General features: G+C 34.7%; 49 protein-coding genes and 1 tRNA gene (1 of these 50 only partly in view). 24 read left to right on the top strand and 26 right to left on the bottom strand.

The annotated features are described in order from the left end of the window. The 3 genes from BMZ76_RS10740 to BMZ76_RS10730 form a co-directional block, all read left to right on the top strand. On the top strand, positions 1-713 hold the 3' portion of the coding sequence (locus BMZ76_RS10740; RefSeq protein WP_091205940.1) for a head GIN domain-containing protein. The gene continues 28 nt to the left of window position 1, outside the view; the window shows 713 of its 741 coding nt (coding positions 29-741); its start codon lies beyond the left edge, outside the window; it ends in the stop codon at positions 711-713. Positions 714-908: 195 nt separating this feature from the next. After that, complete coding sequence (locus BMZ76_RS10735) at positions 909-3,182, top strand: M1 family metallopeptidase (protein ID WP_091205936.1); 2,274 nt, start codon at positions 909-911, stop codon at positions 3,180-3,182. A 118-nt stretch (positions 3,183-3,300) separates the two neighbouring features. Then, positions 3,301-4,134: a GIN domain-containing protein gene (locus BMZ76_RS10730; protein WP_091205994.1), complete on the top strand. Its 834-nt coding sequence runs from the start codon at positions 3,301-3,303 to the stop codon at positions 4,132-4,134. Between the two features lie 451 nt (positions 4,135-4,585). Here the strand turns inward: BMZ76_RS10730 and BMZ76_RS10725 are convergent, their stop codons facing one another. The 5 genes from BMZ76_RS10725 to argS form a co-directional block, all read right to left on the bottom strand. Then, positions 4,586-5,440 (bottom strand): magnesium transporter CorA family protein, encoded by an 855-nt coding sequence (locus BMZ76_RS10725; RefSeq protein ID WP_244281795.1) that lies wholly within the window; start codon positions 5,438-5,440, stop codon positions 4,586-4,588. Positions 5,441-5,667: 227 nt separating this feature from the next. Further along, entirely contained in the window at positions 5,668-6,549 is an 882-nt protein-coding gene (locus tag BMZ76_RS10720) for a bifunctional 5,10-methylenetetrahydrofolate dehydrogenase/5,10-methenyltetrahydrofolate cyclohydrolase (RefSeq protein ID WP_091205932.1), read from the bottom strand. Positions 6,550-6,627: 78 nt separating this feature from the next. Then, complete coding sequence (gene ffh, locus BMZ76_RS10715) at positions 6,628-7,977, bottom strand: signal recognition particle protein (protein ID WP_091205930.1); 1,350 nt, start codon at positions 7,975-7,977, stop codon at positions 6,628-6,630. Between the two features lie 128 nt (positions 7,978-8,105). Beyond that, entirely contained in the window at positions 8,106-8,576 is a 471-nt protein-coding gene (locus BMZ76_RS10710; RefSeq protein ID WP_091205927.1) for a hypothetical protein, read from the bottom strand. A gap of 69 nt (positions 8,577-8,645) precedes the next feature. Then, positions 8,646-10,424 (bottom strand): arginine--tRNA ligase, encoded by a 1,779-nt coding sequence (gene argS, locus BMZ76_RS10705; protein ID WP_091205925.1) that lies wholly within the window; start codon positions 10,422-10,424, stop codon positions 8,646-8,648. 202 nt (positions 10,425-10,626) lie between these two features. Here argS and BMZ76_RS10700 point away from each other — a divergent pair, with 202 nt between their 5' ends. Next, the gene (locus BMZ76_RS10700) at positions 10,627-14,913 is read left to right on the top strand and encodes a T9SS type B sorting domain-containing protein (protein WP_091205922.1); all 4,287 of its coding nucleotides are present in this window, start codon (positions 10,627-10,629) and stop codon (positions 14,911-14,913) included. A gap of 226 nt (positions 14,914-15,139) precedes the next feature. Next, the gene (locus BMZ76_RS10695; RefSeq protein WP_091205920.1) at positions 15,140-17,539 is read left to right on the top strand and encodes a TonB-dependent receptor; all 2,400 of its coding nucleotides are present in this window, start codon (positions 15,140-15,142) and stop codon (positions 17,537-17,539) included. Positions 17,540-17,639: 100 nt separating this feature from the next. On the opposite strand, the gene BMZ76_RS10690 is transcribed toward BMZ76_RS10695, so the two are convergent. Next, positions 17,640-18,647 carry a 3-oxoacyl-ACP synthase III family protein gene (locus tag BMZ76_RS10690; protein ID WP_091205919.1) on the bottom strand — a complete coding sequence of 336 codons (1,008 nt, stop codon included), beginning with the start codon at positions 18,645-18,647 and terminating at the stop codon, positions 17,640-17,642. 290 nt (positions 18,648-18,937) lie between these two features. Between BMZ76_RS10690 and BMZ76_RS10685 the strand changes: the two genes are divergently transcribed. After that, positions 18,938-21,349 carry a S9 family peptidase gene (locus tag BMZ76_RS10685; RefSeq protein WP_091205918.1) on the top strand — a complete coding sequence of 804 codons (2,412 nt, stop codon included), beginning with the start codon at positions 18,938-18,940 and terminating at the stop codon, positions 21,347-21,349. 200 nt (positions 21,350-21,549) lie between these two features. Here BMZ76_RS10685 and BMZ76_RS10680 read toward each other — a convergent pair whose 3' ends face one another. The 3 genes from BMZ76_RS10680 to BMZ76_RS10670 all read right to left on the bottom strand — a co-directional run bounded on the left by BMZ76_RS10680 (position 21,550) and on the right by BMZ76_RS10670 (position 23,791). Next, entirely contained in the window at positions 21,550-22,497 is a 948-nt protein-coding gene (locus BMZ76_RS10680) for an ABC transporter ATP-binding protein (protein ID WP_091205917.1), read from the bottom strand. A 103-nt stretch (positions 22,498-22,600) separates the two neighbouring features. Next, entirely contained in the window at positions 22,601-23,296 is a 696-nt protein-coding gene (locus tag BMZ76_RS10675) for a YiaD family glycine zipper/OmpA-like lipoprotein (RefSeq protein ID WP_091205914.1), read from the bottom strand. Positions 23,297-23,314: 18 nt separating this feature from the next. Next, on the bottom strand, positions 23,315-23,791 hold the full coding sequence (locus BMZ76_RS10670; RefSeq protein WP_091205912.1) for a lipocalin family protein: 477 nt from the start codon (positions 23,789-23,791) through the stop codon (positions 23,315-23,317). A gap of 179 nt (positions 23,792-23,970) precedes the next feature. Between BMZ76_RS10670 and htpG the strand changes: the two genes are divergently transcribed. The 3 genes from htpG to BMZ76_RS10655 all read left to right on the top strand — a co-directional run bounded on the left by htpG (position 23,971) and on the right by BMZ76_RS10655 (position 27,225). Next, positions 23,971-25,872 carry a molecular chaperone HtpG gene (htpG, locus tag BMZ76_RS10665; protein ID WP_091205910.1) on the top strand — a complete coding sequence of 634 codons (1,902 nt, stop codon included), beginning with the start codon at positions 23,971-23,973 and terminating at the stop codon, positions 25,870-25,872. A 441-nt stretch (positions 25,873-26,313) separates the two neighbouring features. Next, positions 26,314-26,964 (top strand): hypothetical protein, encoded by a 651-nt coding sequence (locus BMZ76_RS10660; protein ID WP_091205907.1) that lies wholly within the window; start codon positions 26,314-26,316, stop codon positions 26,962-26,964. A gap of 96 nt (positions 26,965-27,060) precedes the next feature. Beyond that, positions 27,061-27,225, top strand: coding sequence for a hypothetical protein (locus tag BMZ76_RS10655; protein WP_449756738.1), 165 nt, complete (start codon positions 27,061-27,063; stop codon positions 27,223-27,225). Between the two features lie 600 nt (positions 27,226-27,825). Here the strand turns inward: BMZ76_RS10655 and BMZ76_RS10650 are convergent. The 6 genes from BMZ76_RS10650 to BMZ76_RS10625 form a co-directional block, all read right to left on the bottom strand. Continuing rightward, entirely contained in the window at positions 27,826-28,791 is a 966-nt protein-coding gene (locus tag BMZ76_RS10650; RefSeq protein ID WP_091205904.1) for a sodium-dependent bicarbonate transport family permease, read from the bottom strand. Between the two features lie 36 nt (positions 28,792-28,827). Next, positions 28,828-30,180 carry a dihydroorotase gene (locus BMZ76_RS10645; protein WP_091205902.1) on the bottom strand — a complete coding sequence of 451 codons (1,353 nt, stop codon included), beginning with the start codon at positions 30,178-30,180 and terminating at the stop codon, positions 28,828-28,830. A 3-nt stretch (positions 30,181-30,183) separates the two neighbouring features. After that, the gene (locus BMZ76_RS10640) at positions 30,184-31,143 is read right to left on the bottom strand and encodes an L-threonylcarbamoyladenylate synthase (RefSeq protein ID WP_091205900.1); all 960 of its coding nucleotides are present in this window, start codon (positions 31,141-31,143) and stop codon (positions 30,184-30,186) included. Between the two features lie 3 nt (positions 31,144-31,146). After that, positions 31,147-31,983 carry a DUF6671 family protein gene (locus BMZ76_RS10635; RefSeq protein WP_091205897.1) on the bottom strand — a complete coding sequence of 279 codons (837 nt, stop codon included), beginning with the start codon at positions 31,981-31,983 and terminating at the stop codon, positions 31,147-31,149. Beyond that, positions 31,976-32,278 carry a hypothetical protein gene (locus BMZ76_RS10630; RefSeq protein WP_091205894.1) on the bottom strand — a complete coding sequence of 101 codons (303 nt, stop codon included), beginning with the start codon at positions 32,276-32,278 and terminating at the stop codon, positions 31,976-31,978. The genes BMZ76_RS10635 and BMZ76_RS10630 overlap by 8 nt, the downstream gene beginning before the upstream one ends. A gap of 283 nt (positions 32,279-32,561) precedes the next feature. Further along, positions 32,562-33,998: an NADP-dependent isocitrate dehydrogenase gene (locus BMZ76_RS10625; protein WP_091205891.1), complete on the bottom strand. Its 1,437-nt coding sequence runs from the start codon at positions 33,996-33,998 to the stop codon at positions 32,562-32,564. Between the two features lie 87 nt (positions 33,999-34,085). Between BMZ76_RS10625 and BMZ76_RS10620 the strand changes: the two genes are divergently transcribed. Then, positions 34,086-35,003 carry a LysR family transcriptional regulator gene (locus BMZ76_RS10620; protein WP_091205888.1) on the top strand — a complete coding sequence of 306 codons (918 nt, stop codon included), beginning with the start codon at positions 34,086-34,088 and terminating at the stop codon, positions 35,001-35,003. Positions 35,004-35,201: 198 nt separating this feature from the next. Here BMZ76_RS10620 and BMZ76_RS10615 read toward each other — a convergent pair whose 3' ends face one another. Further along, the gene (locus BMZ76_RS10615) at positions 35,202-36,752 is read right to left on the bottom strand and encodes a DUF2254 family protein (protein ID WP_091205884.1); all 1,551 of its coding nucleotides are present in this window, start codon (positions 36,750-36,752) and stop codon (positions 35,202-35,204) included. 207 nt (positions 36,753-36,959) lie between these two features. Then, complete coding sequence (locus tag BMZ76_RS10610; RefSeq protein ID WP_091205880.1) at positions 36,960-39,068, bottom strand: TonB-dependent receptor domain-containing protein; 2,109 nt, start codon at positions 39,066-39,068, stop codon at positions 36,960-36,962. A 225-nt stretch (positions 39,069-39,293) separates the two neighbouring features. Here BMZ76_RS10610 and BMZ76_RS10605 point away from each other — a divergent pair, with 225 nt between their 5' ends. The 10 genes from BMZ76_RS10605 to BMZ76_RS10560 all read left to right on the top strand — a co-directional run bounded on the left by BMZ76_RS10605 (position 39,294) and on the right by BMZ76_RS10560 (position 47,387). Further along, positions 39,294-39,638, top strand: a complete 345-nt coding sequence (locus BMZ76_RS10605) for a DUF2721 domain-containing protein (protein ID WP_262987283.1) — start codon at positions 39,294-39,296, stop codon at positions 39,636-39,638. A 360-nt stretch (positions 39,639-39,998) separates the two neighbouring features. Beyond that, complete coding sequence (locus BMZ76_RS10600; RefSeq protein WP_091205876.1) at positions 39,999-40,895, top strand: DMT family transporter; 897 nt, start codon at positions 39,999-40,001, stop codon at positions 40,893-40,895. Positions 40,896-40,963: 68 nt separating this feature from the next. Further along, on the top strand, positions 40,964-41,317 hold the full coding sequence (locus tag BMZ76_RS10595) for a DoxX family protein (RefSeq protein WP_091205874.1): 354 nt from the start codon (positions 40,964-40,966) through the stop codon (positions 41,315-41,317). A 4-nt stretch (positions 41,318-41,321) separates the two neighbouring features. Then, entirely contained in the window at positions 41,322-41,930 is a 609-nt protein-coding gene (locus BMZ76_RS10590) for an alpha-ketoglutarate-dependent dioxygenase AlkB family protein (protein WP_244281793.1), read from the top strand. A 45-nt stretch (positions 41,931-41,975) separates the two neighbouring features. Continuing rightward, positions 41,976-42,803 carry a sterol desaturase family protein gene (locus tag BMZ76_RS10585; protein WP_091205872.1) on the top strand — a complete coding sequence of 276 codons (828 nt, stop codon included), beginning with the start codon at positions 41,976-41,978 and terminating at the stop codon, positions 42,801-42,803. A 119-nt stretch (positions 42,804-42,922) separates the two neighbouring features. After that, entirely contained in the window at positions 42,923-43,201 is a 279-nt protein-coding gene (locus BMZ76_RS10580; protein ID WP_091205869.1) for a DUF2805 domain-containing protein, read from the top strand. Between the two features lie 65 nt (positions 43,202-43,266). Continuing rightward, positions 43,267-43,611: a hypothetical protein gene (locus tag BMZ76_RS10575; protein WP_091205867.1), complete on the top strand. Its 345-nt coding sequence runs from the start codon at positions 43,267-43,269 to the stop codon at positions 43,609-43,611. A 1-nt stretch (position 43,612) separates the two neighbouring features. Next, positions 43,613-44,560, top strand: coding sequence for an alpha/beta hydrolase (locus tag BMZ76_RS10570; protein WP_091205864.1), 948 nt, complete (start codon positions 43,613-43,615; stop codon positions 44,558-44,560). A gap of 54 nt (positions 44,561-44,614) precedes the next feature. After that, positions 44,615-46,477 (top strand): M61 family metallopeptidase, encoded by a 1,863-nt coding sequence (locus BMZ76_RS10565; protein WP_091205986.1) that lies wholly within the window; start codon positions 44,615-44,617, stop codon positions 46,475-46,477. Between the two features lie 199 nt (positions 46,478-46,676). Then, on the top strand, positions 46,677-47,387 hold the full coding sequence (locus BMZ76_RS10560; RefSeq protein ID WP_091205861.1) for a DUF4369 domain-containing protein: 711 nt from the start codon (positions 46,677-46,679) through the stop codon (positions 47,385-47,387). 132 nt (positions 47,388-47,519) lie between these two features. Here BMZ76_RS10560 and BMZ76_RS10555 read toward each other — a convergent pair whose 3' ends face one another. From BMZ76_RS10555 to idi, 7 genes are all read right to left on the bottom strand, one after another. After that, positions 47,520-47,984, bottom strand: coding sequence for a hypothetical protein (locus BMZ76_RS10555; protein ID WP_091205859.1), 465 nt, complete (start codon positions 47,982-47,984; stop codon positions 47,520-47,522). A gap of 131 nt (positions 47,985-48,115) precedes the next feature. After that, positions 48,116-48,189 (bottom strand) — tRNA-Thr (locus tag BMZ76_RS10550). Between the two features lie 78 nt (positions 48,190-48,267). Then, complete coding sequence (locus tag BMZ76_RS10545; protein ID WP_091205856.1) at positions 48,268-48,534, bottom strand: hypothetical protein; 267 nt, start codon at positions 48,532-48,534, stop codon at positions 48,268-48,270. Between the two features lie 68 nt (positions 48,535-48,602). Continuing rightward, positions 48,603-49,565, bottom strand: a complete 963-nt coding sequence (locus BMZ76_RS10540; protein WP_091205853.1) for a type I phosphomannose isomerase catalytic subunit — start codon at positions 49,563-49,565, stop codon at positions 48,603-48,605. A gap of 153 nt (positions 49,566-49,718) precedes the next feature. Further along, a complete protein-coding gene (locus BMZ76_RS10535) occupies positions 49,719-50,180 on the bottom strand; it encodes a peroxiredoxin (protein WP_091205850.1) in 462 nt (153 codons plus the stop codon). Beyond that, the gene (locus BMZ76_RS10530) at positions 50,177-50,587 is read right to left on the bottom strand and encodes a 6-pyruvoyl trahydropterin synthase family protein (protein ID WP_091205848.1); all 411 of its coding nucleotides are present in this window, start codon (positions 50,585-50,587) and stop codon (positions 50,177-50,179) included. Before BMZ76_RS10530 ends, BMZ76_RS10535 begins: the two co-directional genes overlap by 4 nt. Positions 50,588-50,600: 13 nt before the next feature. Further along, positions 50,601-51,161 (bottom strand): isopentenyl-diphosphate Delta-isomerase, encoded by a 561-nt coding sequence (idi, locus tag BMZ76_RS10525; RefSeq protein WP_091205845.1) that lies wholly within the window; start codon positions 51,159-51,161, stop codon positions 50,601-50,603. Positions 51,162-51,449: 288 nt separating this feature from the next. On the opposite strand from idi, the gene msrB reads away from it, so the two are divergent. From msrB to BMZ76_RS10510, 3 genes are all read left to right on the top strand, one after another. Beyond that, positions 51,450-52,010 carry a peptide-methionine (R)-S-oxide reductase MsrB gene (gene msrB, locus BMZ76_RS10520; protein ID WP_091205843.1) on the top strand — a complete coding sequence of 187 codons (561 nt, stop codon included), beginning with the start codon at positions 51,450-51,452 and terminating at the stop codon, positions 52,008-52,010. A gap of 1 nt (position 52,011) precedes the next feature. Then, positions 52,012-52,626, top strand: coding sequence for a peptide-methionine (S)-S-oxide reductase MsrA (gene msrA, locus BMZ76_RS10515; RefSeq protein WP_091205841.1), 615 nt, complete (start codon positions 52,012-52,014; stop codon positions 52,624-52,626). Between the two features lie 209 nt (positions 52,627-52,835). After that, positions 52,836-54,143 (top strand): amidohydrolase, encoded by a 1,308-nt coding sequence (locus tag BMZ76_RS10510; RefSeq protein WP_091205839.1) that lies wholly within the window; start codon positions 52,836-52,838, stop codon positions 54,141-54,143. A gap of 58 nt (positions 54,144-54,201) precedes the next feature. Here BMZ76_RS10510 and BMZ76_RS10505 read toward each other — a convergent pair whose 3' ends face one another. Further along, positions 54,202-54,381, bottom strand: coding sequence for a hypothetical protein (locus BMZ76_RS10505; RefSeq protein ID WP_143071082.1), 180 nt, complete (start codon positions 54,379-54,381; stop codon positions 54,202-54,204). Between BMZ76_RS10505 and BMZ76_RS10500 the strand changes: the two genes are divergently transcribed. Then, positions 54,372-55,154 carry a CHAD domain-containing protein gene (locus BMZ76_RS10500; RefSeq protein WP_091205834.1) on the top strand — a complete coding sequence of 261 codons (783 nt, stop codon included), beginning with the start codon at positions 54,372-54,374 and terminating at the stop codon, positions 55,152-55,154. The two genes, BMZ76_RS10505 and BMZ76_RS10500, sit on opposite strands and share 10 nt — an antisense overlap. An 831-nt stretch (positions 55,155-55,985) precedes the next feature. On the opposite strand, the gene BMZ76_RS10490 is transcribed toward BMZ76_RS10500, so the two are convergent. Then, positions 55,986-57,548: an NAD(P)/FAD-dependent oxidoreductase gene (locus tag BMZ76_RS10490; RefSeq protein ID WP_091205829.1), complete on the bottom strand. Its 1,563-nt coding sequence runs from the start codon at positions 57,546-57,548 to the stop codon at positions 55,986-55,988. Between the last annotated feature and the right edge of the window lie 123 nt (positions 57,549-57,671).

Below are 57,671 nucleotides of genomic sequence, written 5' to 3'. Positions count from 1 at the left end.
AATTCATTCTGGTTGTCTTAACAGCTTTGTTATTTGCTTCATGCAACCACTCCGTTAATTTGAATTCAATAGAAGGAAGTGGAAACATAACCACGGAGAAGCGCATTGTTGACGGTAATTTCAAAAGCATAGAAGTCAACAATAACATAGATGTCATTATTGAGCAATCAGATGTAACTGAAATAATGGTTGAGGCAGATGATAATTTACAAAAACACATTACTACCAAAGTTGAAAATGGAATTCTTATAATTTCTTTTGATAAAAATTCTTTTGCCAATATAGGATCTAAAAAAGTTACTGTAAAAATGCCAATTATTGATGAGCTAGAGGCCACAAGTAGTGCAACAATCACGAGTAAGAATACGCTAAAAGGCGAAAATATAAGGTTGAATACTTCCAGTGGAGCAACTATTGATGTTAATATTGAATCTGACAATATTACTTGTGACACCAGTAGCGGAAGTACCATTACGATTAATGGGAAAGCGCTACAGATGAAAACGACCGCATCAAGTGGTAGCGAAATCAACGCTGATAAATTATTTGCAAATGAAGTCAGTGCCGAAGTTTCCAGTGGAGCTTCCATAAGTGTTCATCCTATAGTCCGCTTAACTGCAAAGGCATCCAGCGGAGGGGATATTAATTACGATATACAACCAAAATCAATTCAGAAGAATACTAGTTCTGGAGGCAGTATTAGCCGACAATAAAAAAATATTCAAATTTTAAAAATAAACATCCACCAATCATGGGTGTTTTTTTTCGCCTTTGATTGATCAAAAAGACCTAGTCAACTCTTTATTTATAGTAAAGTTTAAGACAAGCGGGCATTTTATAAATTAATGTCAATTCCTAAAAAAACAATACAGCATTTTTACCAATCATCAATCAAAATCAATTAAATCATGAAAAACAATCTCTTGAAGGCTGCATCCTATGCCGCATTATTTTTTGGAGTTACGACGCTACAGGCGCAACAGAATCCAGTTACCGCCCTACCGAACACGGCCGTATCAAAGTACAATTATCATGATACTTTTGGTCCTAATTTTTACACCAAAAACGGTACCGATTCCCGCTCAGCCAGCGGACAGCCCGGTGCAAAGTACTGGCAAAACAAAGCCGATTATAAATTATCAGCCACATTAAATGACAAAAACAACGAAGTTATTGGCTCGGAAATTTTAACCTACACTAACAACAGTCCTGATAAAATTTCTTTTTTATGGATGAATGTCGATCAGAATTTATTTAAAAACAATTCTCGCGGAGAAACCGTAATTCCTATCACTGGAAGTCGCAACGGAGATAAAGGACAAGTTTTTGACGGCGGTCACAAAATAAAATCGATCAAAATAGTTTCTGGGAAAAATGGAAAGACTGTCGAAACGGAAGCTAAATTTGAAATAATCGATACACGAATGCAAGTTTTTCTTCCTCAGGATTTGAATCCAAATGGAGGAAGTATTAAACTTAAAATTGACTTTTCATTTATTTCACCAGATTTCGGATCAGACCGAATGGGGGTTTTAGAAACCAAAAACGGCAAAGTATTTACAATGGCTCAATGGTACCCAAGAATGTGTGTTTATGACGATATAAAAGGTTGGAATACCTTACCTTATTTAGGCGCTGGAGAGTTTTATCTGGAATTTGGTGACTTTGATGTAACCATAACTGCTCCTGCAAATCATATCGTAGTAAGCTCTGGTGAATTAATGAATCCATCTGAAGTATACACTGCTGAACAGCAAAAACGTTGGACAACAGCTTCCCAAAGCGACAAAACAGTTACAATTCGTTCTGCAGAAGAAGTGAAAAATATTGCTTCAAGACCTATTGGAGAATCTACTTTGAATTGGCATTTTAAAATAAAAAATGCTCGCGATGTTTCCTGGGCATCTTCGGCAGCATTTATTATTGATGCCGCAAAAATCAATTTGCCAAGTGGTAAAAAATCGTTAGCCATTTCAGCATATCCTGTTGAAAGCGCTGGTCAAGATGCTTGGAGCCGTGCGACAGAATATACAAAATCATCCGTTGAAAATTATTCTAAACGATGGTTTGAATATCCTTATCCCGCAGCAACTAATGTAGCAGGAAATGAAGGCGGAATGGAATATCCCGCAATTGTGTTTTGTGATTGGCAATCAAAAGGCAAAGAGTTATGGAGAGTTACGGATCATGAATTTGGACATGGATGGTTCCCCATGATTGTGGGCTCTAACGAACGTTTATTTGCCTGGATGGACGAAGGATTTAATACTTTTATCAACTCATTGAGTGCCGAAGATTTCAATAAGGGAGAATATAAACCCAGACGACCTTCAGATATGCAAAGAATGGCAGATATGTTAACCAATCCGAAATTAGAACCTATTATGACCGCTCCAGACGGGATGAAAGAACATAATATGGGATTACTCGCTTACGAAAAACCGTCCTCAGGATTAGTTATGTTGCGTGAGCAGGTGCTAGGCAAAGAACGTTTCGATAAAGCCTTTAGAGTTTATACCGAACGTTGGGCTTTTAAACATCCAACGCCAGATGATTTTTTCAGAACTATGGAGAATGTTTCCGGAGAAGATTTAAACTGGTTTTGGAGATCATGGTTTGTAAACAATTGGAGTTTAGATCAAGGGATTACAAAAATCAAATATTTAAAAAATGACCCGAAATTAGGAGCACTTATTTATATAGAAAATTTGGAAAAAATGGCTATGCCTATGGTGTTAGAAATTAAAACCAAAAGCGGAGCTATTAGTCGTGTGCAACTCCCTGTTGAAATCTGGCAACGCAATACGAATTGGGCATTTAAAAATGCTTCGACGGAAGAGATTGAATCGATTACTATAGATCCAGATCACGCTTTACCTGATATCAATCCTTCAAATAACGTTTGGATTTCAGAGAAAAGTGAGTTGGAAAAAGCAGTGATTTTAGATGAATATTTGGGTGATTTTGTAAGTAAACAGATTTCAGTAAAATTAGCTTTTAGCGAAGATAATGGAATGCTTGTAGTAACTCCAGAAGGCGAAACATCAATTCATTTTGACTCTATTGGTAAAGATAAGTTTGGTGCTGATCAGGAAGGCGGGATTGAAATTCAGTTTAAAGAGAATAAAACAGAATTTACCTTAAAAATGGAGGGTCAGGAATTCTTGTTTACCAAGGCATAAAGAAAATGCGCTAAGAAAGAAGTTGTCCATAAAAAAAATCATTTTACTAAAATCAAAAAATCATCCATCACAAGCGGATGATTTTTTTATATTTGTGTAGACTCTAATCCAAATGACTATGCAAAAATATACGGCTATACTACTGCTCCTTTTATCAACCACATTGACATTGGCACAAAATAAGGAAAAAATAAAAGGATCAAAAACGGTGACTGTGGAACAAAGACAAGTTGGTAATTTTGAAGCATTAATAGTCGAAGACAATCTCGAAGTCCATCTGGAAAGAGGGGAAAAAACAGAATTAAAAATCGAGGCCGATGAAAACTTACATGATATTATTTCTTTAGATTTAAGTGATAATATATTGCGTGTTTATACTACAAAGCAAGCCACAAATTATAAAAAAATGATAGTCCGAGTGACGTATACCAATGATTTGAATCTGATTACTTCAAAAGATGAATCGACCGTCAATGCGATACAAGAACTTTTATTGAAAACCATTACTTTAAATGCTCATGATGTTTCCAAATTATTTTTGAATGTTAACACCACGGATTTCTTACTTCAGGCAGACGATAAATCAAAAATAGAACTCAATTTAAAATCAGAAAATACTATAATCGAATTAAGTAAAAATGCATCGCTGAAAGCCTTAGTTAACACTACCGATTTGAAAGTGGATATGTACCAAAAATCAGGTACTACTCTTGAAGGAAACGCTATAAATACTATCATTCGACTGGACAACAATGCCTCATTTACTGGAAACAAGTTCACTACAAAAAATGCGGAAGTAACGACCGAAAGTTATTCCAACTGCAGTCTATTTACTGAAACAGCTGTGATTATTGATGCGGCTGATAAATCAGAAATCCAACTGCTGGGTTCTCCAAAAATTGAAATACGAAAATTTTCCGATGAAGCTAAATTGATAAAAAAGTTGAAATAGAGAATCTCTCTCTCCCGCGACCCTTTTGAAGGAGGGGAAGAAAAACTATTTTTGATTAGTTAAAAGTTCAATCAAATGGTTTGGTATTTTTAGGGAACGATTCTTTTTTGTAGTTTTGTGAATTGGGGAAATACAATCACGGATTACAATATCGCTGTAAATAAAGGGGCAGAGCCTACATTTTTATCTGCGCTAAATTGCAATTATGAAAGGCGCAGAGATTATTTTATACAAAAGAAATGAGATGGACAATACATTGAAATTTCAAGAGAAGGGAAATAGTCGGATGCAGTCCGAACTCTTTTTGTCTAAAGCTTTATATTAAGAAACTATTCAATCAAAAATGAAAAAAATAAGATCATAAATGTTAATCAAAAAATCAAAACCATCTTTTTCTTTTGAACAAAAACACACCAAAAGCAGATAATAAAACGGATCCCGAAATGACAATCTAGATTCCATAGCGATTATCTTGTAAATCATTGGGAACGTTCATTCCGTATAAACTTGCAATCAATGTTGGAATCATCAAAATTATCGAAATCGAAGTCATCTGTTTCATAATCGTATTCATATTATTAGAAATCACAGAAGCATAAGCATCCATAGTCCCCGTTAAGATGTCGCTGTAAATATTAGTAGTTTCTTGCGCCTGACGCAATTCAATTTCCACATCTTCCAGCAGATCCAAATCAAAATGCTCCTTTTGGGATTTTATATTCTTAATTCGATGCAACAAAATATCATTCCCCTTCAACGATGTCATGAAGAATACCAAACATTTTTCTATTTGAAGCAACGCTTGTAATTCTTCAGTCTTTATCGACTTTTCTAAATTGTCCTCGGCTAATTTTATTTTTTGATTGACTTGCTTTAAGTATTTCAAAAACCAAACACTGGACGACAGCAATAACTTCAGCACTAAATCGAAGTTACCTTTTATGTTGATATTTTTGCGTTTGGTGTAGGTTACAAAGTCAGTAAGCATTTCCGTTTGATGGAAACTGATGGTGATGCAAACTTCTTCTTTAAAAACAATCCCGACAGGAATTGTATGAAAAGGCAACTTCACATCGTTGCTCTTTACAGGAATTCGCATGATAATTAAAGTCCAACCGTTTTCAATTTCTATCCTTGGTCTTTCGTCAATATCTTCAATATCATTATAAAATGCTTCAGGAATTAGTAAGTCTTCGAGTAAATATTTATTTTCTGCTTCGGTAGGGCATTCAATATTTATCCAACAGTTAGGAATCCATTCAGGAATTGCAATTAATCCGTTATTATTTTTGTAAAAAGCTCTCATTTCAAAATTCTGTAGGTTTATTTACAGCGTCTTGAAAACAGTTAAAGAGCTATATTAATTTAATATTTCCGAATAATAATCGTCCATTTTAAGGTCTTTTTTTAAGTGTTGCAAAAGTATTCTTTAAATTCCGTTGTAGCATCAACCATCAAAAATTTAAGCGTTTTTTTAAGATAAAAAAAGCCTTATACGTATGTTTAAGGCTTTTAATCAAAACTATTTTCTCTTTATTTATTTCTTTTCATTTCTCTTGCCAAAAGTGTATTTTTCAACAACATTGCAATGGTCATTGGTCCAACTCCACCCGGAACTGGAGTAATAAACGATGATTTTTTACTTACTTGTTCAAAATCAACATCACCGGTGATTACATATCCTTTTTCATTGGTTTCATCAGGAACACGAGTAATACCCACATCAATAACAACAACTCCTTCTTTCACCATATTCGCTTTTAGGTAATTAGGAACGCCAAGAGCCGTAATGATGATATCCGCCTGAATGGTTATTTCTTCAATATTTTTAGTGTAGCTGTGTGTTAGAGTTACCGTTGAATTTCCAGGAAATCCTTTTCTTCCCATCAAAATACTCATTGGTCTTCCAACTATATGACTACGACCAATTACTACAGTATGTTTTCCTTTAGTTTCTACTCCGTATCTTTCTAGTAATTCTAAAATTCCGAAAGGAGTTGCAGGAATAAAAGTAGTCATGTCTAACGCCATTTTTCCAAAATTTTCAGGATGAAATCCATCCACATCTTTACTGGGATCAACCGCCATTAACACTTTTTGCTCATCAATTTGCTCGGGAAGCGGCAACTGAACAATAAATCCATCAATAGCATCATTCTCATTCAATTCCTTAATCTTTTTTAGCAATTCAACTTCAGTAGTTGTACTTGGCATTTTCACTAAAGTAGATTCAAAACCTACTCTTTCGCAAGCTTTTACTTTACTGCCCACATAGGTTAAACTCGCGCCATCATTTCCAACAATCAGCGCTGCTAAATGAGGAACTTTCTCCCCATTGTCTTTCATTTTTTGTACTTCTGCCGCGATTTCACTCTTAATATCTTCCGCTGTTTTTTTTCCGTCTAGTAGTTGCATTGTTATTTAGTTTTATGTATTAAAGCCGAAAGTCTTAAAATCATTACAACTTTAAGACTTTCGACTTTTGACTCATTTTTATTTCATTCCTGGCATTCCGCCTTTCATGCCGCCCATCATTTTCATCAGGTTTTTTCCTCCTGGTCCCTGCATCATTTTCATCATCTTGCTCATTTGGTCAAACTGCTTCATCAACTGATTCACTTGTTCGATTTTAGTTCCGGAACCTTTAGCAATTCTGGCTTTCCTTTTTACATCAATCAAAGCCGGCTTGCTTCTTTCAATTGGCGTCATCGAATGAATAATCGCTTCAATATGTTTAAAAGCATCATCTTCTATCTCAACATCTTTCATGGCTTTTGATGCACCTGGTATCATTCCAACCAAATCTTTCATATTACCCATTTTTTTTACCTGTTGAATTTGAGAAAGGAAATCATCAAAACCGAATTCGTTTTTGGCAATTTTCTTTTGGATTTTTCTTGCTTCTTCTTCGTCAAATTGCTCCTGAGCTCTTTCTACCAAAGTCACAACGTCTCCCATTCCCAAAATCCTTTCGGCCATACGAATTGGATAGAACACATCAATCGCGTCCATCTTTTCCCCTGTACCTACAAATTTAATGGGTTTATTAACAACCGATTTAATCGAAATTGCAGCTCCACCACGAGTATCTCCATCTAATTTGGTTAAGATAACCCCATCAAAATTTAATCTTTCATTGAAGGCTTTTGCTGTATTTACAGCATCTTGACCTGTCATTGCATCCACAACAAATAATGTTTCTTGCGGCTGGATGGCTTTATGAACGCGTTCTATTTCGTTCATCATTTCCTCATCGACTGCTAAACGACCAGCTGTATCGACAATCACTACAGTGAATCCGTTCGCTTTCGCATGTTTGATTGCATTTTGAGCAATTTCAACAGGGTTTTTATTTTCTGGCTCTGAATAAACCTCAACTCCTATTGAATCTCCAACAACATATAATTGTTGAATTGCCGCAGGACGGTAAATATCACACGCTACTAATAAAGGTTTTTTATTTTTCTTTGTTAAAAGATAATTGGCCAATTTTCCTGAGAAAGTAGTTTTCCCTGATCCTTGCAATCCTGCCATCAAAATAACCGATGGATTTCCCGAAAGATTAATTCCGGCAACATCACCACCCATTAATTCTGTCAATTCATCTTTTACCAACTTCACCAATAATTGTCCTGGTTGAAGTGTCGTCAATACATCCTGACCTATCGCTTTTTCTTTTACTTTAGTGGTAAAATCTTTCGCAATCTTAAAGTTAACATCAGCGTCAAGTAAAGCTCTACGCACTTCTTTCAGTGTTTCGGCTACATTTACTTCGGTGATTTTTCCGTGACCTTTAAGTATATGAAAGGCTTTATCTAGTTTATCGCTTAAATTATCGAACATAGTATTGATTTATTTTGAAATGCAAATTTAAGCATTTGATTTTGAAGTTGTATTCATAATATTATAAAAAAAACAGCCTTTTTTGAGACTGTTTTTAAAGTTTTACGAAATCGTGAAACACCATAAATTTATTTTTTTTTGAAAGTCAAATAATTGATTCCATCCACATTGTCCGATTTACTTTTCAGCCGAACCTTAGTTTCTTCAATTTCAGTAACATCCCAATGCTCCGATAACTTCATTAATGTTTCAGGACTTGAAAATGAAATAACAAAATCCAAATCATTATTCGGATTATTATCAATACCGTTTGATTTTACAACAGACCACTTCCCAGAAAACGTATTGGCAGCATTGTTAGAAGTTAAAATTTCATTCGTTCCAAAAGCGAAATTATATCCTGAATATTCACTCGTCAGATTACTGTTTTTATCAAGAAAATAGCTCACTTTCCAAGTGCCTTCACTTAGTATACTATTTACTTTTATCAGATTATTTTTTGCAATAGACACTACTTCAGGATCATCAGCACAACAGGTTCCGGCTACATTTAACAAAAAAACACCAAACAAAAGCGGATATAAAAATAGTTTTTTCATGACCAAAGTGTTTATTTGATACTAAATGTATTAAATAAATATTGTTTTCACAAAAAAGAAGCCAAAAAATTACATTCTCTCTGGGACATTAATTCCCAACAATTTAAATGAAGCAGCAATAATATCGGCTACTTTTTTAGACAATTGAACTCTGAAAATTTTCTTTTCTAAATCCTCTTCGCCTAGAATAGGAACCGCCTGATAGAATGAATTGTATTCCCGAACTAAATCATAGGTAAAATTAGCAAGCAAAGCAGGACTGTGATTTTGCGCAGCATTTTGAATAACGTCAGGAAATAAATCTAATTGTTTCACCAATTCTTTTTCTTTTTCATGAAGCGTTGTCATTTTTGATTTATTCGAAAAATCAAAATTAGCTTTACGAATAATCGATTGAATTCTGGCGTATGTATATTGAATAAACGGACCCGTGTTTCCTGCAAAATCTACCGATTCTTCCGGATTGAAAAGGATTCGCTTTTTAGGATCTACTTTTAAAATATAATATTTCAAAGCCCCTAAACCAATCGTGTTGTATAATTTTGCTTTTTCATCCGCAGAATAGGAATCTAATTTTCCTAAATCTTCTGCAATTTTTTGTGCTGTATCTGTCATTTCCTGCATTAAATCATCGGCATCGACAACCGTTCCTTCACGGCTTTTCATTTTCCCCGAAGGCAAATCAACCATTCCGTATGATAAATGAAATAGGTTTTTAGACCAGTCAAAACCGAGTTTTTTCAGAATTAAAAACAACACTTTAAAGTGATAATCCTGCTCATTTCCTACGGTATACACCATTCCGCCTACATCCGGATAATCCTTCACACGCTGAATGGCAGTTCCAATATCTTGCGTCATATACACCGCAGTACCATCTGAACGCAATACAATTTTACGGTCTAAACCTTCGTCTGTTAAATCAATCCAAACGGAACCGTCAGGATCTTTTTCGAAAACGCCTTTGTCCAAACCAATTTGAACCACATCTTTCCCTAACAAATACGTATTGCTTTCATAATAAAAACAATCAAAATCAACACCAAGATTTTCATAGGTTTTGGCAAAACCATCATAAACCCATTGATTCATGGTTTTCCAAAGCGTGATTACTTGTTCATCTCCAGCTTCCCATTTTAGCAACATTTCCTGCGCTTCCAAAATGACTGGCGCTTGTTTTTTGGCTTCTTCTTCCGTTTTGCCGGCGCTCATTAATTGTGCTATTTCTTCTTTGTACGCTTTATCAAAAGCAACATAATAATTTCCAACTAATTTATCCCCTTTCAAACCTGTTGATTCTGGAGTTTGTCCGTTTCCGAATTTTTGCCAAGCCAACATTGATTTGCAGATATGGATTCCTCTATCATTAATGATTTGAGTTTTATACACTTTTTTACCGGAAGCCTTGATGATTTCCGCCACTGAATATCCCAAAAGGTTGTTACGCACGTGACCTAAATGCAGGGGTTTATTCGTATTTGGTGAGGAATACTCCACCATAACCGCTTTATCATCTGCCGAAGGCATTACAAAACCAAATTTAACGTCATCTTTTATTTCTCCAAAAAAATCTAAATAATAATCATCTGAAATAACAATATTCAAAAATCCGGAAACTACATTGAACCGATTTACCTCAACTAAATTTTCAACAAGATAGGCTCCTATTTTATTCCCTAATTCCACTGGATTGCTTTTCACTACTTTCAACAATGGAAAAATAACCATCGTAATATCCCCTTCAAATTCCTTGCGTGTAGTTTGAAATTCAGCTTTATCAATAGTAACGTCAAATAAAGCTTTTACAGCTTTTTTAATAGAGGGCGTAAGAATCTGTTGTAATGTCATGATATAAATTTAAAAGTGCAAAGATAATTCTAATTCCTTAATATGGTTATAAATTTCACTCAATTACGTCTTAAAAACACTAACAAATAAAAAAAACCGTTGTACTGCTTTATTTAGGATTGAGTTAACAAAATTTTAGCATTTTTTAAAAATGACAATTCAATTTTCACTATTTTTACTCTGCAAATTAACAACCTAAGACATGAAAAAGACACTTATTTTTATATTGTTGATTGTTTCATATACTATTCATTCCCAATCAGTTACCGTAAATACTACGAAATATACGATTGACCAGTTGGTGAACCAGGTACTAGTGAATTCGCCATGTGTTCAGGGTACCAATGTAACTTCGAGAACAGGAACAACTTATGGATCGTTTAACGGAATAGGTTATTTTGAAAATACTAATTCTGCCTTTCCATTTTCCAACGGAGTTGTATTAAGCACGGGAGATGTGACTAAAATTCCGGCACCCAATACTACTATTCTAAGCGATGGTATTCCAGCATGGTCAGGCGATTCAGATTTGGAAGCTAATTTACTTTCGCAGTCCGGAATAACTATTAATTCAATAAATGCCAGTTATATTGAATTTGATTTCCAACCCAAAACACCCAATTTCGATTTTTCTTTTCTTTTTGCTTCTGAAGAATATGGGACTTCCCAATGTAGCTTCTCCGATGCTTTTGCTTTTCTTTTAAAAGATGTAACAGCCGGCGGTACTAATGTAAATTTAGCAGTAATACCAAGCACAGCCATCCCGGTATCTGTTGAAACCATACGAGACATAGCTTATAATCCTAGTTGTCCTTCCGCCAATCCAAACTATTTTGGTGCTTTTAACGGAGGTGGATTTGGCCCGGCCATAAATTTCAACGGACAAACAGTTTCAATGCTGGCTTCGGCAACTGGATTAGACATTACGCACGTATATCGAATTAAATTAGTTATTGCTGACGGAGGAAATAATACGGGTTATGATTCTGCTATTTTTCTAGAAGCTAATAGTTTTAATATCGGGCAAGATGTTTTAGGACTGGATTACACAACGGCAAACAATGCTGCAATTTGTCCGGGAAACACGTTACCAATATTATCCGCCGCAGGTTTAGATTCCGGAACTACTTTCGAATGGAAAAAACAAGGAGTAGCATTTTCACCACCACAAACAGGGAAAACATTAGACCTCAACACAGTTAATCCACTAGTTGGTTCTGGAATTCATACTTACAGTGTCACATATAAAGAACCCGGTTGCATCGAAGTCACGGATGATATCACAATAGAAATTTTTCCCAAGATTGGCGTAATTACAACTGTTCCTAACATTTATGTGTGCGATTCAGGAACTTCCTCTTATGATTTTGATCTTAATAAAAACAGTTCAATCATTTTGGCTGGAGTTAACCAATCTACTAGCACAACTGGTGTTTTAGATGATTTACCCGCAAATACTATTATCACGTATCACTTTACTGATGCAGATGCTAGGGGAAATACTGCCGCAATATCAATTCTTCAGACTATTTCGAGTACGGAAAGTGGCAAACAAATTTTTGTCAGAATTCAAAACCCTAACACGTTGTGCTATGAAATTAGGTCTTTTCAATTGCTGATTGTTGCATCGCCACTAATTGCAAATATTCCTGCTGATAAAACATTGTGCTCCAGAAATTTATCTGAAACTCCTCTGAAAGCTGATTTTAACTTAACGTCACAAATTGCGTCCATTACTGGTTCTCAAAACACCTCATACAACATCCTCACTTTTCACTCCTCAGAAACGGGAGCAAATAGCAATACTACTCGTATAACTCCAAATTCGAGCAACCAATTATTATCGCCAAGTACAACATTATGGGTCCGATTACAAAACATTTCAGATCCCAATTGCTATGTTATTACCAGTTTTAATTTGATTGTCACGCCTTTACCAGAAGTAGATATATTACCAGATGTATTTGTATGCACCTCTTATACACTCCCACCATTAACAAAAGCTGGAGCGCAATACTGGACCGGAAATAACGGAACTGGAACACAACTTTTTGCCAGAGATGTAATAACTACTACCACAATGAACCTTTATGTTTTTAATCAATCCGGAGTGTGTACCAACCAAGATTCCTTTAATGTTACCATTGCTGATTTAGACACAATCACACCAGCTTCTGAAACCTATTGTATACAATATTCACTTCCAGCGTTACCGTATGCGAAATATTTTACTCAAAGAGGAGGCCCCACTACTCCGGGAAATATCCAGTTAGCAGCTGGATTTATAGTAAATACTACAGGAGTAAACAGAATATATGTCTGGTTTGAAGATACTACTGTTACACCTTCTTGTACAAAAGAAAACCCATTTGATATAACAATAATACCATTTAGTGTATTGCCGAATTATCCAAATCAATTTGCATGTACTTCCTACACGCTGCCAGTTGATCCAAATAGTGGTGTTTATTATACTGGTACTAATAAAAGTGGATCTCTTTTGTCTGCAGGAACAGTAATAAATACGACGTCCTTTATTTACGTGTATAAAGAGAGTGGTACGGCTATAAAAAATTGTGTTGACGAAAAAACCTTCACGGTTTTTATTAGCGTGGGAAGTATTACACCTCCAGCAGATGTAAATTCCTGTTCTGCCTACAGTCTTCCTGCATTGACCGTTGGAGAATATCGAACTGATGCTGCAGGCAGAGGAAATATTGTTCCTGCTGGAACATTAATTAATGCAACTACAACTCTTTGGTTTTATGTCACAGGACAAACGTGCACCGATAATTTAGACTTTACTGTTACGGTAAATATTGCTCCTTTACCAGTTATACCAGATACCACCCCACAATGCGACGTCTATTATTTACCTACTGTGGCACATTCAGGCAAATATTATACCGGACCTTTAGGGACTGGACAACTTCGTCCAGTGGGATATCTGATTACCACAACTCAAAAAATGTACTTCTATGATAAAGCTGTAAGTGGACCTTGTTATGTTGAAGAAGAATTCCTAATTACCATTAATAAATCTCCTGCAATTGATGCAAAACCTGTGGAAGTTATTCGATGTGGTCAAAGTTATATTTTAGATGATTTAAAAAATGGGGAATATTACGAATTTGCCGGTGGTCCATCGTCAACAAATCCTGTTTTACCGGCTGGTACCGTTTTGACAACCTCAAAAATAATCTATGTTTATCTCGCAGCTACAGCACCAAATACCTGTGTTTCAGAATACAGTATAGACGTTTTGGTTACTTTTGTAAATGACAAAGAAGATCAATATGCTTGCAATAGTTTCAACTTACCAGCCATCTTAGGTATGGGAAGTTATTACACCGCTCCAAGTGGTCCAAATGGAACTGGAGTACGATTGCTCCCTCCTTATTCGCCAATAACTACCACGACAACGATATATGTTTACGTAGAGAATAACAATAGAGTTACTTGCACTGATGAAGACCCTTTTACGATAACCATTTATAATAGCCCTACCATAACAAATATTGCGCCTGTAACCAGATGCGAATCTTATGAACTTCCTTCCTATACAGCACCTGTAACAAGATATTTTACAAAACCAGGTGGTCCGGGAAGCAACAATATTGAAAAATTTCCGAGGGATTTCATCACTGCTTCAACCACTATTTATGCGTATGCCGAATCAGGAACATCTGCAACCGTTATTTGTCCTGTTGAAAGACCAATGGTAATTACTATCACCGAAAAACCAAAACCAGTACTTACCGTTCCAGCCATTTGTATTGATATTGATACCGGAATCACGACTGATGCTTTTATTGAAAGTGGATTTACTGCGCCGCAATACTCCTTTGAATGGAAAAGCGAAGACGGGACTTTAGTAGGTACAAAAGAAAATTTTTCAACAAATGAACCTGGTAAATATACACTCACAGTTACCAATTTATCGATATTTGGTTGTACCTCAGACATCGTTCCTTTTACAGTTATTGAATCTTCGAAACCCGCTTCTGTTACATTTTCAACCAGCGGTTGGTTTACGGATAACCAAACCATTACTGTAAATGCCGTCCCATTTGTAGGAGATGGAAGTAATTTCTTGTATTCATTAGATGGAGGTTCACCTCAAAGCAGTAACGTATTTAACAATGTAAGTTCCGGACTTCACGAAATAACAGTCAGCGATGCCAATTGTGGAACCTACGCAAATCCAATAACAGTGAGACTGATTAACAGCCCTAAATTCTTCACTCCGAACGGAGATGGTTTTAATGACACTTGGAATATTACTGGGATACCAAATAGTGAAAATTTAAAATTATATATTTTTGATCGCTATGGAAAACTGCTAAAAGAATTATCCCCAAATGGCTCTGGCTGGGATGGAACTTTCAATGGCTATGCGCTACCAGCAGATGATTATTGGTTTTCTATCTCGTATACCGAAGACTCTATCACTAAAGAATATAAATCTCATTTTTCTCTCAAACGATAATTACTACTGTATTCTCTAAAAGGGCTTTTCTAATCGAAAGCCCTTTTTTTGTTATTTAAATAAATAAAAATGCAGAATGTATGTAACAAAACTGAGACTCATCAGTCTATTATGTAGATTCAAAATCAAAAAAATTATATTTATGTATAAAACAGTACTTTGTAATACATAATATTAAAATAAATATTTACCTTTGCATCATCAATCAATTAAATCACAATCAATCATGAAACTAAAATCAATCTTAATCTGCTTAATTGGAACATTGTTTTCAATGCAGGCGCAAACTTCGGTCAAACCGACACTTCTTAACAATTTCGGAAGTATTTCAGGAAAAATTACTGATAAAAACACTAACGAGCCATTGCCGTATGTGAATGTTGTGGTAAAAGAAAACAGCAAAGTAATTACTGGCGGAATTACATCTGAGAAGGGAACTTTTCAAATCAAAAATTTAGCTTTGAAAGACTATATCGTTGAAATCCAATTTATGGGATACAAAACAATTTCAAAATCGGCTAAATTAACAGTAGACAATAGCATCAATTTTAACACCATTACTCTGGAAGAAGATGCAATTCAGCTGGAAGGCGTCGAAATTGTAAAAGAAAAATCTACCATTGAACAAAAAATTGACCGCAAGATCATAAACGTGGGCAAAGATCTAATCTCTGCAGGAGCAACAGCCGGAGAAATCATGAATAATATTCCATCCGTAAGTGTCGATCCACAAACAAACGCCATCAGTTTAAGAGGAAATTCAAATGTTCGTATCCTTATCGATGGAAAACCAACAAATATGGATGCCGCTCAAGTTTTGCAACAAATTCCATCCGCATCCATCAAACAAATTGAGTTAATCACCAATCCATCGGCTAAATACAATCCGGAAGGAATGAGCGGAATCATCAATATTGTTTTAAACAAAAATAGCAGACTCGGATTTAACGGAAGTATAAATAACGGGGTAACCTTTGGGATAACACCAAAAGTAAATTCCTCTTTTGACGTAAATTACAGAACAGGTAAATTCAATTTTTATGGGAATTATGGATTTAATCATGGAAAATATTCGAACAACGGTTTTATTAACAGCAAGGAGTTGAATAATGACAATACGCAGATTTTTGACATGAATTCTAAAAACACGTCTCACTTAGCTAAACTTGGATTTGATTTCAATATTAATGACAAAAACACATTTTCTTTTTATACCAATCAAAATATTTCTCAAGGAAAAGATTTTGGAAACACAAAAGTCGATTACGTTTCTTCGGCTATCAATGACCGTTTCCAATTATTTGACAATAAAAGCAAAAACCATTCTGAAACTTATAATTTTGATTACAAATTAGATTTTAAAAAAGAAGGACATAATTTAGAATTAGAAGTGAATCACAATAAAAATAACAGCCCTGAAAACGCATTGTACACTAATATAAATGGCACTACTAATTCGTTTACAAATGATGTAAAAACGTTGGGAAAAAACACCATAGTAAATCTTGATTATGTAAATCCGCTTTCTGAAACGACTAAATTGGAATTAGGTTTAGAAAGTAGAAATGAAAACACAGATAACAACTTGTTTTTGAATAATGCCTACAATTCTGATTTCACTTACGAAAGAACATTATATTCAGTTTATGCCACTCTTGGAAAACAATGGAAAAAATGGAATTTTCAGGCGGGAGCACGTTTAGAGCAATACAATGTTGAAGCTTTATTTAGAAAAGTAAGTGAAGTTGATTCGAAATTTGAAGATGATATTTTAAGCATTTATCCATCGGCTTTTATAACGTACAACCCCAGTGACAATAACTCGTTCAGTTTAAATTATTCTCGAAGAGTGGACAGACCAAGTATATCTCAGGTAAATCCTATTAGAGAATGGAGCACGCCAACGATAGATTCTGAAGGAAATCCGTTTCTGGTTCCTCAATTTACCAATTCCTTTGAATTAAATTATACCCGAAAAACTAAAATTGGTTCCATTACTTCGGGAATTTTTTACAGAAGAATTCAAGACGAAATAACACGTGTGATTTTTACGAATCCAAATGATTCCAACAAACAAATTATCTCTTACGATAATTTTGATAACAACAATGCTTATGGTATTGAAGTTTCCGGAAATCTCGATTTCAAAAAATGGTGGAGTGCCAATATCAGTTTTGATGCATATAATAAGAAAACCCAAGGAACAATTGAGGATACGCCGGGAAATTATGAATTTGTAGAAGTCGATGTTACAACCTTCAACGCCCGAATCAACAATACATTTAAAGCAACAAAAGACTTGCGTTTTCAATTATTCGGAATGTACAGAGGAAGAGATTTAAGTCTTCAGCTTGACAGAAGCCCAATGTGGAAAATGGATATTGGGGCGAGTTATAACGTATTGAAAGGTAGCGGAACCATCAGTGCGCGATTCAGTGATATTTTCAAAACCATGCGATTTGCTTTTGATGGAGAACGTCCTTACAAAACAAATGGAGAATTCAATTGGGAAAGCAGAACCGTTTATTTAGGTTTTAATTATAGATTTGGAAGCGGAAAAAACAAAGCAGCCGCAAGAAAGCAAAGAGACAAGAACGAAACCCAAGGAGGCGGCGGCCTTTTATAAAAATTAGTTTTAATAGTTAGTTGCAAAAAGAAAAACTCGGAGTATGCCAACTCCGAGTTTTTTGATTTAAAATCTCTTCAATTAATTTAAAGAAATTATTTTACCATTTAATAATAGCGCTGCCCCAAGTAAAACCGCTGCCAAATGCTGCCAAAACAACAGTATCTCCTGATTTTATTTTGCCTTGTTCCCAAGCTTCAGTTAAGGCAATTGGAATAGAAGCTGCAGTAGTATTTCCGTATTTCTGAATATTATTATACACCTGATCATCTGTCAAGTTGAATTTCTTTTGAATAAACTGTGAAATTCTCAAATTTGCCTGATGCGGAATCAACATATCAATGTCTGAAACCTGTAAATTATTTGCCTGCAATCCTTCATTAATTACTTCGCTGAAACGAACCACTGCATTTTTAAATACAAACTGTCCATTCATGTACGGAAAATAACTTTCATCATCCGGATCATTATCAGCAAGAATATCAGTAATCCAACGGCCACCCATTCCTGGAGCTTTTACAATTAATTCCTCGGCATGCTGTCCTTCTGAATGCAAGTGTGTGGATAAAATTCCTTTAGTCAAATCTTCTTCTCTGCTCAAAACAGCTGCTCCGGCACCGTCTCCAAAAATTACGGAAACGCCCCTGCCTCGAGAAGTCATATCCAGTCCGGTCGAATGAACCTCAGATCCAATAACCAATATGTTTTTATACATTCCGGTTTTTATATATTGATCTGCCACTGATAACGCATAAATAAATCCTGAACACTGATTTCTTACGTCTAATGCACCCACGGTTCTTAAACCCAAATCACGTTGTACTAAAACTCCGGGGCCAGGAAAATAATAATCAGGACTTAACGTGGCAAAAACTACAAAATCGATATCTTCCTTAGCAACGCCGGAACGTTCAATCGCAATTTTAGCCGCTTTTACACCCATAGAAGTGGTTGTGTCTTCTCCTTTTATAATATGTCTTCGTTCCTGAATTCCTGTTCTTTCCTGAATCCATTCGTCATTGGTGTCTATGATTTTGGATAAATCGTCATTGGTCACTACGTTTTCGGGAACATAATAACCCAATCCTGCTATTTTTGAATGATACATACAATTGTTATTTTATTAAAATAAGAGTTCAAATTTAAAACATACTTAAAAATTTGAGCCGGCAAATTACTATTTTTTTAGCAATTTACAAATTTTATGGCTTTTGTCATCCTTTACAGCTTTCTTCAGTACTAAAATTATAACAGAACATAAATCAAAAAAATGACAAGAAAGCAAACTGAAACCAACTCAAAAGTTAAAAAGAGTTTTTTGTTTTCAATTGTAACAACATTGAATTATTTTAGACCAATTATTGACAATACCAACGCTAATTTAAAATTATTCAAATTATGAAATTAAAAATTCCATTTTTTCTATTTTTGGGCTTGAGCTTAACCACTTTTGCACAAGAAAATTTAAGCTATCAAAAACCATCTAAATCCATTTTGGAATTAGCTGATTATGAAAGAGCCCCTTCAGTATCGATGGATACTAAAAAAGAATACATGTTGCTTACGTACAGAAATACGTATAAATCACTGGACGATTTAAACCAAGACGAACTGCGTTTGGGCGGATTGCGGATTAATCCAATTACAAATATTTCCAGTACTGTTACATACGTGAACAACCTTAAATTACGTAAAATAAAAGACAAAAATGAAGTACAGGTTACAGGTTTGCCAACAAATCCTCGCATCAGTAATATTGCTTGGTCACCAAATGATAAAAAAATCTCATTTTCCCACACCACAGCTTCTGGTGTTGAACTTTGGTCTATCGATGTTGCTTCAGCGAAAGCCACAAAATTAACAGAAGCGACAGTGAATGCTAATATTGGAATTCCGTTCAGCTGGATGAATGACAACGAAACTATTTTGGTGAAAATGTTACCAAAAAACAGAGCCGCGCTTTTGGATGCCAAAAAAGATTTGCCAACCGGTCCGATAATTTCAAATGCTGATGGTTCAAAATCCCAAAACAGAACCTATCCGGATATGTTGAAAAACAAGAATGATGAAATCAATTTTGAGAACATCATGACTTCTGAATTGTACAAAGTGAGCTTGAACGGAACTATCACTTTATTCAAAAATGCTGATATGTATGCCGGAGAAAGTTTCTCCCCGGATGGAAATTATTTGATGCTGACTACGATTCAAAAACCATTTTCATACATTGTTCCATTGAGTCGTTTTCCATCCAAATCTGTTATTTATGACAGGACCGGTAACGAAGTAAAAGTGGTTAATGAAGTACCGCTGACTGAGATTATCCCTAAAGGATTTATGGCAGTTCGAAAAGGAAAAAGAAACATGAGCTGGAGAACAGACAAACCAGCAACATTAGCGTATGCTGAAGCTTTAGACGGCGGAGATCCTGCAAACAAAGTGGAATTCAGAGATGAAGTTTTTCTTTGGAACGCACCATTTGACTCGGCTGCTACGTCATTGATGAAAACACCGCAGCGCTACGACCGAATCATTTGGGGAAATGACAACACCGCCATAATTACAGATGAATGGTACGACACACGCAGTACCAAAACGTATGTAATCAATCCATCGAATCCAAGTCAGGCGCCAAAAGTGATTTTCGACAGAAACTCACAAGATGTGTATTCCGATCCGGGGAATTTCGAAACCAGAAAAAACCAATACAACAGGTATGTTTTGGCGATCGAAAATGATAATGCGTATCTTATTGGGGACGGATTTACTAAAAACGGTCAATTCCCGTTTATTAGTGAATTTAATTTGAAAACGGTACAAGCAAAACGTTTGTATACCTCAACGTACAAAGATAAAAAGGAAGACGTTTTGGAGATTGAGGACTACAAAAAAGGAACTGTCTTAGTCCAAATCCAATCTAAAAATGAATACCCTAATTATTATCTTAGAAACATCAAACAAAAAAATAAACTGACACCAATTACCTCGTTCAAAAATCCTTTTGAAAGTATCAAAAACGTGAGTAAGGAAGTGATAAAATACAAACGTAAAGATGGTGTTGAATTATCCGGAACGTTGTATTTACCAGTTGGTTATGACAAAGCAAAAAAAGAGAAAATGCCCTTGTTGATTTGGGCATATCCAGCAGAATATAAAGACAAAAATTCAGCGGGACAAAGTACACAAAACCCGAATGAATTCACGTTTCCTAGTTATGGTTCGTTCGTATATTGGGTAACCAAAGGCTACGTAGTTCTTGATGACGCTGCTTTTCCCATTATTGGCGAAGGAACAACGGAGCCCAATGATAATTTCATGACCCAATTAGTTGACAATGCAGAAGCCGCCATCAATGCCGTGGATGCTTTAGGATACATCAACAGAAAAAAAGTAGCTGTTGGAGGTCACTCGTATGGTGCTTTTATGACCGCTAATTTATTGACGCATTCTAATCTTTTTGCTTGCGGAATTGCTAGAAGTGGTGCATACAACAGAACGTTGACTCCTTTTGGTTTCCAAATGGAACAACGCAACTACTGGGAAACTCCTGAAGTGTATAATACGATGTCGCCATTTATGAATGCGGATAAAATGAAAACACCCATGCTTTTAGTGCACGGTGAAGCAGATAATAATCCGGGTACTTTCACTTTGCAAACCGAACGTTATTTTCAGGCTTTGAAAGGTCTAGGCGCACCGGCAAGAATGGTAATTCTTCCTAAAGAAGCGCACGGTTATGTAGCCAAAGAGAATATTCTACATTTACTTTGGGAACAAGATCAGTTCTTAGAAAAATATTTAAAAAATTAACGCTGAAAGTAGTGATCAGTGACCAGTTAAGAAGTGGTCAGAAAGCTGAACATAGCACAAAACCCCAAAATCAAGATGATTTTGGGGTTTTGCTTTTTTACTGAAAAACTTTTATAAAAATTAAAAGTGACTTAAGGTCTCCACCGTGATCAGAACTGGAAATCACTGAGAATTGATTACTTATTACCGAACCCTTGTCCTCAGGATAACATCAAATATACCTCTTGATTTAATGCTAATTCCGAATCGTGTTCGAAAAAAATTGCTCTTCTTTCAAAAGCTGCTTTGACTAAATAATGACTTCCTTTGAAATAACATTGTTTCACCACTACTTTCATAATGGCGTTATCCACCACTTTCAATTGATGTGGATACAACAAAAGCGAGGCATCTTCGTCATCTTCAAGTTCTATTAACTGAGACAATCTTAACTCATTTACTTCTCCAAAAAGTGAAGCAATGTATTTGTTAGCGGGGTTTTCATACAAGGATTTGGAATCACCTTGCGCCACTACTTTTCCGTTTTGCACCACTATTACTTCATCAGAAAACGACAAAGCATCAGTACTGTCATGTGTGGCAATAATGCAGGTTACACCGTTATCTTTTAAATACCGAAATAAATTGCGTCGCAACGAATTCTTTCTGAAGGAATCTATTTGACTGAAAGGTTCGTCCAACAAAATAATTTCGGGTTCCAAAGCTAAAACTCTGGCTAAAGCCACTCGCTGTTGCTGCCCACCACTCAGGAATTTCGCTTTTACTTTTGCGAAAGCGGTCATTTCGACCATTTCCAACAATTCTTGAACGCGGGCTTTCTTTTGTTCAGGATACATATTCGACAAGAACTTACCGACATTTTCTTCAACGGTTATGTACGGCATCAAATCGAAATTCTGTGCTAAATATTTTATGTAATCTTCCCCCGGAACCAGATTGTATTTGGGTCCCAAAATGGGTTTATCATTATAGGTAATTGCTCCACTATCCAAATCATACAATCCGTAAATCAGTTTTAGCAAGGTACTTTTACCGCAACCGCTTTCACCAATAATAGCAGTATTTTGGCCTTTGGCAATTGTGAAAGTTACATTTTCAATAACGGGGGTTTCAGTGTAAGTAAAGGAAATATCTTTTATCTCGAGCATCATTTGTATTTAAGAGTGCAAATTTACGATGTTTAATTAAATTTGGCCACAAAAAAAGGCCGCTTCTTGATGAAACAGCCTTAGTTTTTATTATATTTTTTGCTTAGTTTTTCACTTCAGCTTCTGCATCTTTTATCATTTTTTCATTTGCAGTAATAGCAAATTCAACACGACGGTTTTGGCTTCTACCCTCAACCGTTTCATTAGAAGCAATTGGATCAGCAATTCCTAAACCAGTAACTTGAAATCTACTAGAAGAAACTCCTTTACTATTCAAGTAATTTCTAACCGATGCTGCTCTTTGTCCTGATAATTTTAAGTTATAACTAGCGGTACCAGTATTATCAGTATATCCGTAAATTGTTATATCAGTATCAGGGTATTCCGCGAAAACTGGTACTAATTTATCTAAATTTGCTTTTGCACCCGCAGTCAAAGATGATTTGTTAGTATCAAAACGTACTGCATTTTCATTCAAAACTAATTTGATTCCTTCTCCAATACGTACTACTTCGGCTCCTGGAAGAACGGCATCAATTTCTCTTGCTTGTTTATCCATTTTGTTACCAATAACTCCACCCGCAACTCCACCAATAACACCACCTAATACTGCTCCCATTGCACCTTTTCCACCTTTTCCAAGATTGTTTCCAAGAACGCCTCCTAATACAGCTCCGGCAACTGCGCCAATTCCTGCTCCTCGCTGTGTTTTATTTGTATTTTTCACAGCCTCACAGCTAGTAAACATTGAACTTATAACCATTATTGTTGCTATTGCAACTATTGAAATCTTTTTCATATCTATATTTTTTATTAATTAATTAACTTTTTGAAACTGATACACAACATCAGTCATTTTCCCACCTACATTGATTTTATCTATCAATTGAAAAGAAGATTCTGTTTGATTGGCTACATTTAAAACATATCCTTCTCTAACTTTTCTAGCTTTTTCTCCAGCATTAAGTACTTTTAGTACAAATTGCCCCTCTTTGTTGATAAACCATGTAATTGGTGAGCTGAATGCCATACAATTCGCTTTTGTCAAAGCCATAGTTCCTTTATTGTTATTCGAAACAAACTTCCAATTACTTCCTACGAAACATTCTGAGTCTGCAATTTGAAAAGTATTCACTTTTACATATTGTGAACCTGGGTAGGTTACAGAACTGATTACCCAATTTCCTTTCATGGCAACCTGAGATTTTCTATCTGTGTTTGTACCTGTCGCGGACGTTGACTTACATGCGAACATCAGAACCGCTAGCGTGCACAATAAAATAACTTTTTTCATTTTCTTAAATTTAATGAATTAATACTTACACAAATATACGATTCGATCTAACAAGTTTGTTTCAGAATTAAATTATTTTATATCATAATTAACGCTTGCGACAATTTGTCACTTCATTTATAATTGGTATTCTATTTGAAAGGATTATTGCTATTAAAATAAACTAAAAAATTCAAAATATGACAACAGGTAAAATTAATGTTTCGGTAGAAAACATCTTTCCCTTAATCAAGAAATTCTTATACAGTGATCACGAAATTTTCTTGCGAGAATTAATTTCTAACGGAACAGATGCAACACTTAAATTGAAGCATTTAACCAGCATTGGCGAAGCCAAAGTAGAATACGGAAACCCAATTATCGAGGTGAAAATCGATAAGGAAGGCAAGAAACTGCACATCATCGATCAAGGTTTGGGAATGACTGCTGATGAAGTGGAAAAATACATCAACCAAGTGGCGTTTTCTGGTGCTGAAGAATTTTTGGATAAATATAAAGACTCTGCTAAAGATTCTGGAATTATTGGCCATTTTGGTCTTGGTTTTTATTCTGCTTTTATGGTTGCTGAAAAAGTGGAAATCATCACTAAATCTTTTAAAGATGAACCTGCTGCACACTGGACTTGCGACGGTAGTCCGGAATTTACCTTAGAGCCTGCTGACAAAACTACTCGCGGAACAGAAATTATCTTGCATATTGCTGAAGATTCTCTGGAATTCTTAGAAGATTCAAAAATCAATCAGTTACTGAACAAATACAATAAGTTCATGCCAATTCCAATTAAATTTGGAACTAAAACGGAGAAAATTGAACAAAAAAAGGGTGAAGAAGTTGCTGCGGAAGATAAAGACAAAACTTTTACTGAAGTAGAAGTTGACAACATCATCAACAACCCAAACCCGGCTTGGACGAAACAACCAACGGAGTTGTCAGATGAGGATTATAAAAATTTCTACAGAGAAGTATATCCAATGCAATTTGAAGAACCGTTATTCCACATTCATTTAAATGTTGATTATCCGTTCAATTTAACCGGTATTTTGTATTTCCCAAAATTAGGTTCGGATTTACAAATTCAGAAAGACAAAATCCAATTGTACCAAAATCAAGTGTACGTAACGGATAATGTAGAAGGAATTGTTCCTGAGTTTTTGACTATGTTAAAAGGAGTTATAGACTCCCCAGACATTCCGTTGAACGTTTCTCGTTCTGGATTGCAGGCGGATGCCGCGGTGAAGAAAATCTCCAATTACATCACCCGTAAAGTAGCGGATAAATTAAAATCGTTGTTTACTGAAAACCGTGAAGATTTTGAACAAAAATGGAACGACATCAAAATCGTTTTGGAGTACGGAATGCTTTCTGAAGATAAATTCTACGAAAAAGCAGGAGCGTTTGTTTTGTATCCTACAGTTGACGGTAAATATTACACTTTAGAAGAATTAAAAGAAAACCTTGCGGCAAATCAAACGGATAAAGACGGGAAATTAGTGGTTTTATATGCTGGAAATAAAGAAGCGCAACACTCTTATATCGAAATTGCAAAAGAGAAAGGATATGAAGTATTAGTGCTTGATTCTCCTATTATCTCGCATTTAATTCAAAAAATTGAAGGCGACAACAGCAACATGACTTTTGTACGTGTGGATTCAGATCATATTGATAATTTAATCAAGAAAGAGGAAACTACTATTTCTAAATTATCGGAGGAAGAACAAGCCAACTTGAAAACCGTTTTAGAAGCCATTGTTCCTAAACAAACGTATTCCGTACAACTGGAAGCTTTAGATAGCAATGCTTCTCCATTTATCATCACTCAACCGGAATTTATGCGTAGAATGAAAGAAATGAGTCAGTCTGGCGGCGGTGGAATGTTTGGAATGGGAAATATGCCGGAAATGTACAATTTGGTTGTAAATACTAACTCTGAATTGGCAACAAGCATTTTAAACAATAAAGACAAAGATGCTCAGGAAAGTTTGGTAAAACAAGCGCTTGACTTAGCTAAATTATCACAAAACCTTTTGAAAGGAGAAGCGTTGACTGCTTTCGTGAAAAGAAGTTTTGAGTTGATTAAATAAGCAGAGAAACCATTTTATGAACTAAAATTGTGTGAATCGCTTATTCCGAACTTGCTTCGGAATATCCAAAATATTAAAGCTGTCCAACCTTGGGCAGCTTTTTTTTTGGAGCAGAACGAGATTGTTTTCCAGAATCACTTTCGTCCCGCTATGCGCTACAATCTTTGCTTTTGGCTCCCGCCAAAGCAAAGGATTTTCACTTCTATCGGGGCTATTCACAGCATTTTAGGGTTATAACTTCGTTTAGCAAAAGGAATTAACAATTGAAAATTTGTAAAGGTTATTTATATATTTGTATTTAAACCGCTATTTAATAGCGACAATTTACCCAATTTTGGCTGAATACTGGCTATAGAGTAGCGGGTATATACAAGTTACAAGAAATGGCTAGTGACGACCTAGAAAAAAGTAGGGAACATATTTAATGACAAACCAAATGATATGAAAACAATTATTAATTTATTACTTATATTATCCGTTCTTTCGTCGTGCAACAGGGCAACAAAGGAAACTGAAAACGTTTCTCTTGAAGATTCTATTTCATCAACGAATGAAGACGTTGAAAATGTTATGCCGAATGTAAACAATGCGGAAAAAAGAGCGAAAAATTTTTTTAGAGAATATGTTTCAAATAATGCTGATGATCCAAGTAGCTATGAAGCTGTCGAAACTAAAATTATCAAGGTATATAAGAATGGCGAACTTAAAAATATATTCTTAAAAAGTTATTTAAAAGAAGTCGATGATGCAGAAGCGCGAGTAGCTGATTCTACAACAACTTTGAACTACAAAGAATACTACCAAAAAGAGGCCGAAAGATATTCAACATTTGTAAATGCTGCTATTGCAATTCCCGCGGATTCAGACAAAACATACAGAGTTCTGCTATATCATAAATATCGCATTAAAAATCGATTTGGAGCATTAGTCTTAGGAGAAACGTATGCGGTTGTTGATGAAAATTATTCTACTGGGAAGTTATTTGATAATGAAAGATCTGCGGAATTTGAAATTATTTCATCTTTCAGACTTTTATATCTTAGGCTTACCTATGAAGACCGGACTTATACACGAAAAGAGGAAGTTAATTAATAAAATTTCCCGATCGCGCCGATATAACATAATCGTTAGCGCAGTTTTGCAAACTGTGCCCACAATAGTGAGCAAATAATACAAATAATACAAAAAATGTCTACAAAGTATAAAGCCACAACAACCGAAGATGCTTATTTTATTACTATGTCCACAATGGGTTGGGTGGATATTTTTACACGATTAAATCAAAAACCCCAACTAGCGCGAGCGTCCCGCTCGTCAACATTCTCAAGAGTATGTAAATATAAATTGCAATAGGCAATGCAGGAATTAATCATATCATACAAAAACAAATAAATTATGTCAAGAATTGTAATGGCACTAGGTTTAGTAATCGTTTTTATAGGTTGGATTTTATACCGACTAATAATTAAAAAAGACTTAAATAAAAATTTAAATAACGTATACCTTGGACTATTTTTTATATTAATATGGGCATTATTTTATTTTTTTATTGTTGAATATTTTTAAAAATCGTGTACTAATGGCTATTCATCCTCAGAAGTCCAACCAAGATCGCGGTTATATACCTGATCGCTCGCATATCCATTTTTTTTGACAGCGACAGCGCGGATTTGCAACCCTGCACACATAGAATATCTGCAAAGGGAATTTGCAATTTAAAAATTTCAAAAAAAAGATCGTATAACATATTTTATTGATCAATTGTAATGGGCATGGATTGCAAATCCGCGTTGACGGAAGTTTTGAGATGATTAAATATAATCCATTCCAAAGGAAAAATAATTGAAACCTGCAAGCGCAAACTTGCAGGTTTTTTGTTTAAAAAATTACAATAATATGCACTACTTTTAAACATCAATTAATATACTAAACTGCATTGGATAAAGCACCTTATTAAATGTGATACAACACAACTGAAAAATAAATAGGCATTCCAAAAGTAATGTTAAAAGGAAACGTTACCGCCAAAGCCATGGGTAAAAATATCCCTGGGTTCGCCTTTGGAACTGCTATTTTCATCGCGGCCGGAACCGCAATATAAGAAGCACTCGCCGCTAGAACCGCAAAAATAAAACGATTCCCAACATCATCGGTAACGAATTGACTTAAAAAAGCAACAATACATCCATTGATTAATGGGAAAACAACAGCAAAAAAGACGCTAAACCAACCACTTTTGAAAAAATCATTTAATTTTCGTCCACTAACAATTCCCATGTCCAGTAAAAATAAAGCCAAAAACCCTTTGAAAATATCAGTGGTAAACGGCTTAATTCCTAAAGCCTGTTGCTCACTGGCCAAAAACCCAATAACCAAACTTCCTAGAATCAAAAGTACACTTCCATTAGTAAATGAATGTTTGACAATCGTGGTCATCTTCGTTTTTTGAACTTTTTCCTTACTAAATAATCGGATTAAAATCACTCCGATAATGATTGCAGGAGCTTCCATCAGCGCCATAACAGCAACCATGTGGCCGCTAAAATTGTAATTTTGAATTTCTAAGAAAGAGATGGCCGTTACAAAAGTAACTGCACTCACAGATCCATAAGCGGCAGCTATGGCACCCGAATTCTCAATGCTGTACCTTTTCTTTAAAATAAAAAATGTATAGAATGGAATTAATACTGCAATCAATACCCCAAAAACGATTGACCAAAGTATGTCTAGAGTAAAGTGACTGTGAGCTAATTCCTGTCCGCCTTTAAAACCAATGGAAAAAAGAAGGTACAGCGATATAAATTTAGAGGTATTCTCAGGAATTTCTAAATCACTTTTTACGTAGACTGCTATAATTCCCAAAACAAAAAATAACAAGGCCGGATTAGTTAAATTATCCAGTAATAAACTAAGATTCATATTTTAATTATTTTAAAATTATTTTATACATTTTGATTATCTTATCTTTTCAAATTTTAATCTTTTTCCTTTTACATCTGTCTTTACAAGTCTATTATCATACACCAAATTTCCATTTACAAAAGTTGAATTGATACTGCTTGAAAAAACCTGTCCTACAAAAGGAGACCATTTGCATTTATATAGAATAGAGTCCGGAGTTACTTCCTGTTTTTTATTTAAATTGACTAAAACTAAATCGGCAAAATAGCCCTCCCTTATATAACCTCGTTCTTTAATTCTGTAAATTTCCGCTACATTATGGCTCATTTTTTCCACAATTTTCTCCAAAGGAATTTCGCCACGATGAAATAATTCTAACATTGCTAAAAGAGCATGCTGCGCTAATGGTCCGCCTGAATGCGCCTGAAAATAATTTCCTGCTTTTTCGGCAACTGTATGAGGAGCATGATCCGTTGCAATAATATCTATTGAATTATTGAGCAGGTACTGCAGCAAACCTTTTCTATCTTGCTCTGTTTTTATGGAGGGATTCCATTTAATTTTAGAGCCTAGTATATCATAATCGGCATCTGAAAACCAAAGATGATGCACACAAGCCTCGGCGGTGATTCGTTTATCTCGAATAGGTACCGTATTATCGAATAATTTGGCTTCCGCCAAAGTTGAGATATGAAATAAATGTAAGCGAGTGTGGTATTTTTCAGCAATAGAAAACACTCTCTTGGTAGCTTTTAGGCAAACTTCCTCATCCCGAATAAGGGAATGATAAAAAAAAGGAATTTCAGTTCCGTAAAGTCGTTTATAATCCTCCGTATTCTTTTTTATAAGCAAATCATCTTCGCTGTGCAAAGCTACCAAGGTATCGGTTCTTGAAAAAAGTTGCTCCAAAAATTCCGGGTAATTGGCTAAAATCCCCTCATCATTATTAAAATAAAGCCCATCATCCGTAATTCCACATACATTTTCGGTATTTGTTTTTAAAGCTTCTTCCAAGTTATTTTTTGAAATACCCATAAAAAACGAATAATTAGCAATTGATTTCTCCGCCGCCATCGTGTATTTTTCTTCTAATAATTCTTGTGTCAGCGTATTGGGAATCGTGTTGGGCATATCCATAAAGGAGGTGATACCGCCAGCCACAGCTGCAACAGATTCCGTAAAAAGGGTGCCTTTATGAGTTAATCCGGGATCTCTAAAATGAACCTGATCGTCAATGACTCCCGGAAGCAGATAAAGTCCTGTTGCGTCAATTTCGATGATTTTTTTAGCTGGGTTTACGACAATCGATGGAGCTATCTTTTCAATTCTTTCTGCTGATATCAACACATCTAAAACACGTATTTGACCTTCGTTAACTACAGTTGCGTTTCTGATAATAGTATCCATATATTATTTTTTTGTGGCTCTTTGCAATCGGTCGTTTATCGTTTTGCCTAAGCCAACATCTGGAAATCGTTCCGCTATGATACAGTCGAGATGGCAATTATCCAATCGATGCAAAGCAGCATACAATTGCGAAGCTGCTTCTGCTAAATTTCCTGTTGAAGATAAAATTTCTTGTTGAACAATTTTTGGATCATCAATCCCTTTTTGGAATACTAAAACTCCTATTTTTTGATCCGGAAACGTTGTCAGCTTCTTCTTCACATCAGTTGTCAAAAAAGTCGTCGTCAAAGGCGCATAGTGCTTAGAAAACATGCCTGGTGCCGCTGGAGCAATATCATCATGGGTAATCATTTTTACCGGCCCTACAATTGCTTCAATATCCTCTATTGCCAAAGAACCCAAGCGGTATAAAATAGGCTTTCCGTTTTCAAATCCTATGATGGTCGATTCTATTCCCCTTTGACAAGCTCCTCCATCCAAAACCATTGGCAACACCTCTTCAAAATAGCCGGCGACATGTGCTGCCGTAGTTGGACTAATAGCGCCAAAAGGATTAGCACTTGGAGCCGCTAAAGGATAGGCTAACTGATTCAGCAGCGCTAAGATTACTGGGTGATTTGGAACTCTGACTGCTACTGTATCTTTACCACCGGTAACTAAATCCGGAATGGCAATTTGCTTTTTTAAAACCAAAGTTAAAGGTCCCGGCCAGAAAGCTTTCGCTAGCAAGGCGGCTTTTTCAGGAATGTCTCTCGCTATTTCAGAAAGGGCAGTTGCGGATTTTATATGAACAATTAACGGATTAAAAAACGGCCGTTTTTTAATCGCAAATATACGTTCTACCGCCTTAGAACTGTAAATGTTTCCGGCTAAACCATACACCGTTTCGGTAGGAATTCCTATGATTTGCTCCTGATTTAAAAGCGCAACAGCTTTTGGAATCGAACTACTGATTATATTCATATCTTAAGGGTTACAGAAATCACAAAATCCTGGTTCTTCGGTTATTTTTTGATGGGGATACATTTTTTCAGAACTAAAAGAGCACTTCTTACAACTGTAAATAAAACTTAAGGTAGATCTTGTGGGCGCTGAACACCATGAACAAGGCAAGCCCTGTTTCATATCTGTAACACTAAAACCTGGAGTTTTGCAACTGGGACATTCGGTTTTTATAGTTTCCAATAATTTTTGTGCCGCTACTTTTATCACATCCATACGAGTGGGGTTGTACTGGGCACGCATATCGGTTTCAGCATAAACACTACCATATACGTTCATAAGGTGCTGAAAAGTATCCTCCAATTGACTCATTATAGTAATCCCTTTACTTATCGCAGTTAGGTCATCCGGCTTGCATCTCAAAATTATGGCATGGCTGGGAAATCGAATCCTGTTTGCAAAATCCAAGAGCATTTCTTTACTAGAAATATTTTCTCCATAAAAATTAGTCTCCAAACTGAGTTCTCTGGCAATGATTTCTAAGTCGTTTTTTTTATCGATAAAAATTATAAACTCATCATCGGCCTGCGCAAAAAAAATCGAGGGATGTGACCCAAAGGAACCTTCGCTGGCTATTCCTAAATCGCAATCAAATTCCTCCATTGCCGCCAAACATTTAGCTCTGACAGTTTCCACTGCCGTGTTTTTTCGCTCCACTTCACCTGAAAAAGTGCCAAAAATATCCGAATCATAATTTTCAGGAACAAAACAGTGAACACCTAAACCTTTTTCAAAAATTGGAGCAATCACCTGCTCTTTTTGATGTTTAGTTGCAATAAGCAATTTCCTGTCTTTAAACATCCACTTCTGTTTTGCTTTTGGGTAGGAGTACAATTTGAATCACACCTTCAATTTTTAGCTCCATATTTTTTAAGGATGCTTCACTGATGAGATCTTTGATGTAAGCTGAGGCCTCAGAAAGAATTTCGAGCCTTGTTTTTGAATGCAAATTGTCTTCATCAAATCGAATTTGATTACTAAATTTTTCTAAATTATGATAATTAATCTTATTATTGATTAACGAAAACAGTACTTTACCGGCTTCTGATGGTGCGAATTGACCTTCAACTAGCTTAAATTGATATTCTTTTTCCATAGCTATTTTATAATAATTTTTGAGTTTTTGGTAATTTGTAAGTAGTAAAAAATATTCCGATTCCCAAAAACAAAGTAAAAAAGATGTTTTTAGGCTCAAGGAAAGTCAAGAGGATTCCACAGATGAGCCATATCGCTCCAATGAACAAACTAATATTTTTGTTTTTCATAATAATTATTTTTTTTTCTTTAACGAAAAGATTAGCAAAAACCTACTCCTATTAAATTCTTTTCCCCACCCAATGGCATATCCTTTCTCAAATAAATAGTGGCTAAATCATTTTTTATTGACCCTGACCCAATGAAAATGCAATTTTACCATCAAACTTATATAAATTTTCAGTTTTGATACTATCAATATCCGCATCTATAAATTGCTGTAACAATTCAATAATTTCATTCTTACTAACTATTTTGCCATCCTCAGCTTTAAAACGACATCTCCAGTGATCCGTACAAAATGTTTGTTTAAATCCTTCTGGCCAAACTTTGATTCCTCTATTGGTAATCATATTAAGTTTTAAGTTTACAGTTCCTATATTTTTAAGCATCTCTGCTAATACATCAGGTTCAGTTCCATTCCAATGCACAAAAACATCATGACCGACCAAATCTTTTTTAGCAGCTGGTCTTTTCTTATATTTTGGTAGATGTAGAGGTTGACCATTTTTATAATCTACCGCAGGAAGCTGTTTCGGTTTTTGCCCTAAATTTAAGATAACTGCATCCGCAAATTCCGCAGTTCCAACTTTTACGCTACTTACCCCTTCTTTAAATATATCATACGTATGAATACCATCTTCCAGAGTTTTTAACCATGCGTTCTGTATTTTACTGGCCACCTCGTTTTGCCCCATGTGATTTAACATCATTACTGCTCCTTGCAACAATCCCGAAGGATTCGCTACATTTTGTCCAGCCCTTCTAGGCGCCGATCCATGAATTGCCTCAAACATGGCACATTCTTCCCCAATATTAGCTGAACCTGCCAATCCCACAGAGCCTGCAATTTGCGCGGCAATATCTGAAATCACATCACCATATAAATTTAAAGTAACTATGACATCGAAATCTTCGGGTGTATCACTCATCTTTGCAGCACCAATATCTATAATCCAGTGCTCGTTTTCAATTTCAGTATATTCTTTAGCTAACTCATCAAACACTTCATGGAATAATCCGTCAGTTTGCTTCATAATATTGTCTTTCGTAAAACAAGTCACTTTTTTCCTCCCATATTGTTTGGCATATTCAAAAGCATAGCGAACAATTTTTTCACACCCGGGACGGCTGATAATTTTTAGGCACTGGATAACTTCATCGGTTTGTTGATGTTCAATACCAGCGTATAGATCTTCTTCATTTTCACGAATTATGACAATATCCATTTTAGGGTGCTTTGTTTCCACAAAAGGATGCAAACTTATACATGGTCTAACATTAGAATACAATCCTAAGAATTTTCTGGTTGTAACATTAAGACTTTTGTAGCCCCCGCCTTGAGGAGTCGTTATTGGAGCTTTAAGAAAAACTTTATTATTAATTATCGTTTCCCAAGAAGATTTTTCGATTCCGGACGTATTACCTTTTAAGTACACTTTTTCACCAACTTCAATTTCATCAAATTCTATCTGCGCTCCTGCAGCTTTGATAATTTTCAGAGTAGCATCCATGATTTCAGGCCCTATTCCGTCTCCTTTTGCGATTGTTATCCTTTGCATATCTTTATTATTTATTTTCTCCAAAGGTAAAATGGCCTATCCATAAATTTTTATTTATATTTGTAATGATAAACATTAAAATTATTTATGAATTATACGCTCCACCAATTACAGGTATTTTTAAAAATTACCCAAAACAAAAGTATTACGAAGGCGGCAATAGAACTACATCTTACCCAGCCGGCAGTATCTATACAGTTAAGGAATTTTCAAGACCAATTTGATGTTCCACTCACAGAAGTAATTGGACGGAAATTATATGTAACCGATTTTGGGAAAGAAATTGCCATAGCTGCGGAAAAAATATTAAACGAAGTGCATGCCATTAATTATAAAACAATGGCATTTAAAGGACAACTGACCGGACGATTGAAAATTTCCGTTGTATCAACCGGCAAATATGTAATACCTTATTTTTTATCTGATTTTCTGAAACAAAATCAAGGTGTCGAATTACTTCTTGATGTAACGAATAAAACAAAAGTGTTAAAAAATTTAGAAAAGAATGAAGTGGATTTTTCTTTAGTTTCAGTTCTACCAGAAACCTTACAAATTGAAAAAATAGAATTGATGCCCAATACTCTTTACCTTGTTGCCAACATTGATCAACAAATAGGAAATGGAATTCAGGATAAAAAAATCATCGAAAATTTACCAATAATCTATCGCGAGCAAGGATCTGGAACCAGATATATAATGGAAAAATTTATAGAGCAAAACCAGCTAACGGTTTCAAAAAAAATGGTACTCACCTCAAACGAAGCGGTAAAGCAAGCAGTATTGGCAGGACTTGGATGTTCTATAATGCCGATAATTGGTATAAAAAACGAACTCAATAACGGCAGCTTGCAAATCATTCCGGTTAAAGGCTTACCTATTCAATCCAACTGGAATTTAATCTGGCTAAAAGGCAAGAAATTTTCACCTGTAGCAAAAGCGTTTATACAATTTATTGAACAAGAAAAAACGAGAATTATCGAGCAAAAATTTAACTGGATTATTTAATAAATTACTTTAATCATTATAGGAACAAACATAACCTTTGAACAAGATGATTTTGCAGATGGAAACTCTGGCATTTTTTTTGGTTTGCACTGTTGCATTAACGACTTAAAAACGATTTTGATTATTGTACTCTTGGCAAAACAACAAAACATTCACCAAATTTCACTTACCGTTGGCAAATGTCTGTTTTTAATCTTTTTATTCAAGATCATTTCCATTTTTATAAATAGTTTCCTCTACAGTTTTGTAGGCTTTAAGATATTCAATTGCCTCAAATTCAGCAGTTGTAATTTCTAAATTATCGGAATAATGATTTATCTCATAGTGATAGAGAACTCCTTTTAGCTCTAGTTTTGTAATTTGCAATTTTGCTTTTTGCCTAAATCTGGACAATTCCTTCTCTACAATTACTAATTTTTCCTTTGAGATTTTTAGCTTTCCTTTTTTGTATTGTGACAAGTTATAAATTTCAAGAAGATCCATTTCTTCAACTTGTTGAATTAAAATTTTCAAATTAAAAGGATTGTCAACTAATGGTAAAATAATCCTGATTGATCGAAGAATTCTTTTAACCACGGTAGGATCCTCCTTTCCCCACTGAAAAATCTGATCATAGCAAAAGTCAATAAATTCTTCAAAATTAAATTCATTTACTTGTATTTTTTTAGACCCTAAAGTCCTAGAATCTGTTGAAGGGAATTCTCGTATTGCTAATTCTTTTGCTATTTCCCCTATTTGGTCTATACAATTTAAACAGGTAGTTGGATCATTAACCGCAGGAGAAATGGCTTTTATGGCAATGTCTACCAATTTTCTCACACCAAAATTCACATCTTGAGTATGACTTCTAAACAATTTAACTCTAAAAGTATTACTGACAATCGCTCCTACATCTTTCTTCAAACGAATTATCTGATTCATTTGGAGTTCCTCACTAAAAACTAATACCATAAGCGTAGTGGTATCTTTCATAATAAATTCCCCTACAATAGGTTTTTGATATGCGTTTTCAAAAAATAATCCCACATCAGAACTACTGATATATTCCGTTATTTTTTCCAATTTTTTATAATTCACGCTATCCAAATAGCCCGTTTCAAATGGGCTTACGATTTTTATTTGAAATTTATTTTGGTTTATTTTGGAACGTTTGTAAAGCAGATTTTTTCCAACACTCCAATTTTCCTGATACAACACATTGATCTCTTCAACCATTTCCGATTTAATTCCATTTGTTATACTGGAGACATTCATGTTTATACTTAAATAACTAATCATGTTAGGATAAGACCATACTAAACAATAAAATGCAAGAAGAGAGCCTGTGGTAAGTGTTAAAAGAAAAGAAGTTTGGTAAAAAACAGAAGCCAATTGAGGTAACACACACAACGAAATTGTACCCACAAATAATCCGATAAATTGTTGCATTTTAATATTATTTGATAAAAAATGTCTCAAAATTCGGGGTGAAAACTGAGAAGATGCGAGTTGCATTACAACAAAAATAACAGAGAAGGTAGTTAATGAAATTCCAATAAGAATAGAGATTAAAATCGTAGAAACCGGAATTAGCCGATTGTAAATTTCCATTTCATTGATTTTGAATTTCATTCCAAAATCAACATAATAGTCAATTGTCAATAAAACAGAACCAATAATAAACGCATAAATACCACTGGTAAATGTGCCCAGATGTTTTATTTGATGTTCCAATATATTCTTGACCCGCTGTCTTAATTTTTGTACCATAATTTAAATTTCAATAGGTAAATTTAGCCTAAATATGTCCTTATCCGATAGATTTAGCTTGCTTTGTACGTTAAACAGACCAGTAACCGATACAGTAAACTTAGCAAAAGCCTATCAAAACCTATTAATAAGGAGAGGCATTAACGGCTTTCTTAAAAAAAAGTTTTGATAAAATTTGATAAAATTCTAAACACAAAAACAGTATCTTTATTGATTCAAGATATTTCCTCCCTCTTCTTTTTTCTCTTTATTTAATAAATTAGGATCTTCTTTTGCCAATTTGTTTTTGGTTGGAATTTTATAATTTATACTGAACCCAAAACGACGCGTATCATTTTTATTCGCTAATAACAAAGGCGTACCAACAGAACTGAACACAAATCGATTCGAATTAAAGATATCGTCAGCACTTATGGAAACTGACAACTGGTCTTTGAAAAACTTTTTAGAAAACGTTAAATCAAGCGTATTATTAAAAGGTTTTTCTGCAATGAAATAAAAATAATTCCCCTTAGACATGATGTAATTAAAGTTAGCTACAAACTTGATGTCTTTTGGCAAGACAATTTGAGACATCAAATTAAACATCCAGAAACCATTGGTCTTAATTTCAGGAATTTGATGAAACTGATATGCTGTATACACATATAAAAAATTCATTTTATCCGGATTAATATTCATTTTCATAGTTTCTTTAAGTCCTTCTGTAAACAACATATACGGAATAGGCATTCCCACATTAAAATTGTGAATTTTAATTTGAGGAACATTTATATTTGTATTTTCCACGACATCATCTGTAAGCAACACTCTGTTGATCACCTGATTTTGAGCAGAACTTACGTTATAACCGATAAAAGCATAATCGAAAGCACTTAATTTTGCTTCATAATTATCAAAAATAGTAGGTTGCAAATTAGGATTTCCAGAGTAATCTATATTTGGATTTTGATAATTAGTGTTGTTTGGATTAAGAGCAGAAGTGCTTGGCAAACTTATTTTCTTATTGTAATTCACATTAAAATAAACCGAATTACTGAAATTATATTGAGCACTTGCATTTGGAAAAAAACGGAATTGTTTAAACGGAATTAAATCGGCGGTGTTAGTTTTTCCGGTAATATTGTAATCCTCGGCTCTACCTCCCACAATAAAATTGAACTTGTCAAATTTTGATTGTAGCTCTCCATAAGCTGATGTTGTTTTTCGTTGATAATCCAGATTGACAATTTCCATGTTTTGGGTTTCAAAAAGAAGCGCTTCATACAAACCTCCAAAGCTTATTTTCCCTTCATCAGAAAATGCAATAGGTTGCGAATAATCAAATTTAGCATTGTACAACCGCTGTGTTGAAGCATTATCTAATATGGCAATGTTATTCGTTCTTGAATTCAGTGTGAAATCATTTTGATTACTGTTATAATTGAATTTGAAGTCTAATTTTTTAGATTTATCCTCAAACTTTTTTTGGAAAGTAACAACAAAATCCTGACGTAAAGCATCTGTAAAGGAATCATCATTAGTATTGAAACCGGGACCATTTCCTAATGTATTGCTATTATTATTGCTGTAATTCACATCGTAATTAAATAACAAGCGGTCGTTACCAATATCAAACGTCAGTGCGGATTTCGCAAAATTAGTACGTCCGAAGCGATCTGCTTCCGTAATGGAAAGTATCGAAGTCGTATTGTTTTCTTTTGTAGTCAGTGAAGTCCACACCGCAGATTCTCTATAATTTTGTCCAACATTCAATTGCCATCCAAAATATTTATTCTTAGCGCTTAACAACAAACTATTATTGATTCTCCATCGCAAATGGTCGTAACTCGTAAAATTAGTGCTATTCGTATATGTAGCGCTCAAGTAATTTTTAGCGTTTTTATTGGTGATGATATTCATGATCGCACCACCCGAAGTAGCAGGGAACTCTGCCCCTGGTTGTGTGATAATTTCAATTTTTTCAATTGCGTTCGCAGGCATTCCTTCCAGAAAAGAATTTAATTCATTAGAAGTAATATTAAGCGGTCTTCCGTCCATAAAAACATCCAACTGTTTGCCTTGATACATCATCCCGGCAACATCTGAAGCGATAAGTCCAGGTAATTTTTTGATCCCTTCTAATACCGATCCGGAATTTAAACTGGGCTGACCGGAAAAATCAAATATAGTTCTATCCGCTTTCTGTTCAATTGCTTTTTTAGTTTTTACAATTGCAACTTCATTCAGTTCTACTGCTTTTTTGGGTTCTTCTTGAGCTGAGAGTGTGAATATTGCTCCTAAAAAAAACATACTCAATAAATAATTCTTCTTCATCGTTTCTATTTGTGTTACTCTTTTAGTAGTACTAAGCTTCTAAACGTTACCAAAAAACGAACTGATTTTAGAAAATTGTTATTTTTCATAAGACTACAAGATCGATTTTAATACAGAATAACGAACTTTGTAATTCGTTTTAAATTACAATTCAAAACTAAATTAAAAATGATTTTACAAATAGAAACTTTTGCCTTACTTTTTGGTGCAACCTCGCTAATTTAATTGGCTTATACCAATCGGTTTTTGACTATCGCCACAATTGTAAGAAGTTTAAAAAAAACGTACAAGGAAAAACAAAATGATGTGATTTTATTGGAAATTAAAAATCTGAATTTACGCTTAACTTTGATTCGCAACATGCAAATGGCTGGAGTATTAAGTCTGTTTTTATCTGTTTTTGCAATGCTGCTATTATTCTTGGAACAACAAACGGCTGGAATTTACCTTTTCGGACTAAGTTTATTAGCACTATTAATATCATTATTATTATCGTTTTGGGAAATCAGTATTTCCGTTAACGGATTGCGATTGCATTTAAGCGATTTAGCAGATCAAGAAGTAAAATAACTCGTTGGAACAATTATTTTAATTTGAAAAAATATAAAAAATAAACACATAGAAACATAGAAAAAAGATTGGTATAGCCCAATTATTGGGTTCACAATGCAATGATTTACTGCAATTAAGTGTAACGTCTTGATAGAAATGTATAAAAACTATGTTTCTATGTATTAAAAAAACCTGATTTGTACGCAACGGATTAAAATAAACCCAGCATTCACCTGAGAATCCAATCGATTTAATTTAAATCCCCTCCTTGCGACTAATATTCATAACAGAATTAAAGTCTTAAATATTAACTTCTAGTTTATAACTCATAAAAGGAACTAAACCTTATCTTTGCCCGCTTTTTAAAATTGAAAAAAAATGATAAAGAATAATGTACTAAAAGGAGTTTTTCTGGTAGGTCTTGGCGCAACGAGTTATGGAATGCTGGCAACTTTAGTAAAAATAGCCTATGGAGAAGGTTTTACTACTCCCGAAGTAACCATTGCACAATTTGGGTATGGAATATTGGGAATGCTGCTTATCAACATGTTCCAAAAAGCTAAAAAAGGAGGTGACGTTATAAAAGCCTCCAAGAAAAACATTACTCAACTAATGCTGGCGGGAACTTCGCTCGGAATGACGAGTATTTTTTATTATTTGGCGGTCAAATACATTCCCGTTTCTATTGCTATCGTTTTACTGATGCAAACCGTTTGGATGGGGGTTTTATTCGAAATGATTTTAGAAAAGAAAAGACCTTCCACTCAAAAAATCATCTCGGTAATTATAATTTTAGTTGGAACGGCACTTGCCACAAATCTTATACAAAGCAAAGCAGAATTAGACTGGCGCGGAATCGTTTTAGGACTTATGGCCGCCGCTTCCTTTACCACAACCATGTTTACCGCTAATCGTCTGGCAACGCACGTTTCCTCAGCGCAACGTAGTTTATACATGCTCCTCGGTGGTGCTTTTATCGTAACCGGATTTGCATTAGCAACACAAACTACTCCTTTCAAATTTGAGATTTTCATGAAATGGGGAATAATACTGGCGCTTTTTGGAACTATAATTCCACCTTTGTTGTTCAATGCTGGTTTCCCTCTTACCGGAATTGGTCTGGGAAGCATTGTATCTGCACTGGAACTTCCGGTTTCAGTACTGATGGCATACTTTCTTTTGAGTGAAAACGTGAGTTTAATCCAATGGATTGGAATTATTTTAATCATCGTGGCAATTGTGATTATGAACGTGAATTTTAAGAAAACGACTTAATTTCTATTTAAAAACATTTGTATTTATTTCATTAAAAATTTTATAAATTCGTATCAAATAACTTTATTATGAATTTACCTTGGCATATATATGTGATGGCTTTCGTTTACTTTATTGCAGGATTAAACCATTTCAGAAATCCGAGATTATACCTGAAAATCATTCCTCCTTCTTTCCCGAATCCAAAATTACTAAACTACGTAAGCGGTCTAGCGGAAATAATTTTGGGAATTGCATTGTGCATCCCTGAACTTTCAAGCTACGCTGCATGGGGAGTAATCGCGTTATTAATTGCAGTTTTCCCAACGCATTTGTATATGTATTTCGATGAAAAAGCAAGAATGGGTTTGCCTAAATGGGTTTTGCTTTTGCGAATGCCTTTACAATTAGTTCTCATTTTTTGGGCCTACCAATACACATAAAGCTGTGAAATCACTTTTCGAATCCTTATCAAACCACATCTTTCTTGACTTGCCGGACGCTGATATTATTTATTATCCTCAGTTTTTTGACAAAGAGCAAGCCGATCTTATTTTTGCAGAATTAATAAAAGATGTCCCCTGGCAACACGATGAAATTCGGGTGTATGGAAAAATTCATCCGCAGCCGCGCTTGACTGCTTTGTTTGGAAACGAAGGAAAACCCTATTCCTATTCGAATATAACCATGGAGCCGCATCCTTGGAATTTGCTTTTGCAAAAGCTGAAAACGGAAATCGAAAAAGTTTCGGATACAATTTTTACAACTGTTTTACTCAATCAGTATCGCGACGGAAAGGACAGCAACGGCTGGCATGCCGATAACGAAAAAGAATTAGGGATAAATCCTGTAATTGCTTCGTTAAGTTTTGGCGTAGAACGCACGTTTCAGCTGAAACATAATTTGGACAAAGACCAGAAAAAAAGCATCGTTCTGGAACATGGAAGTTTACTTCTGATGAAAGGAACCACACAACATTTCTGGAAACATCAAATTCCAAAAACCGCAAAATCCATTGGTCCCAGAATAAATGCTACTTTTCGGGTAATCAAATAGATATTTTCTAAAAAATTTATTAGATTTGGAATAAATACTTAAATCATGGATGCTATTGTTACTTATTTTTCGACGATTCCTTCGTCACACCGAAGCTTAATTCTGGTGGGCGGAATCACTTTTTTTTGGTTAATAGAAAATGCTTTTCCGTTATTTAATTTCACGTACAAAAAATGGCATCATGCGGGTATTAACATTTTCATGACGTTCACGACTATTCTTGTCAACTTTTGTCTAGCTTTTATTTTATTGAAAGCAGCTGATTGGACTATTGCCAATAATTTTGGAATATTACAATGGCTTCCTGAAATGTCATTGTGGCTTTACGCTTTAGTCGGATTGCTTTTATTGGATTTGATTGGTGCCTATCTAGTACATTTAGTGGAACATAAAACCAAATTTTTATGGCGTTTCCATTTAATCCACCACACAGATACTTGGATTGACATTACAACCGCGAACAGGCATCATCCGGGAGAAAGTGTAATTCGCTTTGCATTTACGGCAATCGGTGTTTTAATCATAGGAAGTCCCATGTGGCTGGTTTTTCTCTACCAAACATTATCTGTTGTGGCTACGCAATTCAATCACGCAAATATTTCTCTTCCTAAAAAGGTTGATACTTTTTTAAGTTATTTTATCGTTTCTCCGGATATGCACAAAGTTCACCACCACTATGTTTTACCTTATACGGATAGTAACTATGGAAATATTTTTTCAATTTGGGACAGGCTTTTCGGGACTTTCATGACGCTTCCTAAATCAGATATTATTTACGGAATCGATACACATCTGAATCCTGAGGAACACAATGAATTAAAAAATTTATTAAAAATACCCTTTAAAAAAGCCGCTTTAAAAGAAAACCAGTAAAAAGAATAAAAAAAATGTCCATTTGAGAAAATTTAATTATTTTTTTTCTTAATATTGATATCGAATTAGAAATGAAATTTATTAATCATTAACAACTTATTTGAATTAATTTTCACGTGATGAAAAAGAGTAACCGAAAAGAATTGAACTGGGAGCAAACAGAAAAACTTGTTACAATGGCTTTAGAAGAAAAAAATCCTTTTGAAGTCATAAAAAAAGAATTTGGTCTAGCAGAAAAAGAGATTCTTGAGATCATGAAAAAGAAGATGCCCGCAGAAAAATTCGAAATGTGGAAAAAGAAAGCAACTGCCAATAAACCAAAACCAAAACCCGTTAAGATTGATAATTTTGACGAAGACCTAGATGGTAAATACTACATAAAAAATAAATTAGATTAAAGATTGAAACTCCTGATATCCGGGAGTTTTTGTTTTTATGCAATTAACTTTTTTTCAACTCAATAATGGTTTCACTTACATCAAAAGACAACGAATTTATCTTTAACATTCTTGGAAGTCATAAATTTTGGGCTTTCGAAAATAATATTAGAGTACCCAAAAATAAAATCATCCGAGCGTATCAAAGCAATGATGAGTTTACTTTTTGGATTGGTTGGAAAATGCCAGGGACCCAATTACCATGGGTTATTACTGCTGGAACTTATATAAAAAAAGGAAAACGTAATTTTTGGGATGTTTGCAATAAAAAAAATGCAATTATTGTCGAACTCAAAGATTCCTATTATAATAAATTAATCATTGAAGTTGAAAATCCTGCAATGATAATGAACTTATTAAACGAAAAATAAAATGAAGAAATTATTATTCCTATTGATGGCATTTTTTTCAATACCAATTTATTCCCAAACAGAAACTGCGGTTAAATCTTTTAATAAAGAAGAAATTGCTGTAAATTCATTGATCAATGGTTCGCTGTATTCGCCTTTAAAACAAAATAGGAAAACCAACCTTGTAATACTCATTGCTGGTTCAGGACCTACAGATAGAGATGGCAATCAAAAAGGATTGGCCAATAACTCTTTAAAATACGTATCCGAAGAATTAGCAAAAAATGATATTGCTGTTTTTAGCTATGATAAAAGAATCATTGCTCAAATGAAAAGTGGAACCGTGAATGAGGCAACGCTAACTTTTAATGATTTCATTACCGATGCGAGATCCGTTTTGTTATTTTTTAAAAATAAAAAAAAATACAACAAAATAGTAATTGCAGGGCACAGTGAAGGTTCCTTGATAGGAATGATTGCCGCAAATGAAAAAGCAGACGCTTTTATCTCATTGGCAGGAGCGGGAAGAACTATTGATGCAGTTTTAGTAGAACAGATTACAAAACAAGCGCCTTTTCTAAAAGAAGAAACACAAAAAAATCTCGATATCCTTAAAAGCGGAAAAACTTTCGAATTAAAAAATCCGATGTTAGCTTCCATTTTTAGAGAGAGTATTCAGCCTTATATGATTTCATGGATACAATACAACCCACAAATTGAAATTGCAAAATTACAAATGCCGGTACTAATAGTAAACGGAACCAAAGATTTACAAGTAGCTATTTCAGAAGCGGAACTGTTAAAAAAAGCAAAGCCCGAGGGTGAACTCGTTTTGATTGAAAATATGAATCATATTTTTAAAAAAATTAGCGGAGACGATACTGAAAACATGAAATCCTATTCTAATCCTGATGTACCAATTGCTACAAAATTAACAAGCACCATAACAACATTTGTAAAATCACTTTAAGCTGTAACAATTGTACAATTGAGAAGACTAACAACAACAAACAAAACAAACAAAATGAAAAGAATACTTTATTCACTGGCATTTGCTTCGATTCTTTGGAGCTGTAAAACTGCAAACCCGGCTGTTGCTGCTATTGCAAAAAAACAAGTAGACGTTGCCATTAATTTGAACGATGTAAAAGATGACAAGGTTATGGTCACTATAACATCGCCTAAAATCAATACTGAAGAAGTGACGTACAGCGTTCCTAAAATTATTCCCGGAACCTATTCAATAGATGATTACGGAAAATACATCGAAGATTTCAAAGCTTTTGACAGCAAAGGAAACCTACTTGCCACGACAAAAACCGATGACAACACTTGGAATATCAAGAATGCGAAATCATTGGTAAAAATCACTTATTTGGTAAACGATACATTCGATACTGAAAAAGGCGGCGGTTTTGGTCAAAATGATATTTTCTCTCCTGCTGGAACAAATATAGATGCTGGTAAAAACTTTATGCTAAACATGCATGGTTTTGTGGGATATTTTCAAGACAAAAAAGATTTCGCCTACACCGTAAGCATCTCACATCCTGAAATGCTTTGGGGCGCGACTTCAATGACCGACTTGGATGCGAGTACGACCAATGATGTTTTTAAAACGCTACGTTACGCTGAATTGGTTGAAAATCCAGTTATGTATGCTAAACCGGATTACACTACTTTCACTGTAGATGGTATGGAAATCCTTATTGGCGTATACTCTCCTACTGGAAAAGTAACTGCCGAAAGCATCACTCCGGAGATGAAAACAATGATGATTGCTCAGAAAACTTTTTTAGGAAAAATTAATGCTACTAAAAAATACACTGTTTTACTGTATTTATCAAGCATGACACCTACTGACGCAAAAGGATTTGGAGCTTTAGAACATCCAACAGCTACGACAGTTGTTTTACCGGAAATGATGCCTAAATCCGAATTGGTTAAATCAATGAAAGATGTTGTTTCACATGAGTTTTTCCATATTGTAACTCCTTTAACGATTCATTCTAAAGAGATTCAGTATTTTGATTACAATACGCCAAAAATGTCAGAACATTTATGGATGTATGAAGGTGTAACGGAATATTTCGCCAATCTTTTTCAGATTAATCAAGGCTTAATTACGGAAGAGGAGTTTTACACGCGTATGTCTGAAAAAATTGAACATGCAAACGCAATGAATGACACGATGCCTTTCACTACGATGAGTGCAAATGTGTTGACAGAACCTTTCAAAGCCCAATATTTGAACGTATATGAAAAAGGAGCATTGATTGGAATGTGTTTGGATATCATCATCAGAGAAAAAAGTAAGGGCGAAAGAGGAATTCTTGATTTGATGCAAAAATTATCCAATGAATATGGTGCATCAAAACCATTTAATGACAATGAACTTTTTGCTAAAATAACGTCATTTACATACCCTGAAGTGGGTGCTTTTTTGACTACTTATGTTTCTGGTACAACCCCAATTCCTTACGATGTATATCTGGCTAAAGTTGGTGTTACAAAATCTGTTGAAAAAGTTCCGGGAAATGTATTCTTGAAAGGACAAACGCCATACATTACCGTAAACCAACAAACAAAAGAAATCATTGTGATACCAAATATGGAGCTCAATGTGTTTTATAGTAATCTTGGTTTAAAAGGTGGAGATATTATAGTATCCATCAATAACAAGCCGTATTCATTAGACAATATTTACGAAATGATTACTGAAAGTCAAAACTGGAAAGAAAATGATGCTATCGCAATTAAAATAAAACGTGATGGCAAAGAACAAATAATCAAAGGAAAAGTAAAGTTTCCTTATGAAGAAAAAGAAGGCCTTAGAGCAACTGATGCGACAAAAAAAGCGTTGAAAGAAGCTTGGTTCAAAGCATAACTTCTACAAGAATTTTAAGAAATCCCAATTTAGAAATTAGATTGGGATTTTTTTTGTAAAATTTGAATGCGTTACCAAAATCTTTCCAACAATTTTCTTTATTTTGCGCAAAAATAGAAACACCAATTAAATCGCAATCATTCCAATAAAATCATAACCAGAATAGCAATTCCTTATCCAAAACAAATTTTAACTACACATGAAAAAAACTATTATTGCATTCGTTGCACTCCTTTTATTATCCGCCTGCAACCAGAATGAATCTAAAGGCAATGTACACATTACCGGAAATATAAAAGGATTGAAAAAAGGGACCTTGTACATTCAAAGAATCGTTGATACAACATTGGTAGCCATTGACACAATCAATATTAATGGGAGTGCTGCTTTCGAAAGCGATCTTGATCTTAAATCCCCAGAAATGCTTTATTTATTCTTGGACAGAGGCGTGAGCAATTCTTTAGACAACAATCTGCCTTTTTTTGCTGAACCGGGTAACATAACTATCGAAACCACTTTAGACCATTATTTATCTGATGCCAAAATTACAGGATCAAAAAATCAGGAAATATACGAAGAGTATAAAAAAATTAATTCCCGTTTTACAAATGAGAATCTTTCTCTGATTGAAAAAAAATTCAATGCAATCAAAAGTCAAAACACAAAAGCAGTTGACAGTCTGAGTGCAAAACAAGATTCTAATATCAAACGAAAATATTTATTTGCTACTAATTTTGCATTAAATAACAGAAACTTCGAGGTATCACCTTATATCGCCTTATCGGAGATTTATGACATCAATGTAAAATACTTAGATACAATTCAAAAATCAATGTCTCCAAAAGTAGCAAAATCACTGTACGGTAAAAAACTAACGGAGTATATTGCCACAGTTAAGAATCAAAAATAAACGATTCCTTTTATAACAAAATAACAAAAACCATCTTGATAAAAACAAGATGGTTTTTTGGTTTATCATAGAAATGTTTTCAATATTCGAATAAAAAGCATTTGGCATCATTAATAAGCTACAGCTAATTATTTAAGCATTATTAAATGACATTCCGGCAACAATCATCCCGATAAACATTAAAAAATAAAGAGAGAAAACTACCAAAGTCATAATTCCTATATATTTATAATGCGATTTTAGATATTCTAAAGAAATAGTCAAGGTTTCGGAATTATTATTTTTGAATGCTCTTTTAGCATTTGAGGCAAACTTATTCAGGTAATATGCCGGAAAGAAATATAGCACCGCAATCAAAAAGTAAACAAAAGCCATTACGATTCCAAAAGAAGATCCCATGGCTCCCATTGCAGGATTCATCTTGCTCATGCTAGAGAAAAGTGTCCCGGCAAATAATGCCGCAAAAATGATAAAACCTATTCCTATGAAACCCAGGATGGATAAAAAATAGGCCCACTTTGCGGTTTCCTTCAAAAAGTCTTTTGCGGACTCACTTAGTTTCATCTCGAAACTTTCAACAACTGAATGCTCTTCCATAATATATTTGGTTTTAGGTTAGATTTCAAATTTAACCTAAAAATTAGGACATTCAATAAAAGCAGAACTCATTTCTCATTTTTACCAAAAACAAAAAACCACTTAACAAAAGTTAAGTGGTTTTATTAAAGAGCCGGCGGAGGGACTCGAACCCACGACCTGCTGATTACAAATCAGCTGCTCTAGCCAACTGAGCTACGCTGGCGACTCATTACGGGTGCAAATATAAGTCTGAATTTCTATTTTCCAAAACAAATTCAAACTTTTTTTGCGTTTTCTTTAACTACAATTCGTTGATTTTAGCAATCAATTGATTAGCAGTTTGTTCCAATTCAACATTGATTTGTTTGAAGTGTGCCTTTTTATCTTCTACTTTTTTAACATTCACTTTAGTGATCAAAGTGTCAAAAGCAGCGATAGCTTCATCAATTAAAGCATTAGTTTCTGTTGTTGGTTTTCCTGTAGTAGAAATTTCGAATAAGTAAACTGCTTCAATAATATCTCCTAAAACGTAGTTGATGTCTTTTTTTAAATTTTTAACGTTTGCCATTTTTATTTTTTTAAAATTTGAATTTTAATTTGCGTCTGCAAAAGTACACATAATCTTTCTATTACCGACTATGAAATGTAAATTTCTAAAATTGAAGCTTTTCCATTAAGAATGAATTTCTTCATAGCTGCTGGAATCAAAACAGTGTCTCCTTTTATATAGTGCAATTTTGAATTGTTGTTTTCTATTTCGAAAGATCCGCCCAAGCACATATAAACCGTAAAACTTTCCCCGGATTTAGAAACCGAAATTTCTCCGTCCAACGGAATAAAATTAGTTGTAAAATAAGGACAGTCAACAATTTCGTTTGACTCATTTACATTCTTCGTATACTCTTTTTTGGTTTGTACTTTATTATAATTGATGGCATCCATAGCTAAATCAACGTGTAATTCTCTGGTATTTCCATGAATATCCACTCTGTCAAAATCATAGATACGATAGGTAATATCTGAAGTTTGTTGAATCTCGGCAACTACTAATCCAGCGCCAATAGCGTGAACCGTACCCGTTTCTAAAAAGAAAACATCACCCAATTGTACTTTTACTGAATCAAGAATAGAAAGTAATGTTTTGTTTTTTAGATTTTCTAAATATTCCGCCGCATCTGAATCTTCTTTGAACCCTACAATGATTCTGGCGTCATTATCCGCTTGCATGACATACCACATTTCAGTTTTACCAAAAGAATTATGTCTTTTTTTAGCCAAAGCATCGTTAGGATGCACTTGAATGGACAAATCCTCGCTGGCATCCAGATACTTAAAAAGCAATGGGAATTGTTTTCCGAATCTGGCATGAACTTCCGTTCCTACTATTTCATCGGGAAACTCATTAATAATTGCAGTAAATGATTTTCCTTTCCATTCTCCGTTGACCACAACACTTACGTCACCTTCAACTGTAGACAACTCCCAACTTTCGCCAGTGTTATTAGTAGTAATTGGCTTATTAAGTACTGTTTTTAGTTTTTCACCACCCCAGATTCTTTCTTTAAAAATGGGTTCGAATTGTAATGGATAAAATTTCATATTAGGCTGGGTTTTTTTTCGAAAGTCAAATGTACAAAACCAATATTTTTTTAAATAACAATTGGCACATTTACTTCAATAATTAAAGCAAACTTACTACAGATTACAAAACAAGGAAGAAATAAGATAAATAGCTTGTGCTACTTTTTTAATCTACGATACTATTTTTTTGATGGTTTCAAGGGCTTTTGATATATGCTTTGTTGCCAATACACTATCAAAAATCATTTGTATTACTCCATTTTTGTCGGTTACATAGGTCACTCTTCCCGGTAATAACCCAAACATTCCAGCAGGGACACCAAAGAGTTTCCTAATTTTTTTATCCGAATCCGACAAAAGAATAAAAGGCAACTTGAATTGTTTACTGAATTTTTGATGGGAAGTAACGCTATCACTGCTAATGCCAATCACCTCAGCTCCCAAATCTTTAAAATCTTCATATTGATCTCTAAAACTGCAGGCTTGTGCGGTGCAACCAGGAGTATTGTCTTTTGGATAAAAATAAATAACAAGAGGTTTGAGGCCTACTGCATTTGCACTGTCAAAATCATTTCCATTGGTATCTTTTGCGGTAAAACGAGGAATGGTATCCCCTACTTTTAGTTCTTTCATTCTCCTTTGTAGGTTACAAAATTACGAGGCGTTTCATAAAGCACCACTTCCAATTCAAATTCCGCCTTAATTCTTTTTCTGATTTTATTCCAAATGACTACCACAATATTTTCGGCTGTTGGATTCAAATGTTCAAATTCAGGAACATCCAGATTCAGGTTTTTATGATCGAACTGATTCTCAACTTCCTCTTTAATAATATCACTTAAAAATTTTACATCCATGACATATCCTGTTTCAGGATCAATCTCACCGGTAACGCTTACTGTCAAATCATAGTTATGTCCGTGGAAATTAGGATTATTGCACTTCCCAAAAACAGCATCATTTTGCTCAAAAGTCCAATCTTTTCTGTGTAATCTATGGGCCGCATTAAAATGGGCTTTTCTTGAAATAGTAACTTTCATAAAATATTATGAATTAAAGGTTATTTACTCCCGCATTTGCAGACGAAGGGCTTTTATGCTCTTCCAGAAAGTGGTAAAACTCCTCGAAAATTATTTTGAACCACACCGTGTATAAAGCAGGCTGAAGTTCCATATCTGTTTTCACATCCTCAATTTTCATCCATTTCCAGTCTTCCACTTCCTCCGGATTGATCACCGGTGCGTCGTTATAATAGCCAATCATCACATGATCGAGTTCATGCTCCGTCAAACCGTTATCAAAAGGCGCTTTGTAAATAAAATGAAAAAGTTCTTTGAGTTCAGTTTTAAAACCCATTTCTTCAAACAATCGTCGGCTTCCTGCTTGAATATTTGTTTCTTGCTCACGTTGATGGCTGCAACAGGTGTTGGTCCACAACAAGGGTGAATGGTATTTTTGATGCGCTCGTTGCTGCAGCATGATTTCATTTTTACTGTTTAAAACAAAAACGGAAAAAGCACGATGCAAGACCGCTTTTTGATGTGCTTCAAGCTTAGGCATCAGTCCTATTTGCTCATCTTTTTCATTAACTAATATTACGTTTTCTTCTAACATGTGGTTTTATTATTAGGTCAAAAATACAAAAAAAGAACGGGTATCTGTGACGTTTTTGAAATTGTGAAAAGTTTAACGAGTGTTGAATATGTCAATATTCTAATTTTATATGCATTAAAACACACTCCTAATTTACAGTTTATTATACTTTGAAATTTTAAAACTAAAAGCATCATTTTTTCGTAAATGTAAATAAGTTAGAACACAATTAAAAGAAAATCCAATTACAAAGTAGGTGACACTTTAAAATCTGAAAGTCATTTACATTTGTGATAAAAAGAAATCAAAATGAAAACAAAAAATCAAGTGCTAAGCGCATTATTTCTCATCCCATTATTCATGTTCACAGCCTGTGCGCAAACAACAAAAAAACAAGGAACTATAAAAAAAACTGTTGCAATGGAAAACACTATAAACAAAACCGGAAATCCGTATTACTCCAATACAGATACGACAAAACTTAACGTAAGTGATGCCGAATGGAAAAAAGTTTTACCCGAAGATGTGTATGAAGTCACCCGTAATGCGGATACGGAACGACCTTTTACAGGAAAATATTGGAATACAGATGACAAAGGAACTTATTATTGTGCGGCCTGTGGCAACAAACTATTTCGTTCCGGTGCCAAATTTTCAAGCAATTGTGGCTGGCCAAGTTTCTTCGAACAAGACAATAAAAACAGTGTAGTTTATAAAACCGATAATTCTCTTGGAATGGAAAGAATCGAAGCACTATGCGGAAGATGTGATGGCCATTTAGGGCATCTTTTTGATGACGGACCAGAACCAACCGGAAAAAGATACTGTATGAATTCTATCGCACTTGACTTTATTCCTGATACCAAATAACATGAAAAAACTATTTTTACTGTGCATTTTAACAACAAGTAGTTTGTTTGCGCAAAGTCAAACGCCGAAGCAATCCAATCTTGAAACCATCACTTTAGCTGGCGGTTGTTACTGGTGTGTTGAGGCTGTTTATGAGAATCTTATTGGAGTACAATCGGCAATCTCAGGATATGCAGGTGGCAAAAATGCGAATCCTACCTATGAAGACGTGTCGACCGGAAGATCGGGTTATGCCGAAGTGGTAAAAATTACCTACGACAAAAACGTAACGAATCTGGATGAAATTTTTAAAGTCTTTTTTACGGTGCATGACCCAACGACATTAAACCGTCAAGGAGCGGATGTAGGAACACAATACCGTTCGGCCATTTTTTATAAAAATGAAGCACAAAAAAAATCAGCGCAAACGATTATCAATGCAATGAAAAAAGCTAAGATTTATGATAGTCCTATAGTAACGACTGTAGAACCTCTGAATAAATTTTACAAAGCCGAAGATTACCATCAAAATTACTATGCCAACAATAAAAATCAACCCTATTGTCAAATGGTAATTCAACCTAAAATGGAGAAATTCGAAAAGCTTTTTAAAAGCCGATTGAAAAAGCAAAAATAAATTAATAAGCTGCCGCCTTGTTGTCACAAACAAGGCGGTTTTTTTTATATTCTACTCAAAGAAAGATACTTTATGCCAGTATTTAAAATTACTGCAAGGCAAAATAATTTTGCTATATTTGTTTTCAACTGAGCGTATTTAATATCGAAACAGACCGCATTTCAATTGAAATAAACGCTAATAATGAACCAAAATTTATACCACAACTAATGAAAAAAATTATTCTTTTTACTGGCTTATTTACGTATTCTATTTTTGTCTCAGCGCAAAATACCGCGCTAAAAGCTACCGTTGCTCAAAAAGCTACTTCTTTAGAATCTAAAGTTATTTCTTGGCGAAGAGACTTTCACCAAAACCCGGAATTAGGAAATAGAGAATTTAAAACTTCTGAAAAAATAGCGGCACATTTACGTTCTTTGGGCATCGAGGTACAAACCGGAGTGGCAAAAACAGGTGTGGTGGGGATTTTAAAAGGAGGAAAACCCGGTCCTGTTGTCGCTCTTAGGGCCGACATGGATGCCTTACCGGTAAAGGAAAGAGTAAATATTCCTTTTGCTTCAAAAGCAATGGGCGAATACAACGGTCAGGAAGTGGGTGTCATGCACGCTTGCGGACATGATTCGCACGTAGCAATGTTGATGGGAACTGCTGAAATTCTGGCTAATATCAAAAGTGAATTAAAAGGTACTGTCAAATTCATATTTCAACCTGCAGAAGAAGGAGCGCCAGAAGGAGAAGAAGGCGGAGCCGCACTAATGGTAAAGGAAGGCGTCCTTGAAAACCCAAAAGTAGACGTGATTTTTGGTTTGCACATCAGCGCACAAACCGAAGTCGGCAAAATCAATTATCGCCCAAAAGGAGCTATGGCTTCATCGGACTGGTTCAAAATAAAAATAAAAGGAAAACAAGCGCATGGAGCAAGTCCATGGCAATCCGTGGATCCTATCGTTACGGCTTCTCAAATAATTTTGGGTTTGCAAACTATTGTGAGTCGCAACGTAAATCTAACGGAATCAGCTGCTGTGGTAAGTGTTGGAAAAGTGACCGCTGGTGTAAGAAGCAATATTATTCCAGAAGAACTCGAAATGGCCGGTACGATTCGTACATTGGATAAAAAAGTACAGGAAATGATTCACAACCGCGTGAAACAAATAACCACCAATATTGCAGAAAGTGCGGGAGCCATTGCCGAAGTAAGCATTACAAAACAAACATTGATCACGTACAACGACCCAACACTGACCGAAAAAATGGTACCAACACTGGAAGATGTCGCCGGAAAAAACAATGTAGTCTTGACACCTGCAGCAACTGGAGCAGAAGACTTTTCGTATTATCAAGATAAAATTCCTGGTCTTTTCTTTTTCCTTGGAGGAATGCCTAAAGGCAAAAATCCAACTGAAACTGCCTCTCACCATACTCCTGATTTCTATATTGACGAGAGCGGTTTTGTGTTAGGAATGAAGGCAATGTCAAATTTAACTTTAGATTATATGGAAATGAATGCTAAAAAATAAATCCCTGCAAACAGAAATTTTAAAAAATAACAACCGAAAAGAGATTTTCTATTTTTTTTTATTTTTGATTAATATCAAAATAAATAGCTGATTTAAAGAAACTTAAAATATATTTTACACCGTTTTTTAGTAAATTTACTTTATTATCTCGCATTATTCTTTTATCAAAAATATCAAAAACTCGGTACAAGAAATACATAGGAACATGATCAATTATAAGGATGTTAAATGAAAGCATTGGAAACATATTTTAAAAAACGAAAAAAAGCCTTAAACCTCATCCTGGAGAAAGCTCCCGACTGTTATACTGTCGAAACTTTTCATGAACTACGGGTGGAAATCAAGAGACTAAAGGCATTATTTGAATTAATTGCCTTTTGTTCCAAGAAATTTAAGCTCCAAAAAACTTTTACACCTTTCAGAATTATTTTTAAAAAAGCTGGAGAAATTAGGGAACTTCAATTGGAACAAACCATTCTTGAGGAACAGCCGAATTTTCATTTGCTTAAAAAATACCCCAATCAATTAAAAAAGCTAGAAACCAAAAAAATAAAAAACTTCTTTGCGACAGCAAATAAGCGTTTAATCAAAAAGTTGAAGGGGAAATATCGTAAAATTATTTGTTTGTTTACTAAAGCAAGTAAAAAAAAGGTAAATCGTTACAGAAATAAAACGAGAAAGGAGTTGAAAAAATTAATCCGTAAGAATGATTTCAAAAAGAAACAAATCCACGATTTTCGAAAACGATTAAAAGTATACCAGTATAATGAGAAAATCATGAATCCTGATCAAAACAAATTAGTTCTCGATCAGGATAAGCTGTCGGATTTACTAGGGAAATGGCACGATTACAATGTTGTGATTCTACATTTAAAAAAAATAATTTCTACCTTCAACAAGGATTCTAAAGAAAGAAACCAACTCAGAATCATTAAAGTTACAATGACTTCTAAAAGAGCATTACTATTCCTTAAAATAAATGCGACTTTACCCTATCAGACCCTTGTGTAAAAAAAAATTATAAAACACTAAAGAAAATAAGCTTACCATGAAGATATGCCAAAAATAGGCTGCAAATTAAATCATGGTTGGCGTTAAAACGAACTGGTATACCGCATCTTGCAATGCATTTATCCTTCAAAATTGACTGACGATCGCAGAATGAGATTATGAATGGCACAACAACAATGCTGCTACAAATAACTAATCCGCTACTAAACTTTCTAGGTATGCTAAGAATCTGGATAATATACCCCTACTATTTTCGCTCGTTAAATTTTTTTTTTCGACTTTTTCAAATTCGTTAAAAGTAGAAATAAAGAACGCCACGAAGCATAAAATCACCACTATTGTCAGGATAATTAATTCTAAATTTTCCATATTATTTTTTAAGTTTTAAATTTAAAAATATCAATAGACCTAGGATTGTTGGAGGCCACAATCCAATAAAAATAGCGCGCTGTGGATCTTTTAATACAATATAAAAATATTCAGAAGTAAAAATCAACGCGATAACCAATACCAAAATTAAAATTTCAGATTTTTTAAATTTTTCAAACATTTTTTTATTTTTATCGTTTCCTCACAAATATAGGAGAAAAAAATTCAGTACCAATACAAAATTAGGAAGCTTGATAACAATACTATTCTTTTTTTCACAAAAAAAAGCTTAATTATATCATTTTTAAATAAGAAGTATTAACAATAAAAATTTGGTTAGCATAAAAATCACAAAGTAAATAGAATGTTAAATTTTATGATACGCAGTAAAACATGCTTGGATAATTTCAATTTTTTATTAAAATTATCCAAAGGCACACAATCGATTATTCTTTTTGATTTCTATTTATTCAAAATCGCACCAATCATCAAAGCACATTTTTCGCCGTCAATAGCGGCAGATATAATTCCGCCGGCATAACCCGCACCTTCTCCGCACGGATACAAGCCTTTTATTTGAACGTGTTCGTACGTCATCGGATCTCTCGGGATTCGCACTGGCGATGACGTTCTGGATTCCGGAGCATGAAGTATGGCTTCGTTTGTCAAATAACCACGCATAGACTTTCCAAATTCGGTAAATCCTTCTCGCAATATTTGCGTTAAAAATCCGGGAAAAACCTGTCCCATTTCTACTGAAGTCGTTCCGGGAACATAAGACGTTTTAGGAATATCCGAGGAGACTCGGTTCTGTGTAAAATCAATCATACGTTGCGCAGGAACTTTTTGGGTTTCGCCTGCCAAATGCCAAGAGCGCTGCTCGATACTTTTTTGGAATTCCATTCCGGCCAAAGCACCAAATTTCGCAAAAGGTTTAAAATCTTCCAGTTGTAATTCAATTACAATTCCGGAATTAGCGGTAGCCTGATCTCTTTTGGATGGTGACCAACCATTCGTTACCACTTCACCAGGACTAGTGGCACAAGGTGCAATCACGCCTCCGGGACACATACAAAACGAATACATTCCTCTTCCTCCAACTTGTTTCACAATAGAATACGGTGCCGGAGGTAAAAATTCCCCACGATAATCACAGCTGTATTGAATACTATCTATCAAAGATTGTGGATGCTCCGCCCGTACGCCCACGGCAAAAGGTTTCGCCTCGATAAAAATCTTTTTTAGGTCCAATAATTCAAAAATATCACGCGCCGAATGTCCGGTGGCCAAAATGAGTTTATTGGCAAGAATCGTATCTCCTTTTTGAGTAACAATACCTTGAACTTCATTATTTTTTATTAAAATATCCGTTAGTCGGGTTTCGAACAAAACCTGTCCGCCACATTCGATAATTTTTTCTCGAATGTCCTGAATAATTTGCGGCAATTTATTCGTTCCAATATGCGGATGTGCTTCAATCAGAATATCCTCGGAGGCTCCAAAAGCGACAAACAATTCCAAAACTCGCGTTACATCGCCTCTTTTTTTAGAACGGGTGTACAACTTTCCATCAGAATAGGTTCCAGCTCCGCCTTCGCCAAAACAATAATTAGAATCTTCATTTACAAGATGATCCACATTAATGGCTTTTAAATCTCGACGTCTGCCTCGAACATCTTTTCCACGCTCGATAACTATGGGCTTCAAACCCAATTCTATCAATTGCAAAGCAGCAAAAAGTCCGGCAGGTCCGGCACCAACAACAATTACTTCTTGAGCTCCAGCCACATTACCATAATCCGGGAGTTGAATTTTTTGATCTTGAAAAGGTTCTCCTTTTAAATAAATTACAACTTTAAGATTGATTTTTATAGCTTTTTGACGGGCATCAATAGATCTTTTTAATATGGAAACATGTTGAATTTCATTTACAGAAACCTTAATTTGTTTCGATAAATGATTTTTCAACAACAAATCATTTGATGCAATTTCTGGAGAGACTTGTAATAAGAGTTCTTGAGGCATTTTTTTAGTTTATTCGATTTTTAGATTATTAGACTTTCGCAAACTGTCTAACAATCTTAGTACAAAAGTAGTATTTTGAAGTGACTTCTTCTAAATGAAGACAGAATCCGTTTTCAATTTTTT

This window comes from Flavobacterium xueshanense, from assembly GCF_900112975.1.
GTDB classification, from domain to species: Bacteria; Bacteroidota; Bacteroidia; order Flavobacteriales; family Flavobacteriaceae; genus Flavobacterium; species Flavobacterium xueshanense.
This window is presented reverse-complemented; position numbering and strand designations above follow the sequence as displayed.

Coding starts and splice junctions, on each gene's coding strand:
- BMZ76_RS10585 (WP_091205872.1), top strand. CDS start 41,976: ATGGATGCTATTGTTACTTATTTTTCGACGATTCCTTCGTCACACCGA.
- BMZ76_RS10615 (WP_091205884.1), bottom strand. CDS start 36,752: ATGGTACAAAAATTAAGACAGCGGGTCAAGAATATATTGGAACATCAA.
- htpG (WP_091205910.1), top strand. CDS start 23,971: ATGACAACAGGTAAAATTAATGTTTCGGTAGAAAACATCTTTCCCTTA.
- msrA (WP_091205841.1), top strand. CDS start 52,012: ATGAAAAAACTATTTTTACTGTGCATTTTAACAACAAGTAGTTTGTTT.
- BMZ76_RS10555 (WP_091205859.1), bottom strand. CDS start 47,984: ATGGAAGAGCATTCAGTTGTTGAAAGTTTCGAGATGAAACTAAGTGAG.
- BMZ76_RS10720 (WP_091205932.1), bottom strand. CDS start 6,549: ATGCAACTACTAGACGGAAAAAAAACAGCGGAAGATATTAAGAGTGAA.
- BMZ76_RS10645 (WP_091205902.1), bottom strand. CDS start 30,180: ATGGATACTATTATCAGAAACGCAACTGTAGTTAACGAAGGTCAAATA.
- BMZ76_RS10735 (WP_091205936.1), top strand. CDS start 909: ATGAAAAACAATCTCTTGAAGGCTGCATCCTATGCCGCATTATTTTTT.
- BMZ76_RS10570 (WP_091205864.1), top strand. CDS start 43,613: ATGAAGAAATTATTATTCCTATTGATGGCATTTTTTTCAATACCAATT.
- BMZ76_RS10505 (WP_143071082.1), bottom strand. CDS start 54,381: ATGCTTTCATTTAACATCCTTATAATTGATCATGTTCCTATGTATTTC.
- BMZ76_RS10610 (WP_091205880.1), bottom strand. CDS start 39,068: ATGAAGAAGAATTATTTATTGAGTATGTTTTTTTTAGGAGCAATATTC.
- BMZ76_RS10600 (WP_091205876.1), top strand. CDS start 39,999: ATGATAAAGAATAATGTACTAAAAGGAGTTTTTCTGGTAGGTCTTGGC.
- BMZ76_RS10660 (WP_091205907.1), top strand. CDS start 26,314: ATGAAAACAATTATTAATTTATTACTTATATTATCCGTTCTTTCGTCG.
- BMZ76_RS10690 (WP_091205919.1), bottom strand. CDS start 18,647: ATGTATCATTCAAAAATAGCAGGATTGGGTTATTATGTTCCCGAAAAC.
- ffh (WP_091205930.1), bottom strand. CDS start 7,977: ATGTTCGATAATTTAAGCGATAAACTAGATAAAGCCTTTCATATACTT.
- BMZ76_RS10620 (WP_091205888.1), top strand. CDS start 34,086: ATGAATTATACGCTCCACCAATTACAGGTATTTTTAAAAATTACCCAA.
- BMZ76_RS10730 (WP_091205994.1), top strand. CDS start 3,301: ATGCAAAAATATACGGCTATACTACTGCTCCTTTTATCAACCACATTG.
- BMZ76_RS10580 (WP_091205869.1), top strand. CDS start 42,923: ATGAAAAAGAGTAACCGAAAAGAATTGAACTGGGAGCAAACAGAAAAA.
- BMZ76_RS10710 (WP_091205927.1), bottom strand. CDS start 8,576: ATGAAAAAACTATTTTTATATCCGCTTTTGTTTGGTGTTTTTTTGTTA.
- BMZ76_RS10490 (WP_091205829.1), bottom strand. CDS start 57,548: ATGCCTCAAGAACTCTTATTACAAGTCTCTCCAGAAATTGCATCAAAT.
- BMZ76_RS10595 (WP_091205874.1), top strand. CDS start 40,964: ATGAATTTACCTTGGCATATATATGTGATGGCTTTCGTTTACTTTATT.
- BMZ76_RS10565 (WP_091205986.1), top strand. CDS start 44,615: ATGAAAAGAATACTTTATTCACTGGCATTTGCTTCGATTCTTTGGAGC.
- BMZ76_RS10540 (WP_091205853.1), bottom strand. CDS start 49,565: ATGAAATTTTATCCATTACAATTCGAACCCATTTTTAAAGAAAGAATC.
- BMZ76_RS10655 (WP_449756738.1), top strand. CDS start 27,061: ATGTCTACAAAGTATAAAGCCACAACAACCGAAGATGCTTATTTTATT.
- BMZ76_RS10635 (WP_091205897.1), bottom strand. CDS start 31,983: ATGTTTAAAGACAGGAAATTGCTTATTGCAACTAAACATCAAAAAGAG.
- BMZ76_RS10675 (WP_091205914.1), bottom strand. CDS start 23,296: ATGAAAAAGATTTCAATAGTTGCAATAGCAACAATAATGGTTATAAGT.
- BMZ76_RS10670 (WP_091205912.1), bottom strand. CDS start 23,791: ATGAAAAAAGTTATTTTATTGTGCACGCTAGCGGTTCTGATGTTCGCA.
- msrB (WP_091205843.1), top strand. CDS start 51,450: ATGAAAACAAAAAATCAAGTGCTAAGCGCATTATTTCTCATCCCATTA.
- BMZ76_RS10700 (WP_091205922.1), top strand. CDS start 10,627: ATGAAAAAGACACTTATTTTTATATTGTTGATTGTTTCATATACTATT.
- BMZ76_RS10530 (WP_091205848.1), bottom strand. CDS start 50,587: ATGAAAGTTACTATTTCAAGAAAAGCCCATTTTAATGCGGCCCATAGA.
- BMZ76_RS10500 (WP_091205834.1), top strand. CDS start 54,372: ATGAAAGCATTGGAAACATATTTTAAAAAACGAAAAAAAGCCTTAAAC.
- BMZ76_RS10685 (WP_091205918.1), top strand. CDS start 18,938: ATGAAATTAAAAATTCCATTTTTTCTATTTTTGGGCTTGAGCTTAACC.
- argS (WP_091205925.1), bottom strand. CDS start 10,424: ATGACATTACAACAGATTCTTACGCCCTCTATTAAAAAAGCTGTAAAA.
- BMZ76_RS10640 (WP_091205900.1), bottom strand. CDS start 31,143: ATGAATATAATCAGTAGTTCGATTCCAAAAGCTGTTGCGCTTTTAAAT.
- BMZ76_RS10695 (WP_091205920.1), top strand. CDS start 15,140: ATGAAACTAAAATCAATCTTAATCTGCTTAATTGGAACATTGTTTTCA.
- BMZ76_RS10680 (WP_091205917.1), bottom strand. CDS start 22,497: ATGCTCGAGATAAAAGATATTTCCTTTACTTACACTGAAACCCCCGTT.
- BMZ76_RS10545 (WP_091205856.1), bottom strand. CDS start 48,534: ATGGCAAACGTTAAAAATTTAAAAAAAGACATCAACTACGTTTTAGGA.
- BMZ76_RS10535 (WP_091205850.1), bottom strand. CDS start 50,180: ATGAAAGAACTAAAAGTAGGGGATACCATTCCTCGTTTTACCGCAAAA.
- BMZ76_RS10560 (WP_091205861.1), top strand. CDS start 46,677: ATGAAAAAAACTATTATTGCATTCGTTGCACTCCTTTTATTATCCGCC.
- BMZ76_RS10725 (WP_244281795.1), bottom strand. CDS start 5,440: ATGAGAGCTTTTTACAAAAATAATAACGGATTAATTGCAATTCCTGAA.
- BMZ76_RS10510 (WP_091205839.1), top strand. CDS start 52,836: ATGAAAAAAATTATTCTTTTTACTGGCTTATTTACGTATTCTATTTTT.
- BMZ76_RS10625 (WP_091205891.1), bottom strand. CDS start 33,998: ATGCAAAGGATAACAATCGCAAAAGGAGACGGAATAGGGCCTGAAATC.
- idi (WP_091205845.1), bottom strand. CDS start 51,161: ATGTTAGAAGAAAACGTAATATTAGTTAATGAAAAAGATGAGCAAATA.
- BMZ76_RS10630 (WP_091205894.1), bottom strand. CDS start 32,278: ATGGAAAAAGAATATCAATTTAAGCTAGTTGAAGGTCAATTCGCACCA.
- BMZ76_RS10650 (WP_091205904.1), bottom strand. CDS start 28,791: ATGAATCTTAGTTTATTACTGGATAATTTAACTAATCCGGCCTTGTTA.
- BMZ76_RS10575 (WP_091205867.1), top strand. CDS start 43,267: ATGGTTTCACTTACATCAAAAGACAACGAATTTATCTTTAACATTCTT.